Here is a 55067-nt window from a genome sequence, read left to right as displayed (position 1 = left end):
TTGGTACGACAAGGACGCCGCCGACCGCGCGTGGGACCTCACCGCGCAGTTCCTCGCACGCACCCTGCCCGCCTAGGCGATGCAGGGCACCGCGAGCTGCTGCGAGAAGAACTTCTCCAGCGGCTTGCGGTGCAGGCGGTGCTCGACGGCGATCAGCTCGTTGCGCCGGTAGTGGCTGATCTGGGTGCGCGTGACCACGAAGCCGTGGCGTTCGGTGGTGGGCATCTCGTCGTAGAGCAGCACGTGCTGGCCTTGCGGGACAACGACGTCCGCCAGGCCGTCCGGGATCTCGCTGGCGCGCATGGCGATGGTCGCGGCCAGCGAGTCGGGCCGGTTGCGCAGTTTCCGGTGCGGCCACGGCACGCCGTGGTGTTGCGCCTCCAGCATTCGGTGGAGCGCGCGGGCCGAGTGGCGGATCGCTTTGATCGAGTCACCGGTCACGACGTGCGCGTGCGGCACGTCGAGCGTGGTGTCCCTGCGGAAACCCGCGCACACGATCACCTTGTCGTACCGGAGCTCGCCGGTGCCGTCGATCGTCGCGACGAACTCGTTGCCCTCCTTGACGATCCGCTGCACGGTCCGCCCGACCGTGTGCGTGACCCGCGCCGTCGCCGCGATGTTGTCCGCCGTCTCGAACGCGCTGTGCCCGCGCCCGATGATCAGCACCCGCTTGCCCGCGTACTCGGTCGGATCGGTGCTGGCGCTGGCGTACGTCTCGGCGTGCTCGATCCCCGGAATGCTGGGAACGTGGGCTTTCTTGCCGGTTGCGATGATCACGTGCCGCGCCTGGTGCTGGGCCAGGTCGGTCACGGGCGCGTTGTAGCGGATGTTCAACGGCTGCGCGAAGTCCTCCAGATAGCGCACCAGGTCGTCCGCGTTGGGAAAGGACCTCTTGCTGTAGCGGGAAAACGGCGCCCCCTCGAACAACGAGTTGTCGTCCGTGGAGAGCACCCGATGCCGCGGAAAGGTCCGGAAGAAGCTCGCCGGCTCCGGCCCCGCCTCGACGATCAGGTAGTCGCGACCCGCCTGATGCAGGAAGCGCCCCATCTGCAGGCCCGCCGGACCCGCACCGATCACCAGGTACTCCACCATCACGCACCTCCCGGCGTCCTCTACGCCAAACAAGGCGCAAAGGTTCAGACGGGCGGTTACCGTCCATCATCGTGGAGTCCGGCCTGCTTTGGTCAATCAAAAGGCACATCAGTCTCGTTGTGCTGATCGGCGTAACCGTTTTCGCCCTCGCAGCCGTGCTTTTGTGGGCCGCACTGGGCTTTCCGGCTGCGCCGACCGCGAGGCTCGACATCATCAAGGTCGCGCTGACCGTGGTCGCGGGCGTCGGCGGTGTGGTCGCCCTGGTCGTCGCATATCGAAAACAACGCATCAGCGAGTCGGCCGAAACCCGTGAGCGGATCAAGCTGCTCAACGAACGCTTCGGCGCCGCCTGCAACCAGATCGGCAACGAAACCCCGACCGTCCGCCTGGCCGGCGTCTACGCCCTCGCCTCACTCGCGGACGAATGGCCGGAACAACGCCAGGTCTGCATCGACGTCCTCTGCTCGTACCTGCGCATCGCGTACGAGCCCGCGCTGGACTCGGAGTGGTACCACGACGCCGAGACCGAGGTGCGCCTCGCGATCACCAACGTGATCGCCCGCCACCTCCGCGACGGTGCCCCGGTCAGCTGGCAGGGCCACGACTTCGACCTGGTGCGCGCGGTGCTGAGGTCCGCCGACTTCGCGGGCATCCGCATGTCGTCCGGCACGTTCTTCCTCAGTCTGGCGCGCTTTCCTGGCGGCTGGATCTCGTTCGACGGCATGGTGGTCTGCGGCGGCGAGGTGTGGTTCGGCGGCGCGACCTTCGAAGGCGCGCGCGTGACCTTCGACAACGCCGAGTTCGCCGGCGGTCGCGTGCGGTTCGAGGGCGCGGAGTTCAACGGCGGCGAGGTGTCGTTCCGCGGGGCCCGGTTCACCGGCGGCGAGGTCGACCTGTCGGAGGCGCAGATCAGCGTGATGCCGGTGTTCGACGAGGGCGAGAAGCCGGGGCTGAAGCTGCCGTCCACATGATGGACGCCGGAACACGAACCTGTCCCACCGTGTTGGATACGGTCGTGACGACTGCCAAGCGCCGTGCCCGCGTCCGCGCCCCTGAGCTGCAAGGTCGCGGCTGGCTCAACACCGGCGGCGAACAGGTCAGCCTGAAGGACCTGCGCGGCAAGATCGTGCTGCTCGACTTCTGGACGTTCTGCTGCATCAACTGCCTGCACGTCCTCGACGAGCTGCGCCCCCTCGAGAAGGAGTACGAGGACGTCCTCGTCACGATCGGCGTGCACTCGCCGAAGTTCGTGCACGAGGCCGACGCCGAGGCGCTCAAGGCGGCCGTCGAGCGCTACGAGGTGCACCACCCGGTCCTCGACGACCCCGAGCTCACCACCTGGCAGAACTACGCCGTGAAGGCTTGGCCGACGCTGACCCTGGTCGACCCCGAGGGCTACGTCGTGCACGTCGCCGCTGGTGAGGGCCACGTCGAGGCGCTGCGGACCATCATCGGCGAACTGATCGCGGAGCACGACGCGAAGGGCACGCTGCACCGCGGCTCCGGCCCGTACGTCGCGCCCGAGCCCACGAACACCACGCTGCGCTTCCCGGCCAAGGCGATCGTCACGCCGAACGACACGATCCTGGTCAGCGACTCCGCCCACCACAGCATCGTGGAGCTCGAAGCGGACGGCGAGACCGTCATCCGCCGCATCGGCACCGGCGAGCGCGGCAGGGAGGACGGCCTCGCGCCCACCTTCTCCGAGCCGGCGGGCCTCGCCCTCGTGCCCAACACCCACGGCTACGACGTCGTCGTCGCGGACACCGTCAACCACCTGCTTCGCGGCCTCGACCTGGAGACCGGCGAGGTCACGACCCTCGCGGGCACCGGTGAGCAGTGGCGCGACGGCGAGACCGACGGGCCGGCCGACAAGATCGACCTCACCAGCCCGTGGGACGTCGCCTGGTGGAACGGCGGCGTGGCCATCGCCATGGCCGGCAACCACACGCTGGGCTTCTTCGACCCCGCGACGAACACGGTCAGCAGGCTGGCGGGCACCACCGTCGAGGGCATCAACGACGGGCCAAAGGAGGAGGCCTTCTTCGCGCAGACCTCCGGGCTCGCCGCGGACGGCGACCGGCTGTGGATGGTCGACTCCGAGACCAGCGCGCTGCGGTACCTCGAGAACGGCGAGGTCCACACCGTCATCGGCAAGGGCCTGTTCGCGTTCGGACACAAGGACGGCGACGCGGACGAGGCGCTCCTGCAGCACCCGCTCGGTGTGACCGTCCTGAATGACCACTCGCTGGCCATTTCGGACACCTACAACAACGCGATCAGGCGGTTCGACCCCGAGACGAACACGTTGACCACCATCGCGACGGACATCGCCGAACCGTCCGACGCTCTCATCGTCCAGAAGGAACTGGTCGTCGTGGCCAGCGCGGCGCACCGGCTCGAACGGTTCTCCGCGGCCGCCACGAAGATCGACGGCGAGGAGCACGCGGTCAAGCGGCCGTCCACCGACATCGCGCCCGGTGCGCTGGAGCTCGCGGTCGTCTTCACGCCGCCCACTGGGACCAAACTGGACGAAAGGTACGGACCGTCCACTCGGTTGGAGATCACCAGCTCGCCGCCCGAGCTGATCCTCGAGGGCGCGGGGGTCGGCACCGAACTGGTACGGGCGTTGCGGATCAACGATCAGGTCACGAACGGCGTTTTGCACGTCGTAGCGCAGGCCGCCAGTTGCAGTGACGATCCTTCCGACGAACACCCGGTCTGTCGCCTGACCAGGCAGGACTGGGGGGTGCCAGTTCGAGTTGTTGCCGATGCACCTACCCGGCTGCCGCTGCTGATGGGCGGCATGGACGAGGCCGGTCCGGCAGGCACGTAGACTCTGCTGGTGCCTGATGTCAAGCTCGAGATCCAGATGCTGTACGACCGCGTCATGGTGCGCATCTCGCCGGAGGATGGCGAGCGGCGATCCAGTGGTGGCATCGTGATCCCCGCTACGGCCCAGATGGCGAAGCGGTTGGCGTGGGGTGATGTGTTCGGGGTCGGTACCAGCGTGCGACACGTGAAGGTGGGCGACCGGGTTCTGTTCAACCCGGAAGATCAGCTTGAGGTCGAGGTGCAGGGCGCCACGTATCTCGTGATGAGGGAACGCGACCTGCACGCTGTGGCCAGCGAGCTCACCGAGCACGGTACTGGTCTGTACCTATGAGCCGCCGGTTCGTGATCTGCGCCTGATAGCTACACACATATGCCGCCTCGCGAGAGACAGGGCAACGGGGAGAGCTGTGCCGTACGACGCTGACAAGACGAGAGCGATGCCGCCGGTCTACCCCGGAGGCACCGCCTCCGAGCAGACGGCGAAGATCGGCCCGGTCACCACCGGCGCGGCCACCGACGCGTGGCCCTCGGAGGAACCGGACATCGAGGCGACCGTCACCGCGGCCGTGCCGGGTGTCGGTTTCCCGGCCGGCGAGGACGCGACCGAGTACATGGCGCCGGTGGCCCCGCCACTGCCGCAGCCGGAGGACTCGGGCGTCTACGGGCCGGTGATGATCGAGCCCGGTGAGGACGAGGAACAGCCGAAGAACGGCCGGAAGAAGGCCCTGATCGTGGCCGCGGCCGTGGTCGGCGCGTTCGGCCTGCTCTACGGCCTCGACATCCTCGTGTCCAGCGGCAACGTGCCCCGCGGCGTGACCGTGGCGGGCGTGGACGTCGGTGGCATGAGCCACGACGAGGCCGAGAAGAAGCTGCGCGACGAGATCGGCCCGCGGCTGAGCAAGCCGGTCGCGCTCAAGGCCGGCGACGTCAACGCCGAGCTCGACCCCAAGGCAGCGGGTCTGGAGCTCGACTGGGACGGCACGATCGACCGCGCGGGCAGCCAGCCGCTCAGTCCGGTCACGCGCGTCACGTCGTTCTTCACCAGCCGTGAGGTCGGCGTCGCGACGAAGGCCGACAACGCGAAGGTCTCCGGCGCGCTCGAGGAGATGCGTCCGAAGCTCGACCACGAGCCGATCGAGGGCAGCATCAAGTTCGAGAACGCCGCCGCTGTCGCCATCGACCCGCACGACGGCCAGAAGCTCAAGACGGAGGACGCCTCCCGCGTCGTCGTCGCGAACTGGGCCTCCGGCAACCCGGTCGAGGTCCCGATGGACTTCACCCCGGTGAAGACGACCAAGGAGGGCGTCGAGAAGGCGCTCAACGAGGTCGTCAAGACCGCGGTGTCCGGCCCGGTCGTCATCAAGGGCGAGGGCAAGGACGCGACGCTCACGCCGGAGCAGATCTTCGCCACGCTGGCCTTCGCGCCCGGCGAGGGCGGCGCGCTGGCCGTCACGCCGAACAAGGACAAGCTCGCCGAGGTCACCGCCCCGCAGCTCAAGGACACGGTCAAGCAGGGCAAGGACGCCGAGATCGTCTTCGAGGGCGGCAGGCCGACCGTCAAGCCGTCGGTGGACGGCCTCGACCTCGACTGGGACAAGAACCTCCAGCCCTACTTCGACACGCTGAAGAAGACCGACGCGCGCGAGGTCAAGTTCGAGTACAAGCACACGCCCGCGAAGGTCACCACCGAGCAGGCGAACAAGATGGGCATCAAGGAGGTCATCGGCGAGTTCCAGACCGGTGGCTTCGCCGCCGCCTCGGGTGTCAACATCCGGGTCGTGGCCGAGAAGGTCAACGGCGCGATCGTGAAGCCCAAGGAGACGTTCAGCCTCAACAAGTACACCGGCCCCCGCGGCACCGCGCAGGGCTACGTCGAGGCGGGCATCATCGAGAACGGCATCCCCGGCAAGGCGGTCGGTGGCGGCATCTCGCAGTTCGCGACCACGCTCTACAACGCCGGCTACTACGCGGGCATGAAGGACGCGGGCCACAAGGAGCACAGCTACTGGATCACGCGGTACCCGAAGGGCCGCGAGGCCACCGTGTTCATGGACGGCGCGGGCAACAGCCTGATCGACATCGCGTTCACGAACCCGGACGACACGGGCGTCGCCATCCAGACGATCTGGACCGGCTCGACGATCACGATCAGGCTCTGGGGCACCAAGAACTACGACGTCACCGGCTCCACCAGCGGCGAGTTCAACCCCACCCAGCCGCAGGAGAAGAAGATCAGCAAGGAGGGGTGCTCGCCGAGCAACGGCGCCCCGGGCTTCTCGGTGACGGACACCCGCACGATCACGGACCGCCGCACCGGCCAGTCCCGCAGCGAGTCCCGCACGGTTCGCTACGACCCGCAGTTCAAGATCATCTGTGAGCCACCGCCCGGCGGCTGACACAAACGCTGGTTCACAGTGGCCACGCGCGGGTATTCACCCGTTCGTGGCCACTGTTGCGAATGAGGCGCGAAGACATCCCGTCGTCCAGACGTTGGGGCGGGTGGGGATGGTGTTGTACGGGGTCGTGCACGTCCTGGTGGCGTGGCTCGCGATCCAGGTCGCGTTCGGCGACTCCGAACAGGCCGACTCCAAAGGCGCGTTGAGCGACATCGCCCAGGCCGGTGCGTGGGTGCTGTGGACGCTCGGCATCGGGCTCGTGTTCTTCGCGCTGTGGCAGCTTCTGCTCGCCTGTGTGGGCTACACCTACGTGGCGAAGAAACGAAAGCGGATCTCCAAGCGCGTCGGTTCCGCGGCCCGTGCGATCACCGCGCTCGGTATCGCGTTCGGCGCCTTCAAGTACGCGACGAGCGGCAGCGCGGGCGATCAAACCCAGCAGCAGCAAGAACTCACCGCGCAGGTGCTGTCGTGGCCCGGTGGTCAGTTCATCGTCGGCGCCATCGCGATCGGCGTGATCATCACCGCCGGTGTGATCGTCTACAAAGGAATCAAGAAGTCCTTCGAGAAGGATCTCGACATGGGCCGCGCGCCGTCGTGGATCGAGCCCGTCGGACGGATCGGCTGGATCGGCAAGGGTGTCGCGTACGGCGTGATCGGTGTCCTGATCGGACTGGCAGCCGTCAACGCGGATCCGGAGCAGTCCGGCGGCTTGGACAAGGCGCTGAAGACGTTGGCGGCGCAGCCTTACGGCATGTTCCTGCTGAGCGCGGTGGCGATCGGCATCGCCGCGTTCGGTGTCTACTGCTTCATCGCGGCGCGAGCGCTCAAAGGCTGAAAACTCACTGACCGCAGCCGTCCCCGTGTTCCGCATTTCAGCTGCGGAAACACGGGGACGAACTGCATGATTCGCGCATGCAGCGCACATGGGCTCTTCTGGCCGTGACAGCGGCCTTGCTGTCCGCATCGGTGTCCACAACTCCGGCCCTCGCCGCCGCGCCGAAGCCGCACGGTGTCCGGTCCGCCGGAGTGCAGCCCGCCAAGTCCGGCGGCGACATCGGTGCCAGATCCGCGAGCAGCGGCGCCAGATCCGGCGACTTCACCGGTGACGGGCTGCCGGACATCCTCGCCAGGCAGGCGGACAACGGCGTGCTCAAGGTCTACCCGCACGGCAACAGCTTCGACGGCGGCCTCGGCACCTTCCAGCCCGCGGTGACCATCAACCACGGCTGGAGCGGCTTCCGCTGGATCGGTGCCGGCCGGATCACCGACGACGCGCTGGCCGACGTGGTGAGCATCGACGTCGGGGGCACGATGCGGGTCTACCCGCACTCGGGGACTTTCGACGGCCTGAACACCCTCGGCCCGTCGTACGTCCTCAGCTACGGCTGGAACATCAACGATCTGGTGTTCCTCCACGACTTCAACGGCGACGGCCGCGACGACATCATCGCCCGTCGTGCGGGTACCGAGATGGCGTACATCTACCGCCACCTGGGCAACTTCGGCGAGGTTGCGCGGTACAGCGAACCGCAGCCGCTGGTGTACGGCGTCAGGTACGCCGTGGATCTGAACATGGCTGACGTCACCTTCGACGGCTACCCCGACCTGCTGTACCTGGACCCCGCCGACACCCTGCGCGTGTTCTCGTTCCCGCAGGAGGCCAACTACACCCTCGGCTACGGGTTCACCACGTTGAACTTCGTCGGTGTGAACTCGTACAGCGGCGACGCGTGGCCGGACCTGATCGGCAGGAGGCACAACGGCGAGTTGGTGGGCTACCGGCACTCGCAGACGTGGAACCCCGCCGACCCGCTCGCGACGTTCCAGGCGCCGACCCTGATGGGCTACGGCTGGAACACCAACAACGTCATCAGCTGACCGCACAGGGGGAAGAAAGACATGCGAAGAAGAACCTGGATCGCCGCCGCGATCGTCGCCCTGTCCATCACGAGCGTCACCGTGCCGGCAACCGCTCAGCCCGGCACCTCGCCGCGTCCGTCGGGTGACGTGACCGGCGACGGCAGGTCCGACATCACCGCGCGCACCTCCGACGGACGGCTGGTGGTCTACCCGCAGATCGACGGCGGCAACTTCGGTGCGCCGGTGACGATCGGCTACGGCTGGCGCGACGTGAACTACCACTGGATCTCCACGGCGCGGGCCGACGGTTCGGGCTCGAGCGACGTCGTGGCCGCCGACCTCGACGGCAACCTCTGGCTCTACCCGAACGCCGGTTTCAACGGCATCTCGACGCTGCGCCAGCGCGAGCTCGCCGGTAAGAACTTCTGGGACTGGGCCGACGGCTTTGGCAAGGCCGTGATCCGCACGGTCCGCGGCGACGGCATCGACGACATCGAGAGGATCTACGCCAGCGACAACGAGACCTCGCTCTACCTCTTCCAGAACAAGCTCGTCCCCGGCGACGGCCACTTCGAGCAGCAGCTCGGTGTCGACCGGGAGAGCAAAGGCCGGGTCGTCTGGACGCAGTACTCGGAGGTGCCCGGTTCGGTGACGAGGGGCCAGTACCGCGACCGGATCGTCGAGTACGCGAACGGCAGGCTCGCGGTGCAGAAGCTGGAGTTCGAGGGCAACACCGGTCGCTACCGGGAGATCACGCTCGGCTGGGGCTGGGACACGCTGGACTCGTTGATGCTCAAGGAGATCAGCGGCGACGGCATCCCGGACCTCTTGGGCCGCAGGAAGAGCGACGGCTTCTTGGTCGCGTACGTGCACAGCGGCCAGTTCGACGAGAGCAACGCCTACAACACCTACCTGCCCCCACGAGCGCTCAGCTACGGCTGGTACACCGTCGACCAGATCTCCTGACAGGACCGTGAAAAACGGGTCCGCGCACCTCGGGCAGGAGGTGCGCGGACCCGTCGTCGTCACGGCGCTTAGAAGACGTTCTCGTCGATGTCCATCAGCGCGTTGTCGGTCGTCTCGGCGATCTTGCGACGGGCCGTGAGCTCCGGCAGCACGTTCTTCGCGAAGAACGACGCCACGGCGATCTTGCCCTCGTAGAACGCCTTGTCCTTGGCCGAAGGAGTGCCGCCGAGCTTCTCCAGCGCGACCTCGGCCTGGCGCAGCAGCAGCCAGCCGACGAGCACGTCACCCGCGGTCATCAGCAGGCGGACCGAGTTCTGGCCGACCTTGTAGAGGTTGCGGACGTCTTCCTGCGACGAAGTCAGGAAGCCGACCAGCGAGCCGAGCATGCCCTGCAGGTCCTCGAGACCCTGCTTGAGCAGCGCGCGCTCCTCCTTCAGACGACCGTTGCCGCCCTCGTTGTCGAGGAAGGACTGGATCTCGCCGTTGATGAACGCGAGCGCCTGACCCTTGTCGCGGATGATCTTCCGGAAGAAGAAGTCCAGCGACTGGATGGCCGTGGTGCCCTCGTACAGCGAGTCGATCTTCGAGTCCCGGATGTACTGCTCGATCGGGTACTCCTGCAGGAAGCCGGAGCCGCCCAGCGTCTGCAGCGACTGCGCCAGTTGCTCGTACGCGCGCTCCGAGCCGACGCCCTTGACGATCGGCAGCAGCAGGTCGTTGACCTTGGCCGCGAGCTCCGCGTCCTCGCCGCCGAGCATCACCTTGTCCTGGAACGTCGCGGTGTACAGGTACACCGCGCGCAGGCCCTCGGCGTACGCCTTCTGCAGCATCAGGCTGCGGCGCACGTCCGGGTGGTTGGTGATGGTGACGCGCGGGGCGGTCTTGTCCGTCATGCGCGTCAGGTCGGCGCTCTGCACGCGCTCCTTGGCGTAGGACAGCGCGTTGAGGTAGCCGGTCGACAGCGTCGCGATGGCCTTGGTGCCGACCATCATGCGGGCGTACTCGATGACGTCGAACATCTGCGCGATGCCGTCGTGCACCTCGCCGAGCAGCCAGCCCTGGGCGGGGACGCCGTGCTGGCCGAACGTCAGCTCGCACGTGGTGGACGCCTTGATGCCCATCTTGTGCTCGACGTTGGTCACGAAGGCGCCGTTGCGCTCGCCCAGGTCACCGGACTCCGGGTCGAAGTGGAACTTCGGCACGAGGAACAGCGACAGGCCCTTGGTGCCGGCCTTGGCCTCGATGCCTTCGCCCTCGGGCCGCGCCAGCACCATGTGCATGATGTTCTCGGTGAGGTCCTGGTCGCCGGACGTGATGAAGCGCTTCACGCCCTCGATGTGCCAGGAGCCGTCGGCCTGCTTGATCGCCTTGGTGCGACCGGCGCCGACGTCGGAACCGGCGTCCGGCTCGGTCAGCACCATCGTGGCGCCCCAGCCGCGGTCGATCATGAGCTGGGCCCAGTGCTTGTCGCGCTCGGTGCCGTTGTTGTAGACGACCGTCGCGAAGCTCGGGCCGGCCAGGTACATGTAGATCGGCGGGTTGGCGCCGAGGATCATCTCGGACGCGGCCCAGGCGACCGACGGCGGCGTGCCGAAGCCGCCCAGCGCCTCAGGCAGGAACATGCGGTACCACTCGCCGTCCCAGATCGCCTGGTACGACTTCTTCAGCGACTCCGGCAGGGTCGCCGAGAACGTGGCCGGGTCGTACTTCGGCGGGTTGCGGTCGGCATCGGCGAACGAGTCCGCGAGCGGACCCTCCGCGAGCGTCTTCATTTCGGCCAGAACGCCGCGCGCGGTGTCCTCGTCGGACTGCTCGAACGGCCCCTTGCCGAGGTGGTCCTGCACGTTGAAGACCTCGAACAGGTTGAATTCGAGATCCCGGACGTTGCTCTTGTAGTGGCCCATCTCGTCAGCTCACTCCTCAGGGTCGCGGCGGGGTCGCCTACTGACCGGTAACAACAGAGTATTACCCGACAGTAACCCCGGCAAGGGTGACCACCCGGTGGTGGCGAATCAGACAGTCGCGCAACCACCCTGAATCGGGCATGAGAGCCGGTCAGACGCGTATCGGGCGCTCGGGAACCATGTCGAGAAGCCCTGCGTTCGTGCGCTCCTGAGCGTCGATCGCGCGCGGCAACATGACCGATTCGTAGGCTCGCACCCCGTCTCGGACACCGTGCTCGGCGATCGCGACGGCCAGTTCGGCGGCGTCCTCCATGGCGAGGTTCGCCCCGACGCCCAGTGGCGGCATCAGGTGGGCGGCGTCACCGAGCAGCGTCACGCCGGGCGTGTGCTCCCACGTGTGGGGCACCGGCAGCGCGTACAGCGGGCGATGGATGAGCTCGCCGGTGAGGAACGCCTGGAGCGAGGGGTGCCAGCCCGCGTAGACGTCGAGCAGCTCAGCGTTGGAGGGCTTCCAATCCTCACGCGCGCGCAGGCACGCGTACGCGCGGATGTGATTGCCGCTGTTGCGCTGCGCCCACAGCATCAGCCCCTCGTGGTCCACGACCATCGTGCCCTGGCCGGTGAGGTCGAGCAGGAGTGAGTCGTTGTCGTGCCGGGTCTCGACGAACAACACGCCGGTGTACCGCGGCTGGGCAGGTGACACGGCCCGGCGGACCCGTGACCAGGCCCCGTCCGCGCCGATGACCAGGTCGAACGTGCCGGTCGAGCCGTCGAGGAAGGTGACCTCGCCCGGCGTCGCGGAGCTGATGCCGAGGCCCCAGGCGACGGTTCCGGGTGCCAGCGAGTCGAGCAGGAGCTTGCGGAGCTGGCCGCGGTCGATCTCCGGCCGGAAGTCGCCCTCCGCGGGCTGGTGCTCGATCAACTCGGCCGTGGCGTGGTCGACCTTGCGCTGCTCCTGGCCTTCGAAGCGGGCGAGCGCGCGCCATTGGTCGAACAGTCCGGCGGCGCGCACGGCCTGCTGGCCGCTGTCGGCGTGCAGGTCGATCGTGCCGCCCTGCTGGCGTGCCTCCGGCGAGCTCTCCCGCTCGAAGACGGTGACGTTCTCGAAGCCGTGCAGCTGGAGAACGCGGGCACAGGTGAGGCCGCCGATGCCGGCCCCGGCGATGGCGATGCGTGGTGTGGTCATGGCTCCATGAAAGCGTATCGACTGCAAAAGTGCAATCACTACACTTTTGAACCTGCTCAACCCATGGGGTATGATGGGGCGGTGACCGAGCTCGGCCGCCGCGAGCGGAAGAAGCTGCAGACCCGTCGGTCGATCTCCGACGCGGCGACGCGGTTGTTCCTGGAACGCGGCTTCGACGACGTGGGCGTGAAGGAGATCGCCGACACCGCGGACGTGTCGGTGACGACGTTGTTCAAGCACTTCCCGAGCAAGGAGGCGCTGCTCTTCGACGAGGACGAGGAGCAGGAGTCGGCGCTGGTCGCGGTCGTGCGGAACCGGGAGGGCCGGTCGATCCCGATGGCGTTGCGCGATCATTTCGTGCGGGCGGCGCGGGGGCACGCCGATCATCCGCAGTTCGAGATCTTCCAGCGGCTGGTGCTGGAGACGCCCGCGTTGCGCGAGTTCGGGCATCGGATGTGGACGCGTCATCAGGACGCGCTGGCGCGGGCCATCGCGGAGGAGATCGGTGCGCCCGCGGACGACGTCAGGTGTGCCGCGCTGGCCAGGTTCGCGCTGGACGCCCGGGACGTGATCTTCGGCCGCGCCGATCGGGAACGGGCGGCTGACGAGGTGTTCGGGTTACTCGAGCACGGCTGGGCGGCCGATCAGCAGTCCTGACCGGTACGCGAGCGACACGGCGTGCGTCCGGTCGCGCGCGCTCAGCTTGCGCAGGATGCCCTTCACGTGGGTCCGCACGGTCTCCACGGACACGATGAGCTCGTCCGCCACCTGCTGGTTCTCCAGGCCGTCCGCGATGAGCGTGAGCACCTCGTACTCGCGCCGGGTGAGCGTCGGCCGTTCCTTCGTCGGCCGCAGATCGGGATGCACGTAGCCGCGTGACCGGCAGGTTTCGGCGATGACCCGCACGATCTGCTCGGGCTGGGCACTTCGCGGCACGACGCCGCGCACGCCTGCCTCCAGCACGCTCGTCACGTAGTTCGCGTGCGAGTGGGCGTCGCGAACCAGTCCGATGATCAGCAAAGTCGGGTCGCGCTCGACCAGCAGCCGGGCCAGGTGGCCGACCGGGTCCAGCACCGAGTCGATGAGCAGCACGTCGGGGCGCAGTCGTTCGTGCAGGCGAACGGCCGCGTGCAGATCGCCGGTGGAACCGAGCCAGCGCAGCCCGGGGGTCCGCCTGATCAGGGCGGACAGGCCTTCGCGGTACAGCGGCACGGGGTCGATCAGCGCGACACCGGGAGCAGGCCGGCCTGGCGGGAGCATCGGCACCTCCGTTCGTGCTTCCGCAAGAGAGACGTCGTTCCCTCGGACGTGTGACGCGGAATAGTCGGTTCATGTGTATGAACAAGGGTCACGAATGTGATTCAAGACCGCCGAAGGTCTTCCGTCCCGGGGCAACAGTCTCGTAAGACCTACGTCACATATCCCGTGCGGATGTGCCAGGTTCCCGCCGCCATGAGGCCTGGTGCTCTCGCGGGCACACGTGTGTGCACGCAAGGAGGTCACATGGGCACCCTCGATTGGGTCGTAGTCGTCGGCTATTTCTTCGTGATGGTCGCGATCGGACTCTGGTCGCGCGGGCGGGTCCAGAACATCGCCGACTTCTTCACCGCCGGCGGCAAGATGCCGTGGTGGTTGTCCGGCATCTCGCACCACATGTCGGGCTACAGCGCGGTCATGTTCGTCGCGTTCGCCTCCGAGGCGTACCGGCTCGGGCTCACGGTCTACGTGTGGTGGTCGCTGACGATCGGCATCGGCGTCGGCATCGGCGCGTTCCTGTTCGCGCCGCGGTGGAACCGGTTGCGCGCCAAGCACGAGGTCAAGTCGCCGCTCGAGTACCTGGCCAAGCGGTACAACCTGCCCACCCAGCAGGTCATGGCCTACGCGGGTGCCTTGCTCAAGGTCGTGGACATCGCCGCCAAGTGGGCGGCCGTGTCGATCCTGCTCCGCGGCTTCGCGGGCGTCCCGATCACCTGGGGCATCATCCTGATCGGCCTGGTCACGATGGTCTACTCCGTGCTCGGCGGCCTGTGGGCCGACGCGCTCACCGACTTCGGCCAGTTCGTCATCCAGGCGGCCGCGGGCTTCGCGATGTTCTTCGCCGTCGCCGGCCGCCTCGGCTGGGACTTCCCCGCGACTATCTGGGACAAGCTCCCGGAGAGCCACAGCGACCCGCTGGCCGGCCCGTACACGTCGACGTTCCTCATGGCGCTCTTCCTGATCAAGACGCTGGAGTACAACGGCGGCATGTGGAACCTGGCGCAGCGCTACATGGCCGCGCCGTCCGGCTTCGCGGCCAAGCGGTCGGCGTTGCTCTCGTCCGCGCTGTGGCTCGTGTGGCCGCTCGTGCTGTTCTTCCCGATGTGGGCGGCCCCGCTGATCGTGCCGGGCCTCGAGGGAGCACAGGCGGAGAGCGCGTACATCGAGATGGGCAAGCAGATGCTGCCCGCGGGCATGATCGGCCTGGTCCTGGCGGGCTTCTTCTCGCACACCATGGCCATGGTGTCGTCGGACGCGAACGTCATCGCCGCCGTGATCAACCGCGACATGCTGCCCCACATCTGGAAGAAGGTGAAGACGTTCTCCGCGGACAACCAGCTGCTGCTGGCCCGCGTCACGACGTTCACCTTCATCGGTGTCAGCATGATCATCGCTATCGCCTCGGGAGGCCAGGGCTTCGTGCTCAAGGTGGTGGTCGACCTCGTCGCCGCCACGATGGGCCCGATCGCGATCCCGCTGATGCTCGGCCTGCTGCCGTGGTTCCGCAAGGTCGGTTCGACGGCGGCCATCGCCTCAGTGGTCGGCGGCCTGGGCATGTGGGCGTTCCTGTACATCGAGCAGATGAACAAGGCCGCCTGGGTCACCAAGGGCGTGCTCGTGTCGTGGCCGCTGCTGCTGTCGCTGGTGCTCTACCTGGCGATCGGCTTCCTGAAGAAGGAACCGTCCACCGAGCGCGACATCCTGCTCGACTCGCTCAACTCCGATGAGTTGGAACCGGAGAAGGTGAAGGCGTAACCCGTTCGTTCTTCATGATCCTCGCGGCGGCGCACCCGAACAGGGTCGCCGCCGCGAGCCACACGTAAGGCATCGGCGTGCCGGTGTAGTTGCTCACGCTGAGCGCGAGAACGGTCGTCGCGCCCACCACGAGCCCGGTCGTGTGCGTCACCGGGAACGAACTCTTCAGCACCGTGACCACGGCGATGGGCACGAGCAGGAACCCGTAGGCCAGGATGCGGGTCATGAGGTTGGCGTGGTCGGCCACCTCGTACTTGAGCGCGGGTAGGGCGAGCAGAGTGAGGACCGCGCCGATCCCGAGCCCGATCGCGAGGCTCTTCACGCTTTGTCCTTGCCAGGCACGCGTCATGCGTTACAGGACGTATATGTCACCCGTTGGTTCCCGTGGCGTGCGTCATCGTCACGAGACTCGCGGGCCCCGCGCATGCACAGTGGATTGCATGGGTAAGTGGTGTCCTGCAGACGACGCGGAACTGGCCACGGGATGGCGGCTCTGGCTGGAGCTGAGCGACCGCGTGTGGCCGGACCCGTCGTGGGACGGCACCCCGGCCGACGCCATCCGTCAGGTGCGCGCCCTGCTGGCGGTGTGCGAGTCGATCCGGTCGGACTACCTCGCGGAGTCCTTGAGGCCGTCCGTGGCTTTGCTGCAGCTGCTGCAGTCGATGTCGTTCGTCGCCTCGTTCGCGGTCGACCTGTGGCACGACGACACACACCCGTTGGACGTCGAGCGCGCTGAGTTGCTGCACGGCGACCTCGCGTCGTTCGCCGAGCACGTGGCCGGTGTGCGCGCTGCGCTGGCTCGCGGTGGCGGCTGGGCAGAGTTGGACCGCCGGCCATGGGGCCTACCGGTCGACTAGACGCCGCAACTGCCCGATCTCGGCCACGTTCTTCATCAGTTCGGCGTTCACCCAGGCCACGGTGTGCGCCACCGTCATGGACCCGTCGGGCCACGGAAAGGTGGTCTTCGCGTCGAGGTCAGCGGTTTCGAGCGTGCCGAGCCACTCGTCGCGCAAGCCGCGCAGCCAGCCGATCGCGTGGTCCGGGCCCGGCCAGGCGACCTCACGCGGCTGGTTCGCCGTCACGTGGTCGATCGCACCCGCCCACCACCAGCCGATGTGCCACGTCAGCCACGCCATCGTCGCCACCCCGACGGGTTCCTGCTCGGGGGTCGGCCAGTCCCGCTCCCAGTTCGTGGCGTTGGGACGCATGGTGAAGACGTGTGGGCTCCGGGGTTCCCAGAGGAGGTCCGCCGGGTCGAGCAGGTCCAAGTGGTACTCGAACAGCGACCAGGTCATCTTGAACTGCCAGCGCAGCAGGTCGCGTCGGGAGTCAGCCACGCTCGCGAACCTATCGGCCGAGCGCCCCACGATGCGAGCGCCCCGGAAAACACCGAAACCGGAGTGGTCTGCGCATTCCGCAGGCACACTCCGGCTCCGGTTTCGAGCGGGTGACGGGAATCGAACCCGCCTCTACAGCTTGGGAAGCTGTCGTTCTACCAATGAACTACACCCGCAGGAGCAAGCTCGCCGCCGATCATACACAGAGCGCAAGCGTGACGTGCCACCGTCCCGGCTGGCCAACCGAGGCAACTCGGTTAGCCTGTCGGGGTGCTGCTGAGTGACCAGGATCTGCGCAAAGAGGTCGAGTCCGGCCGTCTCCTTCTCGACCCCTTCGACGTCGAGATGGTTCAGCCGTCGAGCATCGACGTCCGGCTGGACCGCTTCTTCCGGGTCTTCAACAACACCAAGTACACCCACATCGACCCGGCGATCCAGCAGGACGACCTCACGAGCCTGGTCGAGACGCCGGAGGGTGAGCCGTTCGTGCTGCACCCCGGCGAGTTCGTGCTCGGGTCGACCTACGAGCTGGTCACGCTGCCGGACGATCTGGCCGGGCGGCTCGAAGGCAAGTCCAGCCTCGGTCGGCTGGGGCTGCTCACGCACTCCACGGCCGGGTTCATCGACCCCGGCTTCTCCGGCCACATCACGCTGGAGTTGTCGAACGTCGCGAACCTGCCGATCACGTTGCACGCCGGCATGAAGATCGGGCAGCTCTGCCTGTTCAAGCTGTCGAGCCCGGCGGAGCACCCGTACGGCTCGAAGCAGGCCGGCAGCCGGTACCAGGGGCAGCGCGGGCCCACGCCGAGCCGGGCCTACCTCAACTTCCACCGCACCGACACGCGGCGCTAGAAGCCGTACCGCTCCAGCACTCGGCGGCGCAGGTCCGGGTCCGAGCGCGGGACGGGTTCCAGGAAGATCTCGTCCAGGTCCGGGAACGACGCACGCAGTTCGGTGGAGATGCGCACGCAGGCGTTCTCCAGTTCGAACGCCGTGAGGTCGTCGTCGAAGTCGAGTCGCGCGCACAGCAGCACGCGGTCGGTGCCGATCAGCATCGTCAGCACGTCCACCACGGCGTCGACCTCGGGCACCTCGGACAGTTGGTGCCAGATCGACTTCACCATCACCGGGTCTGCCTGCCGGCCGATCAGCAGGCCCTTGTTGGTGCGGGCCAGCACGTACGCCACCAGGGCCAGCAGCACGCCGATCGCGAGCGAGGCCAGGCCGTCCCACAGCGACGAGCCGGTGAGCTGGTGCAGGCCGAGGCCCGCGAACGCGAGTACGAGGCCGATCAGGGCGGCGGAGTCCTCCAGGAACACCGTCTTCACGGTCGGGTCGTCGGACATCCGCAGGAAGTCCCAGAACCCGTGGCCGTGCGCGGCTGATTCGGAGCGGACCTGCCGGAACGCCTGCGTCCACGACACGGACTCCATGGCGAAGGCCAGGCCCAGCACGATGTAGCCGACCAGGGGCCGGGTTTGTTCCTCCGCCTCGCCGAACACCGTGCGGAAGCCCTCGTAGAACGCGAACATCGCGCCTGAGGCGAAGATCGAGACGGCCGCGAGCAACGACCAGAAGTAGCGCTCCTTGCCGTAGCCGAACGGGTGGCGGCGGTCGGCGGGGCGGTCGGAACGGCGCAGGGCCGTCAGCAGGAGCGCTTCGGTGAACGTGTCAGCGACCGAGTGCGCGGCTTCGGAGAGGATCGCGGCCGAACCGGTCAGCACACCCGCGATGGCCTTCATGACCGCGATCGCCAGATTCACCAGCAGGGCCAGGACAACGGTGAGAGTGCTTTCACCCGAGGCCTGCGGCTTCTCGCTCATGGCGATCAGCCTAGGCCTGGGTCAGGTGTGGGGCGCGACAGCGCGTGGTTAGGCCATTCGAGTGACATTCGAATCCCAGGGCAACATCTGGGGGGACTGCGGTGTCTTAAGGCTGGGATCTGCTCCGGGGGGACGCTGATCACCAGGGGGTAAGACGGAACGGCCCGCGTCCGGGAGAGACGCGGGCCGTTCTGCATGTCGGGGGCGACCTACCAGCGCAACTACCATCGTGGGATGGGCAAGCGTGGTGCGGACGACACCGATGCCGAGGTCGAGTCGTGGAGGGCCATGGTTCCGGCGATCGATCCGGTGGTCGAAGGCGTGGTCGACCGGGTGCACCAGATCAGCAAGTACCTCGACTTCCTCGCCACGGAGATCGCCGCGCCACACGGGCTCAACCGCGCCGACTACGAGATCCTCGCCCGGCTCTTCTGGATCGGGCCGCCGCACCGGCTCACGCCCAAGCAGCTCGCGAACGGCACGCTGAGCCCGGCGACCACGATCACGAGCCGCCTCGACCGGCTGGAGAAGGCGGGGCTCGTGCTGCGCGAGCTCGACCCGAGCGACCGCCGGTCGTTGCCCGCCACGCTGACCGACGCCGGGCGCGAGATCTTCCTGCGGATCGTCGCCGGCCAGGCCGAACGGGAGCGCGACCTCTTCACCGCGCTGCCGGGCGCTGACCTGGAGAACCTGCGCGACCTGCTGCGCCAGGTGATGGAAGTGCTGAGCGGCGAACTGGGGCCCGCGCACCGCCGTACGAGGCTCGCGCTCGACGGCAAGGAGTAATTGCTACGAACTCGTACTATCCGATATCGTGCTAACTGGCGCGAGAGGGAGGGGTACGGCATGGGCGGCTATCCACTGTCCGAGTGACTGGAATCACGCAACGCTGAGCCCCCAGTGTTCCGATGTCCTAAGTGGATGAATCGAACGCTGGGGGATCAGTGAGGAAGTTCTTCGCCGTCGCGATGACGGCTGCTCTCGTGCTGCACGTCGCGGCCACGTCCGCCGCGGCGCAGGACGAGACGATCACCGTCGAAGGTCTGGTCTACCTGGACCGCAACGCCAACCGCACGTTCGACGCGGGCGACAGCGTCCGTGCGAACAGCACTGGTGTGCGCGTCATCAACCAGGACACCAATGAGACCGTCGGTGACTTCGGCACCGGCGCGGACGGACGCTACCGGGCCGTGCTGCCCAAGGGGCCGAAGTACTCGGTGACCAACTGGGAACACGAGTACAGCACCAACCGGGTCAGCTACGACAGCGTGACCGAGAGCAAAGCGGACGCCGACTTCAACCTCCTGGGCTACGTCCTCACCGGCTCCACCTTCGTCGACGCCAACGGTGACGGCGTGAAGCAGGCCGACGAGAAGACCCACCAGGGCAAGATCAAGGTCACCGGTAAGGCCGCCGGCGGGCGCGCGGTCGAGCTCGAAACCCAGTCCGGTCCGGACGGTTCGTACTCGATCGACCTGCCGAACGGCGAGTTCACCGTGACCGCACCGGATCTCACCGCGAGCGGCCTCGCGCTGGCCGAGCAGAAGAACGCCGACGACATCGACTGGCTCACCGGGTCGCGCAAGCTCCAGCAGATGCTCGACGACCGCACGCTCCGCGTCGACCTGCGCTACTTCGAGCCCAAGGCGGACATCGCCGTCGCGGCCGCGGTCGTGCCGGCCAAGGACTCCTACGTCCTCGGCGAGCAGATCGACGTCAAGGTGACGCTGACGAACAAGGGCGACGTGCCGGTCGTGCCGTCCGTGGTCATGGCCGAGTTCCTGGCGAAGCTGGTATCCCACAGCGACAACATCAAGCTTCTCAACGGCAGGGACGACGAGTTCGAGACCGTCAACAAGATCCTTCCCGGGCAGCAGGTCGAGGTCACGCTGAAGGTCGAACTGAACGACGTCACGTTCATCCAGGTGTGGCCGATCGCGCGCTTCAACTTCGGCACGTTCCCGGACGTCGACCACAAGAACAACATCGTGCGCCTGCCGATCAAGGTCGTCGAGAAGAGCACCGCCGAACCGAGCGCGCCGTCCTCGACCTCGCCGACCGCCGTACCGACCACCACGACGACTCCGGCCGTGGCCAAGGCGGGCAACAACTCCGGCCTCGCCTCGACCGGCGCCTCGCCGCTGGGCTTCCTGGGCCTCGGCGCACTGCTGCTCGCGGCCGGCGCCGCGGCGTTCCTCGTCGCCCGCCGTCGCCGCTCCTGACACACCAATGTCCTTGGGGGACAAAGTGAAGAAGCTCTTCGCCGTCGTACTGACGGCCGGACTAGCCCTGCCGACCGTGGCCACGACCGCCGCGGCGCAGGACGAGACGATCACCATCGAGGGTCTGGTCTACCTCGACCGCAACGCCAACCGGAAGCCCGACGCCGGCGAGAGCCCCAGGGTCGGGACGCGCATCTGGGCGATGAACCTCGACACCCGCAAGATCAAGTGGGAGTCCACCACCGGAGCGGACGGCCGGTACAAGGCGGTGCTGCCCAAGGGGCCGAAGTACTCGGTGGGCCTCGACTTCGGCGACTACACGGCCAACCGCTCGGAGTGGGTCCTCTCGGAGAGCCACGCGAACGCCGACTTCGCGTTCGCCGGCTACTTCGTCGAGGGCTTCACCTTCGTCGACACCAACGGTGACGGTGAGAAGCAGGAGGACGAGAAGACCCACGAGGGCAAGGTCAAGGTCACGGGCAGGTCGAACTCCGGCACCGAGGTGAACGTCGAGACCCGGTCCGGCGTCGACGGTGCGTACCGCCTCGACCTGCCGCTGGGCGAGTACCAGGTCGTCGCACCCGACCTCACCGCGAACCAGCTCGCGCTGGCCGCGCCGAAGTCCGATCGCGACATCGACTGGGTGACCGGCACGCGCAAGTTCCCCACCGGCAACGACGGCGCCCGCAACTACCGTGTCGACCTGCGCTACCTCGAGGCCAAGGCCGACATCGGCCTCGCCTCCGCGATCACGCCGGTCAAGGACGTCTACACCGTCGGCGACCAGATCGACGTCAAGTTCACGCTCTCCAACAAGGGCAACGTGCCGGTCGCCCCGGACCTCGTCCTGGGATCGTTCTACGCGAAGCTCGTCTCGCACAGCGACAACGTGAAGCTGCAGCCGGGCAGCGACGACGACTTCACCGTCGTCAACAAGATCCTTCCGGGTCAGCAGATCGAGGTCGCTCTCAAGGTCGAGCTGAACGACGTCAAGTACAACGAGGTGCACGCGCTGGTGCGCTTCAACTACGGGCGCCTGCCGGACGTCGACCACAAGAACAACGTGGTCAGCACGAAGATCAAGGTCGTCGAGAAGAGCACCGCCGAGCCGAGCGCGCCGTCCTCGACCTCGGCGACCGCCGTACCGACCACCACGACGACTCCGGCCGTGGCCAAGGCGGGCAACAACTCCGATCTCGCCTCGACCGGTGCGTCGCCGCTGGGCTTCCTCGGGCTGGGCGCGCTGCTGCTCGCGGCCGGTACGGGTGCGTTCTTCGTGGCGCGCCGCCGACGCTCCTGACCACATAGGACCGCTCACGGTTAGTCTGCGGCATGGGCATCTTGGTGCATGTGCTGCTGACTGCCGTGGCGGTCTGGGTGTCGACCGCCCTCCCCGGCATCGACCTGGGCGAGGGCACCACCGGTTCGAGAATCCTCACGCTGATCGGCGTCGCGGTGATCTTCGGCCTGGTGAACGCGGTCGTGAAGCCGCTCGTGAAGTTCTTCGGCTGCCTGTTCTACCTGGTCACGCTCGGCCTGATCGGGCTCGTGGTGAACGCGCTGCTGTTCATGTTCACCGGGTGGATCGCCGAACAGCTCGACCTGCCGTTCCGCGTGGACGGCTTCTGGCCCGCGTTCTGGGGCGCGATCATCGTCGCTCTGACCAGCTGGGTGCTGAACGTGATCTACGACAAGATCACCGACAACGACTGACCCCACCGACGAAGAAGGCCCTCGGTCCACACGGGACCGAGGGCCTTTCTCCTGCGACGACTAGGCGTTCGCGTCCTCGGTGGCCGGCTGGCCCCGCTTCACGGACTCCAGCAGCATCTGCGCGACGTCCACGACCTCGACGTGCGCACCGGCCAGCCCGTCGGACTGGCGCGCGGTCACGCCGTCGGTGAGCATCACGCGGCAGAACGGGCAGCCCGTCGCGATCTTCGACGGCGCGGTGGACAGCGCCTCGTCCACGCGGTCGACGTTGATGCGCTTGCCGATCCGCTCCTCCATCCACATGCGGGCGCCACCGGCACCACAGCACATGGAGCGTTCCTCGTGCCGCGGCATCTCGCGCAGCTTCGCGCCGGACGCCCCGATGAGCTCACGCGGTGCTTCGTAGACCTTGTTGTGACGGCCCAGGTAGCACGGGTCGTGGTAGGTGACGTCCTCGGTGACCGGCGCGACCGGCACCAGACGGCGTTCGCGCACCAGCTTGTTCAGCAGCTGCGTGTGGTGCACGACCTCGTACGTGCCGCCGACCTGCGGGTACTCGTTCGCCAGCGTGTTGAAGCAGTGCGCGCAGGTCACGACGATCTTGCGCTGACCGGTGGGCCGGTCCTCGAACACCGAGTTCAGCACTTCCACGTTCTGCTGCGCGAGCATCTGGAAGAGGAACTCGTTGCCGGCGCGGCGGGCCGGGTCACCGGTGCAGGTCTCCTCCGGGCCGAGCACCGTGTACTTGACCCCGGCGGTGTGCAGCAGCTCGGCGACGGCGCGGGTGGTCTTCTTGGCGCGGTCCTCGAACGCGCCGGCGCAGCCGACCCAGAACAGGTACTCGGCGTCGCCCAGCTCGCCGTCGAACACCGGCACCTCGAACTCGAGGCCGTCGGTCCACGCCAGGCGGTCCTTGGAGTTCTGGCCCCACGGGTTGCCCTTGTTCTCCAGGTTCTTGAACATCCCGCCGAGCTCGGTCGGGAAGTTCGACTCGATCAGCACCTGGTAGCGGCGCATGTCGACGATGTGGTCGACGTGCTCGATGTCCACCGGGCACTGCTCGACGCACGCGCCGCAGGTCGTGCAGGACCACAGCACCTCGGGGTCGATGACGCCCAGCTCGTCCGGGCCGCCGACCAGCGGGCGCTCGGACTCCGCCATCGCCAGCACGTCGATGGACTCGAGGCGCTTCTTGTAGTCCTCGTACTTGTCCTCGGTCAGGCCGACCTCGTCACCGGCCATGTCGCGCGAGCCGCCGGCCAGCAGGTACGGCGCCTTGGCGTACATGTGGTCGCGCAGCTGCGTGATGACCAGCTTGGGGGACAACGGCTTGCCGGTGTTCCAGGCGGGGCACTGCGACTGGCAGCGGCCGCACTCGGTGCAGGTGGAGAAGTCGAGAACGCCCTTCCAGGTGAAGTCCTCGACCTTGCCGACGCCGAACACGTCCTTGTCCGGGTCGGCCTCCTCCAGGTCCAGGACCTTGCCGCCGGACATCATCGGCTTCAGGGCGCCGAGAGCGACGCCGCCGTCGTCCTCGCGCTTGAAGTAGATGTTGAAGAACGCCGAGAACCGGTGCCAGGCGACGCCCATCGTCAGGTTCCGGCCGACCACGATCAGCCAGATCATGCCGCTCAGCAGCTTCACCAACGCCATCACCGACACCCAGATGGGCGCGGACGGCAGCAGGTGTGCGAGCGGCTGCGTCACGAACGACGTCCACAGCGGCGCGGCCTCGAGGCCGCTCGACTGCTTGAACGCCTTGACCATCAGGATGCCGACACCCTCGATGATCACGACCGCTTCGACGAAGTAGGCGGACTTGAAGTCGGAACCCTGGAACCGGGAGATCCGGTCGGCGCGGCGCGGGTGGTTGCGCTGGCGGATGATCGCGAGCACCACACCACCGACGACCGTGCCGAGCCCCAGCAGCTCGACCAGCAGCAGCCAGACCGACCACGTGCCGATGATCGGCCAGTGGAAGTGCGGGTCGAACACCTCGCCGTACGCCTCGAACAGCACCGCGGAGCCGATGAGGAAGCCCCACATCACCATCCAGTGCCACGGGGCGACCGAACGGAACTTCGCCATTCTGGTGTGCGCGACGAACTCGACGATCAACGTCTTCAGACGCGGCATGAACGGCCCGAAACGGGTCCCGTCCGGCTGACCGAGCCTGATGATCTTGATCTGCTTCAGCACGGCGGCGACGAACACGCCCCAGGCGACGACGCTCACCGCCACGGCGACGAGTCCGAGAACCAGCTGGAGGGTCATGGCGGGAGTCTAGGACACGTTACTGGCGAGTAACCACTTGGACGTGGCCGGTGTCTCCTCGCGTACCGGTCAAGTATCCAGAACTTGATCAAAAACTTATGGAACAATCGTTCAGATAGTTGTCCTGAGCAGCCGGAGGTCGCCGTGTTGTACCTGTATCTCGCCGCGGCGATCGCGGGTGAAATCGCCGCCACCGTCTCGTTGAAGCTGTCCGACGGCTTCAGCAGACTGTGGCCCTCGGTCGTGGTCGTCGTCGGTTACGCCATCGCCTTCACGGCGCTCTCGCGCGCGTTGAAGTTGGGTATGCCCGTAGGCGTCGCGTACGCCGTGTGGTCAGCTATCGGCGTGGCAGCCGTTGCGATCATCGGCTGGAAGTTCCTCGGCGAGACCCTCAACCCCACGATGGTCATCGGGCTGGCGTTGATCATCGGAGGTGTGGTGACGCTCGAACTCGGGAGGGCGCACTGACCGCAGTCGAAGACAGTCCGAAGATCGACGGCCGCCGGGCGCGCGGCGAGAAGAAGCGCCAGGCCATCGTCGAGGCCACCCTGCGCGTGATCGAACGCGACGGCCTCGCCGGCGTGACGCACCGCAGCGTGGCCCGTGAAGCAGGCGTGCCGACGACGGCGCCGACCTACTACTTCGCGACGCTCGACGACCTGTTGATCGCCACGCTGACGTGGTCGGCCGAGGCGCTGTGCGACGACATGCTCAAGATCGTCGCGAGCGGTGGCACCGCCCGTGAGATCGCCACGATCCTGGCCAAGGCCGTGAACGAGAACCGCGGCCGCACGCTCGCCGAGTACGAGCTGTACCTGCTGGCCGGCCGGCGCCCCGAGTTGAGGGCGGCCGCGCGCCGGTGGCTCGACCTGGCCATCGAGGCGGTCCGGCCGGCGGATCCGGTGGCGTTCCGGGCGCTCCTCGCGGCCGTCGACGGCCTGCTGATCCAGGGCCTGATAGCCGATGTCGCGCCGAACGAGGACGAGCTGGAGCCAATCGTGTCCTTCTTGATCTGCGGCCGCGACGATTTCACCGCCGCGACGAGGGAACAATGGAAGTCATGAAGTTCGCGCGAGAGGTGTCCGGCATCAGCCACGGGGTGAGCCTCGGGCTGTTGGCCGCGCTCTACGTGCGCGACGCCTTGGCCTTGTCGGTCGACGTCGAGCCGCACGTGCCGGGCCTGGATCCGCCGCTGCCGGTGCAGGTGCCCGCGGGCGTCGACCGCGCCGCCGTGACCGCCGAGTGGCCGGGCTGGTGGGCCGACGCGCTGGACGCGTGCACGCGGGGAGCCGAGCCGTCCACGCCGGAGGACGCCGAGGCGTTGCTGACCCGGCCGGCCAGCCGGGCCGCGGTGATCGCGCTGAAGGCCGGCATCGAGCAGCTGCACCGCGTGCAGAGCCCCGCGGCGTTGCCGATCGGCGACGTGCTGCGCGGCATCGAGTCGCGGATCGGCCGATGGGCGCAGAGCGTGGAGCTGCACATCGTCGAGGTGCCGGTCGACGGCCTGCTGTGGGAACGCATCGCGCCGGCCCACGTCCTCGCGTCGTCGCAGTTCCTGAACGACCCGGCGCGCACCGCGCCAGCCCTCCGCGCAGTGCTCGAAGACCTCGTCTGAACTAGGTAGGGAGAACCCCACCCTGCCTTCGGGGGCTGACTGCCGTGTAGCTGAGTGCCGCCACCTCTACTTTTGTGCTCATGATGAGGACGGCGCTGGTGGCGTTGGTAGTGGGGGCGGTGCTCACAGTGCTGTCGTCCTGTGGCATTCGCATCATGAAGTACGAGTTCGAGGACGACCACGTCGTCCCGGAGAAGTTCACCTCGGTGCGTGCGCTCACCGGCTCCGGCGACGTGTCGATCAGGTACCAGCAGGGCCTGACCGAGACGAGGATCCACCGCAAGGTCGAGCACGGCAGGGACAACAAGCCGACCGGCGTCTCGCATCGCGTCGAGGGCACCACCCTGGTGCTGGACACCTGCGGGAACGACTGCGAGATCAACTACCAGATCGTGGTGCCGAACGCCGACATCGCGGTGGTCGGCGAGGTCGGGTCGGGCGACGTGAACTTCGACGGGGTGGCGTCCGTCGACTTCCTGACCGGGTCCGGCCGGGTCAACGTCCGCGACATCTCGGGGGACGTCAAGGTGAAGACCGGTTCAGGTGACTTCACGGCGACCAGGGTCGGCGGCACCGTGACGGGGGACCTCGGCTCCGGCCGCATCGAGCTGGACGCGATCAAGGGCAAGACGCTGGCCCACACCAGCTCCGGGGACATCGAGGGCACCGCGCTGGAGAACCAGGTGGTCGCCGACACCGGCTCGGGCCGGATCGACCTCAGGCTCAGCGCGGCCAAGTCGGTGCAGGTCGACACCGGGTCCGGCGACATCACCCTGCGGTTGCCGGGGGGTCCGTACAAGGTCAGCGGGACGTCGGACAACGAGAATCGCACGATCAACGTGCCAACCGATCCGAACGCGTCGCTCGAACTCAAGCTCACCAGCGGCTCGGGAGAGGTCAGGGTCGTCGGGGTCTGAGTTCGACGAGGGCGACTGTGTCGAGGGCCACTCCACAAGGGGTGGCCTTCGGCGCGTTCTGAGGGAACAACCAGATCTTCCCGGCCGTTGGGTCAGTCAGAAAGCTTGAGTCGGGTAGGCTCAAGGTTGGGTGAGATGGCAAACTTGAGCCAGCACCACTCAACAAGTACTAGCGGAAGGAACTCCAATGGCGCGTGCAGTCGGCATCGACTTGGGGACGACCAACTCCGTCGTCGCCGTTCTCGAGGGCGGTGAGCCGACGGTCATCGCCAACTCGGAGGGCTCGAGGACGACCCCGTCCATCGTCGCGTTCGCCAAGAACGGCGAGGTGCTCGTGGGTCAGCCCGCGAAGAACCAGGCCGTCACCAACGTCGACCGCACCATCCGCTCGGTCAAGCGCCACATCGGCACCACGTGGAAGACCGACGAGATCGACGGCAAGCAGTACACCTCGCAGGAGATCAGCGCGCGCGTGCTGATGAAGCTCAAGCGCGACGCCGAGGCGTACCTGGGTGAGGAGATCACCGACGCCGTCATCACCGTCCCGGCCTACTTCGAGGACGCGCAGCGCCAGGCCACCAAGGAGGCCGGCCAGATCGCGGGCCTCAACGTGCTCCGCATCGTCAACGAGCCGACGTCGGCCGCGCTGGCCTACGGCCTCGACAAGGGCGAGAAGGAGCAGACCATCCTGGTCTTCGACCTCGGTGGCGGCACGTTCGACGTCTCGCTGCTCGAGCTCGGCGACGGCGTGGTCGAGGTCCGGGCGACCTCCGGTGACAACCACCTCGGTGGCGACGACTGGGACCAGCGCATCGTCGACTGGCTGGTCGACCGCTTCAAGCAGGCCAACGGCATCGACCTGACCAAGGACAAGATGGCCCTGCAGCGGATCCGCGAGGCCGCCGAGAAGGCCAAGATCGAGCTGTCGAGCTCCAGCAACGCCTCGATCAACCTGCCGTACATCACGGTGGACGCCGACAAGAACCCGCTGTTCCTCGACGAGACGCTGTCGCGCGCCGAGTTCCAGCGGATCACGAACGACCTGCTCGAGCGCACCCGCGCGCCGTTCAACAACGTGATCAAGGACGCCAACATCTCCGTCGGCGACATCGACCACGTCGTGCTCGTCGGTGGCTCGACCCGCATGCCCGCCGTCGCGGAGCTCGTCAAGGAGCTGACCGGCGGCCGCGAGCCCAACAAGGGCGTGAACCCGGACGAGGTCGTCGCCGTCGGCGCCGCCCTGCAGGCCGGTGTCCTCAAGGGTGAGGTCAAGGACGTCCTGCTGCTCGACGTCACCCCGCTGTCCCTCGGCATCGAGACCAAGGGCGGCATCATGACCAAGCTGATCGAGCGCAACACCACGATCCCGACCAAGCGCTCCGAGACCTTCACGACGGCCGACGACAACCAGCCGTCCGTGCAGATCCAGGTCTTCCAGGGCGAGCGCGAGATCGCGGCGCACAACAAGAAGCTCGGCATGTTCGAGCTGACCGGTCTGCCGCCCGCCCCGCGTGGCGTGCCGCAGATCGAGGTCACCTTCGACATCGACGCGAACGGCATCGTCCACGTGTCGGCGAAGGACCTCGGCACCGGCAAGGAGCAGTCGATGACGATCACCGGTGGCTCCGCGCTGCCGAAGGACGACATCGACCGCATGGTCAAGGACGCCGAGGCCCACGCGGAGGAGGACAAGCGCCGCCGCGAGGAGGCCGAGGTCCGCAACCAGGCGGAGACTCTCGTCTACCAGACCGAGAAGGTCGTCAAGGAGAACGACGAGAAGCTCCCGGCCGAGATCAAGGACAAGGTCAACGCCGCGATCGCCGAGGCGAACGAGGCGCTCAAGGGCACCGACATCAACGCCATCAAGACGGCGGTCGAGAAGCTCGCGACGGAGTCCCAGGCGATCGGCCAGGCCATCTACGCCAACGCTCCGGGTGCCGCGGGCGCCGAGGCTCCTGGTGCTGACGCTCCGGGTGCCGCGGGCGCCGGTGCCAACGCCGCCGAGGACGACATCGTGGACGCCGAGATCGTGGATGAGGAAAAGAAGAAGTGACCGAGCCGAGGCACGCCGCCCCTGACGAGGAGCAGCCTCAGGTCGTCGTGAACGACCGGCGCCGGATCGACCCCGAGACGGGAGAGGTCCGGCCGCCGGCCCACGCGACCGACGAGGAAGGCGCTGCTCCGGTTTCCGAGCCCCTGGTCGCTGAGGTCGTGGACGAGGTGGCCGCCGAGCTGAAGACCCAGCTCGACGAGCGCACCGCGGACCTCCAGCGGCTCACCGCCGAGTACGCGAACTACCGCAAGCGGGTGGAACGCGACCGGGAAGCGGTGATCAACAACGCGAAGGCGTCCGTGGCCGGCGAGCTGCTCTCAGTGCTGGACGACGTCGAACGGGCCGCCGCGCACGGCGACCTGACCGGTGCGTTCAAGGCCGTGGCGGACAAGCTCGTGTCCACGTTGGCCAAGACCGGCCTGGAGCCGTTCGCGCACGAGGGCGAGGCGTTCGACCCGTCGGTGCACGAGGCCGTGCAGCACAGCACGTCCCCGGACGTCGAAGGACCGACCGTCACCGCCGTGCTGCGCCGCGGCTACCGGTTCGGTGAGAAGCTCGTCCGGCCCGCGCTCGTCGCGGTGACCGACCACGAGCCCGCGCCGGCGCCGGCGCCGCAGGCCGAAGAGAACTGACGAAAGACGAAAGGAGGAGACGTCCGGTGAGTGCTAGGGACTGGATCGAAAAGGACTTCTACCGCGAACTGGGTGTCTCCTCCGACGCGTCGGCGGACGAGATCAAGAAGTCGTACCGCAAGCTCGCCCGCGAGCTGCACCCCGACGCGAACCCCGGTGACGCCAAGGCCGAGGCCCGCTTCAAGGCGGTGTCCGAGGCCTACGGCGTGCTGTCGGACCCGGCCAAGCGCAAGCAGTACGACGAGGCCCGCCGCCTGTTCGCGGGCGGCGGTGGCTTCCCCGGCGGGTTCGGCGGTGGCGCCGGCGGCTTCGACGTCAACGACCTGTTCGGCCGTGCCGCCCAGGGCACCGGTGGTGGCGGGCTGGGCGACCTGCTCGGCGGCCTGTTCAACCGGCGCGGCGGATCGGCCGGCTCGGCCACGCGGCCGCGTCGTGGTGAGGACGTCGAGACCGACGTCCGCATCGACTTCACCGAGGCGGTCAAGGGAGCGACGGTGCCGCTGCGCCTGTCGTCCCCCGCCGCCTGCACGACGTGCGGCGGCTCGGGCGCCAAGCCGGGCACCACGCCGCACGTCTGCGCGACCTGTTCGGGTTCCGGCCTGGTCACGCGGTCGCAGGGCGCGTTCGCGTTCAGCGAGCCGTGCCGCGACTGCCGTGGCACCGGCCGGATCATCGACGACCCGTGCCCCGAGTGCGGTGGCGACGGCGTCAGCACCCGCACCCGCACGCTGACCGTGCGGATCCCATCGGGTGTCGCCGATGGCCAGCGGATTCGCCTTGCGGGACAAGGCGAACCAGGCCGCAACGGCGGCCCGTCCGGCGACCTGTTCGTACGTGTGCACGTCAACCCGCACAGCGTGTTCGGCCGCCAGGGCAACGACCTGACGCTCACCGCGCCGATGACGTTCACCGAACTGGCCCTCGGCACGACGTTGACCGTGCCGACGCTGGACGGCAAGGTGACCTTGAAGGTGCCCGCAGGCACCGCCTCCGGGCGGGTGCTGCGGGCCAGGGGCAAGGGGATCACGAAGCGCGACGGCACTTCCGGAGATCTCCTGATCACCCTGGAGGTCACGGTGCCGAACAACATGTCGTCCGAGGCCCGCAAGGCCCTTGAGGCGTACGCGGACGTGACCAAGGGCGACGACCCGCGCGGCGATCTGAACGCACTCCTTGAAGGGCGGTGAGTTCGGTGGGTTTTCCCTTCCCTCCCGGGACTGATGAGGACACACCGTTCTTCGTGATCTCGGTGGCGGCCCAGCTGTCCGGGCTGCACGCCCAGACACTGCGGTCCTACGACCGGATGGGCCTGGTCTCCCCGGGCCGCACCTCCGGCGGCGGGCGCCGGTACTCGATGCGCGACATCGTGCTGCTGCGCGAGGTCCAGCGCCTCTCCCAGGAGGAGGGCGTGAACCTCGCCGGGATCAAGCGGATCATCGAGCTGGAGAACCAGGTCGACGCCCTGCGGATGCGCGTCGCCGAGCTGCAGCAGGAACTCGCTCAGGCGTTGGCGGCGGCCGACTCCACGGCTGCCGCGGTGCACGCCTCCTACCGGCGGGACCTGGTCCCGATCCGGCAGGAGACCGCGCTCGTGGTGTGGAAGCCCAAGCCGCGCAAGTGAACTACCCGAAGTAGAACCCGGCCTCCAGATCCGCGAGCAGGCCGGGTTCCTGCGGTTCCCAGCACAGCAACGCCTTCGTGCGCGCACCGGAGGTAGGTGCGTCACGCGCGACCATGTTCGCGAGCGGACCGAAGTGCTCCGCCGGGACGCTCTCGACCGGCACGTTCAGCTGCCGCCCGATGGCCTCCGCGATCTCCCGCAACGTCACGGCTTCCTCGGCGACCGCGTGCAGCACCGAGCCCGCGGGAGCCTTCTCCGCCGCCAGCCGGTACAGCCGCGCCGCGTCCAGGGTGTGCGTGGCGGACCAGCGATTCGTGCCGTCACCCGGATAGCCGGAAACTCCGGTGGTGCGGGCGGTTCTGACCAGCAGTGGGATGAAGCCGGCCGTGTCCAGTTCACTGTGGACGGTCGGCGGCAGCACCACGACCGCGCCGCGCACGTCCGGCGCGTCGATGATCAGGTTTCGGGCGGTGCCGCGGCTGTGGTCGTCGGGCACCCGCTCCTCCTCGGTGGCGGTGCGGCCCAGACCGGAGTACGACAGCGTGCCGCCGGTGCCGATCAGCGCCTTGCCGGTGCCGGACAGCTCGTCGAGGAACGCGCGGACCACCGCGAGATCGGCGTCGGACGCGCCCTGGTAGTTCCCGGAGAACATCTCCTCGTGCTTGAACGCCAGGTGGATCACGGCGTCCGCCTCGGCCGCGCCCTTGCGCAACCCGTCCAGGTCGTCGAGATCGCCGAGCCGGACGGTGGCGCCGAGGTCGTCGAGCTTCGCGGCTGAGGCGTCCGAGCGGGCCAGGCCGACGACCTGGTGGCCAGCCCGCAGCAGTTCCGGGACCAGGGCCGAACCGACGTGGCCGCTGGCACCCGTGACGAAGACCTTCATGTCACTCCTCAAGTGATGGGACTTGGTCTCATCAACCGTAGCAGAGTGATGAGACCAAGTCCCATCACTTATGATGTGAGGCATGGGTCGATGGGAGCCGGACGCGCGGGATCGGTTGGTGCGCGCCGCACTCGACCTGTTCGACGAGCAGGGCTACGAGAACACGGCGGTAGCGCAGATCGCCGAGCGCGCGGGCCTCACGAAGAGCACGTACTTCCGGCACTTCCGCGACAAGCGCGAGGTGTTGTTCAGCGGTCAGGACGAGCTGGTCGAGCTGATCGTCGAAGGGATCGCCGGAACGCCCGAGTCCGCGGGAGCGCTGGCCGCGGTCGAGGGGGCGCTCGTGGCGATCGCTGTCACGTTCACCGAGGGGCGCCGGGCGAACGGGCCGCGGCGGCTCGCGGTGATCGCCGCCAACGACGAGCTGCGCGAACGCGACGCGATGAAGATGGCCGGGTTCTCCAGCGTGATGCAGGAGGCGCTGCGGCGACGCGGGGTGCCGGAGCTCGACGCGGCCGTCGCCGCCGAACTGGGTGTGCTGGCGCTGCGGGTCGCCTACGACCGGTGGCTGGAGGCCGGCGGGGACTTCGCGGAAGTCGCCCGCCGGGCACTCGAAGAGGTTCGGGTCGCGGCTGCCGGGCTAGAGGGTGCTGAGTAGTTCCTCTACCTCGGCGGCGATGCGGTCCAGCGCCTGGTCGTTGTCGTGGGCGGTGATCGCCCGGTCGATCCAGTCCGCGATCAACGGCATCTGCTCCGGCTTGAGGCCGCGCGTGGTGACGCCCGGCGTGCCCAGCCGGATGCCGGACGGGTCGAACGGCTTGCGGGTGTCGTAGGGCACGGCGTTGTAGTTCAGCTCGATGCCCGCGCGGTCCAGCGCGCGTGCCGCCGGCTTGCCGCCGATCTGCTTCGACGTCAGGTCGACCAGGATCAGGTGGTTGTCGGTGCCGCCGGACACCAGGTCGAAGCCGCGGTCCAGCAACGCGTCCGCCAGCGCCTTGGCGTTCGCGACGATCGTGTGCGCGTACTCGCGGAACTCCGGCTGCGAGGCTTCCTTGAGCGCCACGGCGATCGCGGCGGTCGTGTGGTCGTGCGGGCCGCCCTGCAGACCGGGGAACACGGCGCGGTCGATCGCCTTCGCGTGCTCGGCGTCGCACAGGATCATCGCGCCGCGCGGGCCGCGCAGCGTCTTGTGCGTGGTCGTGGTGACCACCGAGGCGTGTCCGACCGGTGACGGGTGTGCACCGCCCGCGACCAGGCCGGCGATGTGCGCGATGTCGGCGACCAGGACCGCGTCGATCTCCCTGGCGATCTCCGCGAAGGCCGGGAAGTCGATCGTGCGCGGGATCGCCGTGCCGCCGCAGAAGATCACCTTCGGGCGTTCGGCCAAGGCGATTTCCCGGACCTCGTCCATGTCGACGACGCCGGTGTCCTTGCGGACGTCGTACTGCACCGCGTGGAACCACTTGCCGGTGGCGGAGACGTTCCAGCCGTGGGTGAGGTGGCCGCCCATCGGCAGCGACATGCCCATCACGGTGTCACCGGGCTGCAGGAACGCCAGGTAGACGGCGAGGTTCGCGGGTGCGCCGGACAGCGGCTGGACGTTCGCGTGGTCCACGCCGAACAGCGCTTTCGCCCGGTCGATGGCGAGCTGCTCGACCTGGTCGATGATCTGCTGGCCCTCGTAGTACCGCTTGCCGGGGTAGCCCTCGGAGTACTTGTTCGTCAGCACCGAGCCCGTCGCTTCGAGCACGGCGGCGGACACGTCGTTCTCGGACGCGATCATGCGCAGCTTGCTGGCCTGACGACGTTGCTCGGCCTGGATCAGGGTGGCGATCTCGGGATCGACTTCGTGCAGCACGGCATCACTCCGTGCCGGGCACCCAGGCGTTCGGTGCGCTCGGCCGTCGCTTCCCGGTGGTCACTTCCACCCTCGGCACGCCAGTCGCTTTCGACGTGCCGAGTTTAGTCCAGCGTGAACGGGTCGTACTTGATCCGGTCCAGCGGCGTTCCGGCGACCAGCATGCGGGACACCGTCGACCTGATCATGGCTGGGCTGCCGCAGACCAGGACGTCGCGCTCTTCCCACGCGCCGTAGCGGGTGACCACGTCGGCCAGGCTGCCCTGCTCGACGCCCCGGACACCGGGGTCCGACTCCAGCACCGGCACGACCGTGAGCCACGGGTTCGTGGTCGCGATGCGTTGCAGGTTGTCCAGGTCGTAAAGGTCCTCGCGGGTGCGGCCGCCGTAGAACAGGTGCACGCGCGGGTTCTCGCCGTACTGCGCCATCTCGTCGATGATCGCGTGCATCGGCGCGACGCCCGTGCCACCGGCCACCATCAGGATGTCCGACCCGGCCGTGCGGTCGACCGACAGACGGCCCATCGGCGGTCCGATGCGCCAGGTGTCACCGGCCTGCGTGTGACCGACCACCGAGCGCGACACCCAACCGCCGTCGACGGACCGGATGTGGAACTCGATGATGCCGTCTTCGCGCGGGGCGTTCGCCGGCGAGTAGTACCGCCACAAGCGCTTGCGCTGCGGCGTCTCCACGCTGACGTACTGACCGGCCTTGTAGTTGACCGGGTGGTCGGGCTGCAGCCGCACGACCGCCAGGTCCCACGAGACGCGCTGGTGCTCCAGCACCGTCGCGTGCCAGTAGGCGGGCCCGTTGTCCGCGTCGGCCGCCTCCTGCATGGCTCGCGCCATCAGGGTGTAGGCCTCGGCCCAGGCCATCTCGACCTTGGGGGTCCACGCGGCGCCGGAGAACTTCTTCACCGCGGAGAGCAGTGCGGTTCCGACGGCCTCGTAGTGGACGTTGATGACACCGAACTTCCGGTGGTCACGGCCCAGTTGACGCAGGAAGGGGATGAGGTCGTCCGGGCGGTCGACCATCTGCACCACGTGCACGAGGGCGCGCAGCAGACGGCTGCGTTGCACCTCCATGTTCGCGGGGAACATCTCGCGTGTGGCAGGCGAGAGCGAGAAGAGCATTCCGTAGAAGAACTTCGCCACTTCTTCGGAGTGCGGCTCCACCACCGCGAAGCTCTCCCGGATCATCCGCACCATCGCGGTGACACCAGGCGGGGGTTCTCGGTGGGGCGGGGTAGGGATGGGGCTCAGCACAGCGTTCGCAGTCATGGTCCGCGCGCAGTCTCCACGTTCTCATTGGCGCCAGCAAGGCGCTGTCGTCCTCGTCAAGCATCCGTCCCCCGACAGGGTGGACAGTAACCCCTGATCGGGCTGTTTGACTCCTTGATGCCACCTTTGAGCGAAGTCCGATTACTGTACGCAACTAGTTGTTACCGCAACAGTGTGAAAGTGGGGGTCCGTCTGTACCGGCTTGCCCGCTTGCGTGGGAGCGTGTGGCAGGTGTCCCTGCCTGAGTTGACTGAAACCACCTCACCTGACCGTGTGGAGCGTCCTGGCTCACGAGGTGAGCACTTCCTCCAATGTGCCTTGGAGACCTCGGATCGCGCCAGCCGCTTCTACGACGACCAGGTCCTGGACCACCTGAACCCCGCGATGGCCGAGTTCGTCGCCCGGATGGAGATGGCCTTCATCTCGACCGCTGATGCCGACGGGGAGTGCGACTCGACCCTGCGGGCCGGGCCGGCGGGGTTCATCCAGGTGATCGACTCCCGGACCGTCGCGTACCCCGAGTACCGCGGCAACGGCGTGATGGCGTCCCTGGGCAACATCATGGAGAACCCGCACGTCGGGATGCTGATGGTGGACTTCGCCGACGACCTGATCGGGCTGCACGTGAACGGCAGGGCCCGGATCGTGCCGCGCGAGGAGTTCGACACCGAGGACAAGAAGGTGGAGCGGTGGGTGGTGGTCGAGGTGCGGGAGGCCTACATCCACTGCCGCAAGCACATCCCGCGGATGATCCCGGTCGACCGGATTCGTGACTGGGGCACCGACGACGTGAAGCGCAAGGGCGGCGACTTCTTCGGCGTCAAGGCGGGCAAGACCGCCGACTGACCTGGCGGCTTCTGGTCACATGGCGGCATGCCGTGTGTCTTCTGTTCGATCATGTCCGGTGACCTGCCCGCCCAGTGGGTGGCGCAGGCGCCGGACGCCGTCGCGTTCCTGCCGCTCCCAGCCAGTGCTCTAGCGCCCGGCCACACACTGGTGGTGCCGCGTGAGCACTCGGTAGGAGTGCACGACGCGTCCCCGGCGGCCTTCACGGCGGCCGGGCTGATGATCCAGCGCGTGGCACGAGCGATGAGGACCGCGCTGGGTGCGTCTGGCGTGTGCGTGCTCAACGCGAGTGGGCCAGGCTCCGGGCAAAGCGTCGCTCATCTGCACTTTCACGTCGTGCCGCACTGGGAGGACGACGAGTACTTCGCGTGGCCGGAGCCGTCGGGAAGGCAGCTCGACGGCGATCTGGCCCAGGCGTTGAGTGACGCACTAGACCCCTAAACAAGTTGCCCTAGCTAACTATCTCCAGATAAAGTTGTATGACATCAACTAATTACTGGAGGTGGCCGTCCTGAATCGGCCCAACTCGCATCGGGAGATCCTCGAAGCGCTGTCCGGCATCTGGGTGGCGCTGCTCGTCGCGATCCTCAGCTCCACCATCGTCTCGAACGCTCTCCCGACGATCCTGGCCGAGCTCAAGGGCACCCAGACCCAGTACACGTGGGTCATCACGTCGATGCTGCTGGCGTCCACCGCCAGCACGCCGTTGTGGGGCAAGCTCGCGGACCTCTTCGACAAGAAGATGTTGTTGCAGGTCGGCATCGTGCTGTTCGTGATCGGCTCGGTCCTGTCGGGCCTGAGCCAGAACATGGAGCAGCTCATCGCGTTCCGCGTCGTCCAGGGCCTGGGCATGGGCGGTGTGCAGGCGCTCGGCCAGGTCGTGGTCGGCGCGTTGCTGAGCCCGCGGGAACGTGGCCGCTACAGCGGTTACACCGGCATGGTGATCTCGGCGGGCACCGTCGGCGGGCCGCTGGTCGGCGGGTTTCTCGTCGACTGGCCCGGCTGGCGCTGGTGCTTCTTCGTCTGTGTGCCGCTGGCGCTGGTGGCGTTGGCCGTGCTGCACAAGACGTTGCACCTGCCGAGCACGAAGCGGCACGTGAAGATCGACTACCTGGGCGCCACGCTCATCACCGGTGGCGTGAGCCTCGTGCTGATGTGGGTGTCGTTCGCGGGCAAGGACTTCGCGTGGATCAGCAAGGAGAGCGCGCTGTTCGCGGGTGGTGCCGTCCTCGCGATCGTCACCGCCTACTTCGTCGAGCGGAGGGCTTCCTCCCCGGTCATCCCGCTGCACCTGTTCCGGAACCGCACGGTTGTACTGGCGATGCTCGGTGGTATCGCGGTGGGAACGGCGATGTTCGGCGCGTCGGTGTTCATGGGGCAGTACTTCCAGATCGCGCGCGGGTTCTCGCCCACGAAGGCAGGGCTGCTCACGGTGCCGTTGGTGCTGGGGCTGAGCATCTCCTCCACGGTCAGCGGGCAGCTCATCGCCAGGAGCGGCAAGTGGAAGAGCTACCTGGTCTGGGGAGCGTTCTCGCTGGTCATCGGACTGGCGTTGCTCGGCACGATCGACCACCGCACGAACCTCGTGCTGATGGGGGCCTACCTGGCGCTGGTCGGTGTCGGGGTGGGGCTGACCATGCAGAACCTCGTGCTCGCCGTGCAGAACGGCGTGGGCATGGCGGATCTCGGTACGGCCAGCTCGACGGCCACGTTCCTGCGGTCGTTGGGTGGGACGGCCGGCGTCTCGGTGCTCGGCGCCGTGCTGGCGGCCCATGTGAGCACGAAGACGCTCGACCGCGGCTCCCTCTCCCCAGTCGTGCGGGACTCCTACGGCGATGCGATGGGTGAGTTGTTCCTGATCGCCGCTGGTCTCGCGGTGTTCACGGTGATCGCGGTGCTGCTGATCAAGGAGCAGCCGTTGCGGGAGTCTGTGGATGTCACCCCAACGGGTTCTGGTGCACAGACGGTCGCCACTGAACTTGATTCACCTGTGGATACTGAACAGCGGATTGTGGATAACTCGGTCTCCGCTGTGGACAAGCTGTTGGTGCTTTCGAGTGACGGTGTTCAGGAGGTCGCGGCGCGTTCGGCTGCGCTGCGTTCCACGCAGAACTCGTTGCCCTCGGGGTCGCGCATCGTGACCCAGCCGGTGCCGTCGGGGCGGCGCTGATCGTCGAAGATCGTCGCGCCGATGCCCTGGAGGCGTGCCACCTCCTCGTCGCGGGTGCCGTCGGTCGGCTGCAGGTCGACGTGCAGGCGGTTCTTGATCTCTTTGCCTTCGGGGACGTTGATGAAGAGGTAGCGGACGCCGTTCGGCATCTGGATCAGGGACTCGGGGTCGCCGGGGTTGTCGTCGGGGTGCAGCGGCAGGTTGAGCACCTGGCTCCAGAACGAGGCGATCGTGTAGGAGTCGCGCGCGTCGACGGTGATGTTGTGGATGATCGAGGTCATAGGGCTGATCTTCGTCCAACTTGTGTCAGCTGACGTGCGATTTTCGGGATGACCGTCACGTTCCTGTAGTTGAGCGGAACACGCTCAACTTTTCTGACGTTGTGCGGGATGATGGTTCATGCTGAACGCTGACCACGAGGTGGAGGAATGGACGCTTTCAACCCGACGACGAAGACGCAGCAGGCGGTTTCCGCTGCGGTGCAGGCCGCAACGCTCAACGGGAACCCGGACGTGGGTTCCGCGCACCTGCTCAGCGCACTGCTGGCGCAGACGGACGGGTTGACCGCGCCGTTGCTGTCGGCGGTGGGCGCCGACCCGACGCAGGTGCGCAAGGAGCTGGAACAACTCTCCCGCTCGTTGCCCAGCGCGTCCGGTTCGACCGTGTCCGCCCCGCAACTCTCGCGCGACGCCGTGCGGGTGCTCGGCAAGGCGCAGGAGCTCGCCACCGAGATGGGTGACGAGTACGTGTCCACCGAGCACCTGCTCGTCGGACTGGCGCAGCACGGCGGCCAGGTCGCCGACCTGCTGCGGCGGCACGGTGCGACGCCGGACGCGCTGACCGAGGCCTTCACGAAGGTGCGCGGGTCGGCGCGGGTGACGTCGGCCGATCCCGAGGGCACCTACAAGGCGCTGGAGAAGTACGGCGTCGACCTGACCGAACGCGCCCGCAAGGGCGAGCTCGACCCGGTGATCGGCCGCGACGCCGAGATCCGCCGGGTCGTCCAGGTGCTGTCCCGGCGCACCAAGAACAACCCGGTGCTGATCGGCGAGCCCGGCGTCGGCAAGACGGCGATCGTCGAGGGCCTGGCGCAGCGCGTGGTGGCCGGTGACGTACCGGAGTCGTTGCGCGGCAAGCGGGTCGTGTCCCTGGACCTCGGCTCGATGGTCGCGGGCGCCAAGTACCGCGGTGAGTTCGAGGAGCGGCTCAAGGCCGTGCTGAAGGAGATCACCGACTCGGCCGGCCAGGTCATCACGTTCATCGACGAGCTGCACACGATCGTCGGTGCCGGCGCGACCGGTGAGTCGGCCATGGACGCCGGCAACATGATCAAGCCGATGCTGGCCCGCGGCGAGCTGCGGATGGTCGGCGCGACGACGCTGGACGAGTACCGCGAGCACATCGAGAAGGACGCCGCCCTGGAGCGCCGCTTCCAGCAGGTGCTGGTCGGCGAACCGTCGGTGGAGGACACCGTCGGCATCCTGCGTGGGTTGAAAGAGCGCTACGAGGTCCACCACGGTGTGCGCATCACGGACGCCGCTCTCGTCGCCGCGGCCACGTTGTCGGACCGCTACATCACCGCGCGCTTCCTGCCGGACAAGGCGATCGACCTCGTCGACGAGGCCGCGTCCCGGCTGCGCATGGAGATCGACTCGCGGCCCGTCGAGATCGACACGGTCGAACGTGCCGTGCGCCGGCTCGAGATCGAGGAAATGGCGCTGGCCAAGGAGTCCGACGCGGCTTCCCTGGAACGGCTGTCGGCGTTGCGCGCCGAGCTGGCGGAGAAGCGCGAGACGCTTTCCGCCTTGACCGCCCGGTGGCAGAACGAGAAGGGCTCCATCGACAAGGTCCGCACGCTGAAGGAGCAGCTGGAGTCGTTGCGCGGCGAGTCCGAACGCGCCGAGCGCGACGGCGACCTCGGCCGCGCCGCCGAGCTCCGGTACGGCCGGATTCCCGCGTTGGAGAAGGAACTCGAAGGCGCTGCGGAGTCCACTCAGGACGCCGCGATGCTCAAGGAGGAGGTCGGCCCTGACGACGTCGCGGACGTAGTGTCGGCGTGGACCGGCATCCCGGCCGGCCGTCTGCTCGAAGGCGAGACCGCCAAGCTGCTGCGGATGGAGGACGAACTCGCCCGCCGAGTCGTCGGCCAGGGCGAAGCCGTGCGGGTCGTGTCGGACGCCGTCAGGCGCACTCGCGCCGGTGTCGCCGACCCGGACCGCCCGACGGGCTCGTTCCTGTTCCTCGGCCCGACCGGCGTCGGCAAGACCGAGCTGGCCAAGGCGCTGGCGGCGTTCCTGTTCGACGACGAACGCGCGATGATCCGCATCGACATGAGCGAGTACTCCGAGAAGCACTCGGTGGCCCGCCTGGTCGGTGCGCCTCCCGGCTACGTCGGCTACGACCAGGGCGGCCAGCTCACCGAGTCGGTCCGCCGCCGCCCGTACTCGGTCGTGCTGCTCGACGAGGTGGAGAAGGCGCACCCGGACGTGTTCGACGTGCTGCTGCAGGTCCTCGACGACGGTCGCCTGACCGACGGCCAGGGCCGCACGGTGGACTTCCGCAACACCATCCTGGTGCTCACCTCGAACCTGGGCTCGCAGACCATCGTGAACCCGTCGCTGACCGAGCTGGAGCGCAAGGACGCCGTGCTGGCCGTGGTGCAGCGGCACTTCAAGCCGGAGTTCCTGAACCGGCTCGACGACGTCGTGGTGTTCCACGCGCTCGCCACCGAGGAACTGACGTCCATTGTGGACATCCAGATCGCTCGCCTGGCGGACCGCCTGGCCGCTCGCCGGCTGACGCTGGACGTCACCGCGTCGGCGCGCGACTGGTTGGCTCTGAACGGTTTCGACGCGATCTACGGGGCACGGCCGTTGCGCCGGCTGGTGCAGTCGGCGATCGGTGACCAGCTCGCGAAGGAGCTGCTGGCCGGTGAGGTGCGCGATGGCGACACGGTCCGCGTTGACGTGCTGGACGACAACACGGGCCTGATCGTGGGCCGCGCCGCCTAACGCTCCGAGTCCCCCACGAGGCCTGTAGGTTCAGGTCTCGTGGGGGAATTTCGCTATGTGCGGTACCAGGCGGTCGAGCCCAACACCAGCGGGAACTTCACCGGGATCTTCGGGTTGTTCAACGGTCTGGCCAGGCGCGGAGAGCTCACCGAGGAGCAGGAAGCGTTCCGGCGTGTGAACAACGCCTGGTACGACGCGGCCTACACGGATCCGTCGAAGGTCGATGTGACCGTCTACGACCGGACGATCAACCCCGGTGCCGCCGCGTGGTTCAAGGTCGCGGCGACGCATCTCCTGGACCGTGTTCCGGGCTATCTGGCGATTCTCGACGCACATGGCGTGAAGTGGCGCCGAGTGGAGTCCGATGATCCCGGCCGCATCGTTTACGAGGACGTGGACCAGGTCGTCGTCGTGCCGCGATCACCAAGCCACGGGTAGCGAGACCAGCGCACGGACGTTGGTCTCCGCCCGGTACGCCAGCTCCGACTCGTCAACGGCCAGCCGCAGTCCTGGGAACCGCTTCAAAACCGACGTCAGCGCAACCCGCAACTCCAGCTTCGCGAGCAGTTCGGCCGACGTCAGGTGGCGCGTCCAGCAGCGAGTCGACGATCGCCTGGGCGCGCGGTTCGAGGGTGGCGACCATGCGCGGGCTGAAGGCGGCGGCCACGAGTTTGCGGGTGCGGGCGTGTTTGCGGCCCTCCATCGAGGAGAGCACGAGCGGGTTCGCGCCGGACGGGACCGTGACCGGGCCACCAGGGCGGGTGGCCTCCTCCCGGCTGAAGCGCGGATCGGTCAGCACCTGTCTGCAGGCGGCGTGGGAAAGCGTCAGCCAGATGCTGGTGGGACCCATCGTCGCGGGGACGACGGGACCGCCGGACGCGAGCAGTTCCTGAGCCTCTGGTTCGTTGTCCAGCGACCGTGGCGTGGTGAACGGGAACGAGGCGGGCATGTCCTCATCCACGTCGAATCGGCACGCTCAGTTCGCGACGCGCGGAAGTGATCTTCGTTCCACGCGCCGGACCCACTAGGCTTCTCCCGTGGGCATACCGGCGTGGGTCTGGTTCACCGTCGCCGCGGTGGCGGGCGTGGCGGGGTTTGCCCTGCTCGCGACCGACCGGGCGCAACGAACCGCGCGTAATCGTGAACGGCGCCGTTGGGCTGCCCTGCGCGGCTGGCAGTTCGAGGAGACAGACCACGTGCTCCCGACACGCTGGGAGGCGGGTGCCCTCGCGTACTACGGCACCGGGCTCGCCCGGGACGTGGTCGCGGGCTCGACCTTCACCGCGGACGGCAGGCGCCAGGTCTACGTGCTCGACCACGAGACCGGCGGCAAGGTCAACTCCGTGCTGGTCGGCGTGCGCTGCCGCCGGGCGTTGTCGGTCGTGATCGAACTGTGGCTGTCGACAGTCCCGTTCCAGCGCGACAACGACAAGATGCCGATGCCGGACCTCCTCGGCCCGGTCGGCTCGCGCTACGCGTTCGTCACCGACGTCCCGGCCGCCCGCAAGATCATCACGCCGGACCTGATCGACGCCGCAGAGGAGATCGGCGGCGACGTCACGGTCGTCTGGATGGAGAACGACTGGGTGCTGGCCGCCGCGCCGCCGAACTCGTCGCCCGCGCGCCTGGAGCGGCTGCTGCGCGACGTCGGTGAGCTCGCGGACGTCATCGACCCGTTCGACCCGGACCCCTCCGAGCGCGAGGAGCCGGTGGCGGAGGACGACGAGGGCGGCGAGGTCTACCGGCCGTCGTTCGGACGCAAGCAGCCCTAGCGGCGCGACCCAGAACGTTGGCTGGGTAATTCGCGCTCAGCAGGACACCTCGCGGCGCCGCTGATCTTGTAACCGTGGGTAGCGGCGGCAATATGTACTGTCCGTCGTCCCACGCCTACCAGCGGTATTCCAGGCTGTAACCGAAGTGGTGTGACCTACGTCACACTTCACTCTGTGTAAAACATTTGCTGGTGATTCAGATACTCCGTGCGTAAGGCGTCGTGTCCCCGAACCCCCCGGAGGGAAGCACGATGTACGGAGGAAAGGTAGTTCCGCCCGCGGCTGTGGCCGGCACGGCGTCCGTTGTGACGCTGGCCAACACGGGTGCATCGGTCGGATGGTTGCTGTTCGGCGGAGTCGCTCTGGTCGTTTCGGGCCTCGCACTGCGCCTGGTCGTGCTTCGCCGCCCGGCGAAACACGACGGTTGATCATCGGCGGCCTTCGACCCCGGCGATTTTCCGACTACCGTTCGGTGGCATGCCAACCGCACTGGTGACCGGATCTACCGTCGGGATCGGGGCCGCCTTCGCCCGCAGGCTCGCGGCTGAGGGATACGACCTCGTACTGGTCGCGCGCACCGCGTCCGCACTGGAGGAGCTCGCGCAGCAGCTGCGCGATCGTCACGGCGTCCACGTCGACGTCCTGCCCGCCGACCTCAGCGATCACGGCGAGCGCGCCAAGGTCGAGGCGCGGCTGGCCGAGTCGCCGGTCGACCTGCTCGTGAACAACGCCGGTTTCGCCAACACCGGCGAGTTCTTCGCGGCGGACATCGAGAAGCTCCAGGCTCAGCTGGACGTCAACGTCGCCACGGTGTTGCGTCTGTCCAGGTCCGCGATCCCCGGCATGATCGCCCGCGGCAAGGGCGACGTGATCAACGTGTCCAGCGTGGCGAGCTTCCTGCCCGGCCGCGGCACCAGCTACAGCGCGGACAAGGCGTGGGTGACGACGTTCTCCGAGGGCATGAACCTCGCGGCCGAGGGCACCGGCGTGCGGATCATGGCGCTGTGCCCCGGTTTCGTGCGGACGGAGTTCCACAAGCGCGCGAACATCGACATGTCCAAGACCCCTGGCTGGCTCTACGTCGACGCCGACCGGCTGGTCCACGAGGCGCTGCGTGACCTGCGCCGCGGCAAGCCGTTGTCGATCCCCGGCATCCAGTACAAGGCGATCGTCACCGTTTCGCGACTGCTCCCGCGCGCCCTCGTGCGCAAGATGGCGTCGCGCTTCGCCGGCGGTCGCGGCCGCACCTGAGCGGAACCGTTCGGCCGAACGGCGCGTCGGACGCCATGTGAGTGAACAGTTCCATGTCGTGCCGAACGAGCTTCGCGGGTACAGCGAGCTGCTGGACCGCAACGCTCAGCACTTCCTGACCATCAAGGACCACGCGATCTCCAAGGGCGGTGACACCAGCGGGTTCACCGGCCTGCTGACGTTGCTGCACCCCGTCGTGACCGGTGTCGCGAACCTGTACGGGGAGACGTTGGACTTCGCGAACAAGATGATGCTCAAGGACTCCGGCGCGCTCCAGAAGACCGCAGACTCCTACGAGAAGGTCGACCTCCACGGCGTCCAGCTCATGCAGAAAGCTGGAGGTGGCCGATGACCACGGCGTACGCGGACGTCCAGGACCCCTCGGCGGCGCTCAACGCCGCCGCCGAGGACCGCCCAGGCCGGCAGACCACCAAGGAGCTCATCGAGGCCGCCGGGTGGAAGCTGCAGGGCGTCAACTGGATCTACGAGAAGGTCACCGGCGAGAACCTGATCGAGTCGCTGATCAGCCCGCTGGTCGGTGACTTCGAGAAGATCGACGCCAACGCGAACGCGTGGGACCAGGTCGCCAAGGCGCTGGACTCCGTGCGGCACAACGTCGGCGAGGGTGTCGGCCAGCTCAACCCGCACTGGAACGGTGCCGCCGCGCAGGCGTTCGAGCGCCGCATGGACACCATGTGGGTCGTCGCGATCGAGGCGGACTCCCAGGTCGCCCGGATCATCGGCAACAAGTTCCAGTCGATGGCGTCCGCGTGCCGGTCGGCCACGAAGATCGCCCTGTTCCTGCTCGACAAGCTCTGCACGATGCTGCTCGAGGCCGCCATGACCGCGGTGATCCCGGTCGTCGGCTGGGGCCGCGCGGTGTGGATGGTCTACGACGCGATCCAGATCGTCGACGCGATCCGCAAGATCATCCAGTCGATCATGACGCTGATCGAGGGCGTCAAGGGCATGGTCGACGGCATCGTGGCGATGGGCACTGCGCTGATGAAGCTCAAGGACGTCCGTGACGTCAACGACTTCCTCGACGTGGTCGACGGCGTGCAGGACGGCAAGCAGAAGTTCGACAACGGCAAGTCCGCCGCGAAGTCCGGTGCGATCGGTGTCGGCCTCGGTGCCTACAGTCTCGGCAAGGCCGGGTCCGCGGCTTCCGGGCGTTCCAGTACGGGCAGCGGTTCCGGCTCGGGTGGAGGCTCCGGTGCCCCCGCTCCCGCTCCGGCTCCCAGTGGTGGTCAGCAATGACGTTCCCGTACGACCAGGCGCGACTCCAGGCGTTGTTCGACGGTGTGGACGCCAAGATCGACGATCTCGGGAAGGTCGCGGCGGCCGCGTCGCAGGTGCAGCGCCGGTCGCGCGGGCTCTCCGAGCAGGACCTCGCCGAGATCGAACGGTTCGCGAAGTCGCCGGGCGCGCCCAAGGAACTCAAGGACCTCCAACGTCGTGTCGACGCCGGCGAGATGTCGTGGGCCGACGTCGCCGCGGGTCGTGCGTTGAACGACGAGGGTGTGCAGAAGGCGCTCGCCGTCGGTGTTCCTGATCTCCAGCGCGCTTATCGTGCGATCGAGGAGGGCCAGGACATCGACGACATCATCGCGTCGGGCAACCCGACGCCCCAGCCGCCGCGCGGGCGTCGTGATGACGACGACGAGGACGACGGCCCGAGCCACTTCCGCAAGGACGCCTGGTAACGGCGCCTGGGTAACTCAGACCGGCCAGTCCACGCCGCCACTGCTGGCGTGGCTGGTCCCGGTGCCGCGAACGACGTCGAAGGCGACCGCGCAGGCGGTCGCCAGCGAGCGCAGCGGCTCGGTCACCTGGGGGTTGATCCGCACGACGTCCCGGCGGACGCGCTTGCCGTTGCGCTTGGCGCGCCCGCCGGTCTCGATCCGCGCGATGTCACCGAAGAAGCAGAGCTGCTGACCGTTCGCGTCGTGCAGCGACTGCTTCCACGCGCCGTGCGTCCTGATCGTCCCGATCAGCTGCCCCTGTGGCGTGCTGACCTGCACGTGAGGCCGTCGGCCGAACCCCTTGCCGATGTGCATCATCGGCTGGCCGTGCGGTGTCACGACGTCGAGGTCGAACGTCGTCCAGCCGGAGAACCCGGTGTGCCGCAGCGGTCGCTGCAGGCCCGGACCGCTCCGCTCCCGGACCACCGCGATCGGCACGTCACGCTCGTCGAACACCTCCACCCGGTAGTGCGGCCGGGCCAACAGGCTCATGAAGGTCCACGGCTGTTCCACGTAGAGGGTGCTCACGGTGATGCAGGGTACGAGGCAGCGACGGCCCATGTGTGCGAAGCTGACGACCCGTGCGAACTGAAGTGGTCTTGGACTCGAACGCGAAGTCGGAACTCGCTCGTCTGGTGAGCGAATTGGCCGTCGTGCACGGCAAGGTAACCCTTTCCAGCGGCAAGGAAGCTGACTACTACGTCGACCTGCGGCGGGCGACGCTGCACCACGCGGCGGCCCCCCTGATCGGCAAGCTGCTGCGGCAGCTCACCAGCGACTGGGATTTCGTCGCTGTCGGCGGTCTCACACTCGGCGCGGATCCCGTCGCCTACGCGATGATGCACTCCGCCGCCATCGACGGTGACGTGCTCGACGCGTTCGTCGTGCGCAAGGCGAGCAAGGCGCACGGCATGCAGCGGCAGATCGAGGGCATCGATGTGCGCGGCCAGCGTGTTCTCGCTGTTGAGGACACCTCCACCACGGGCAGTTCGGTCCTCACGGCCGTTGCCGCGCTGCGCGAGCACGGTGCCGATGTCATCGGTGTCGCGTGCGTGGTCGACCGCGGAACCGGTGCCAAGGAGGCCATCGAGGCTGAAGGTCTGCAGTACCGGTACCTGCTCGACCTGAACGACCTCGGCCTCGCCTGAGGTTTTATCGAGAGCGCTTCGAGCCACCCCGTCTTAGTCTGGAAGGCGGGGTGGTGCGAATGGCCAGGTTCTTCGCCGAAGCGGTCATGGTTCTGCACTTCGCCGTGCTGGCGTTCCTGCTCGTGGGCGGGTTCGTCGCGTGGCGGTGGCGCGGGGTGATTTACGCGCATCTGGTCATCGGTGCGTGGGCGATCCTCAGTCTGTTGGTGCCGGTGACGTGCCCGCTCACCACCGCGGAGGAGTTCTTCCGCGCTCAGGCCGGAATGCCGTCGCTGGGAACGGGTTTCATCGACTACTACATCGACGGCGTCTGGTACCCGGAGAGCGCGTCGACGCTGGTGCAGCTGGTGCTGGGGTCGATCGTGATCGTCTCGTGGATCGGGTTCTACGCTGGCACACGTGCTGCTCGAAGGCTTTCACACGGTTAAGCACGCCCTGCGCTTCGGCGCGGAGGTGCGCCCGTTGCTCACCACGAACCTGGCCGACGCGGTCGCGCTCGCCGAGTCGCACGCGCCGGACCTTGTGATGGCCTTCGCGCAGGCCGACGAAGTCGACCGGGCCACGTTCGTCAGCAAGGTCGGCCGCACCCATCCGACCGGTGTGGCCGGCTTCGCGGACAGGCCGGAGCTGCCGTTCGACCGCAACGCTCCGATCGTGCTGCTCGACAACCCGCGCAATCTCGGCAACTTCGGTGCGGCCATCCGGGTGGCGGCCGGTCTGGACGCGGGTGGCGTGATCTCCACCGGTGACGTCGATCCGTGGCACCCCAACGTTCTGAGGGGTTCCGCGGGGCTGCACTTCGCGCTCCCGGTCGCGAGGGCGGAGAGCCTCGACTTCGCCGGTGAGCTCATCGCCTTCGACGCCGACGGTGACCTGCTGAAAGGCCCGATCCCGGACGACGCCGTGCTGGCGTTCGGATCGGAACGCCACGGCCTCTCGGCCGAGGTGCGGCAGAAGGCCGCCCGGATCGTCCGGCTTCCCATGCGGGACAAGGTCAGCAGTTACAACCTGACAACTTCTGTGGCGATGGGCCTCTACCACTGGGTGATTCATCGAGCTTCTTGACCGGTCAAGCACTCACCATGACCCAGTGGTGATCGCGAAACTGCTGGCGGCACGCGCGGGTGTCGCGGAGCGCGCGGTGTACTCCAGGCACCTGCGGCGGGTCTGGGGTGTGCCGGGCACGCTCCTCGGTGCGCGGGCGTGGCCCCCGCTCTTCCGGGACAAGCTGCATTCCAGTTTCAACTACTGGTGGCAGGCGCACCTGCTCGACTGCATGATCGACGGATACCTGCGCTCGCCCAACGAGCTGCGCAAGGCGGCGATCACCAAGGTCGTGCGGGGCATCCGGGTGCGCAACGTCCTCGGCTGGACCAACGACTTCTACGACGACATCGCGTGGCTCGGCCTCGCCCTGCAGCGTGCCCAGCAGGAGGTCGGCGTCGCGAAACCCAAGGCGCTCGCCGCCATCGCGGACCGGTTGCGGGACGGCTGGACCGACCACGCCGGCGGCGGCATCTGGTGGAAGCGCAAGGACGACTTCAAGAACGTGCCCGCCAACGGTCCGGCCGCGATCTTCCTGGCGCGGCAGAACGAACGCACCGATCTCGCCCGTGCTCGATCCACTGTGGACTGGATCGAGGACAACCTGATCGATGTGAGCAGCGGACTTGCGTGGGACGGTCTGCACGTCCACCCCAACGGCGAGATCCGTGAGTACGAGAAGAACATCTACACGTACTGCCAAGGAGTTCTCATCGGTGCGTGCGTCGAACTGGCCAAGCACGGACAGCCGGACAAGTGGCTGGAGAAGGCCGCACGCACGATCACCGCGGTGCACGACGACCTGGCCACCAACGGCGTGATCAAGGGGCAGGGCGGCGGCGACGGAGGCCTGTTCGCGGGCATCCTCACCCGCTACCTCGCCCAGGCCGCGCTGACGATCCCCGACCTCGACCCTGACCGGCACGAGGCCGCGGACCTGGCACGGGAACTCGTGGTCCAGTCGGCGGAAGCGGCCTGGCTCAACCGCGTGATGGCGGTGAGCGGGCCGTTGTTCGGTCCGGAGTGGACGGTCCCGGCGGACGAGCGCGAGGGGCGTGACCTGTCCGTCCAGCTCGGTGGCTGGATGTGCCTGGAGGCCGCGGCACTGCTGGAGCGGCACGGCCTCGACGTGACTACGGCTTGAGATAGCTCAACAGGGTCTTGGCGTCCTCGCGGAACTGCTCCGGCGAGTCGTCGAGCACGAACTCCAGCAGCGCGTTGCGCTCGAGGCCGTCCCGCGCCAGCTCGGTCAGCACCGGTTTCCACAGGTCGCGGCGCGCCGACAGCGGCAGCCGGTCCTGGTACCCACCGGGTCCCCACGAGAAGACGTGCGCGGTCACCGGTTCCAGCGTCCGCACCTCGTGCACGGCGGAGAACACGTCCTGGCCCCCGTGCGGCTGCCAGTACGACACCACACCGTCGACCTCGTCGAGCAGCTGGACCGTCGAGTCCAGCGTGTCCGTCAGCGTGTTCCGGTGGTACTCCAGCGCGATCTTCGTGCCCATCGCGTCGGCGTGCTCCACGGCGTGCTGCAGGGCCTCGATCACCGGTGCGCGGTCCGGACATTCGGCTGAGCCGGCAGTACCGGCCCACACCCGGACGAACGGCGCGTCCAGCTCGGCCGCGGTCTCCAGGATCGCCGCCAGGTCGGCCCGGTCGGACACACCCGCGCGGTAGTACGACCCGTACGCGGCGACCTTCAACCCGGTGTCCAGCGCCCGTCGTGCCGCCGCGAAGTCACCGGGCGGCACGTGCACGTCGCCGCCCCATTCCACGGCCTGCAGCCCGCACTCCGTCGCGAGCTCGCCGATCTCCTCGATCGACAGCTGCCGGAACGTCACCGAGACGAGGCCGGGAATCAGCATCCGCAGGACTGCCGGTGCATCAGCGAGGGCGCCAGCCGAATGGTCTCCGGCGGCCGTTGCGGGTCCGCGATCCTGGACAGCAGCAGCTTCACCGCGGTCCGGCCGATCTCCTCGACCGGCTGGGCCAGCGTGGTCAGCGGCGGTTCGATCAGCGTGGCCCACTCGACCTCGTCGTACGCGACGACGGCCAGGTCCGTGCCGAGCTTCAGGCCGCGGGCGCGCGCCTCGTGCAGCATGCCGATCGTGACGAGGTGGTCCGCCGCCACGACGGCGGTGGCCGGGTCGTCCTGGTCGAGCAGCGGCGCGAGCCAGCCGCTCTGCGACACCAGCGCCTCGTCCCACTTCAGGCCCGCGCGGCCGAGACCGAGCCGGTAGCCGAGGATGCGCTCCTCGGTCGTCGCCACGCCCGTCTTGCCGCAGACGATGCCGATCCGCCGGTGACCGAGCTCCGCGAGGTGCCTCACCAGACCCGAGGTGGCCTGGACGTTCTCCGGCCCGACCTGGTCGATGTCCTTGGCGACGGTCAGCCGGTCCACCAGCACCGTCGGGATGCCGAGCTTCTTGAGCTCCGGCAGCACGAGGCTTCCGCCGGTGCCGGCCGACGGTGTCAGCAGCAGGCCGTCCACCCGTCTGGAGCGCAGCATCCGGACCGCTGTCTGCTCGGACTCGGGGGTGTCTCTCGTGTCGATCAACACGAGCGAGTAGCCGTTGCGGGTCGCTTCGGACTCGATGGCGGCGATCAGCTCGGCGAAGTACGGGTGGGAGACCAGCGACACGGCGAGGCCCAGCGACTTCGTCCCACCCATGACCAGCGACCGCGCGATGGCGTCACCCGTGTACCCGGTCTCGTCGATCGCCTTCTGGACGCGCTCGCGCGTGTCCCCCGCGACCGGTCTCGTCTCGTTGATCACGTGTGACACCGTGGTGATGGAGACCCCCGCGAGAGCCGCGACATCCCGCATGGTGACCATGGCTCGGGACCTTACCCGTTTGGAGGAAGCCCAGATGGCAGCCGTGCTGTGTGTCGGGCTCACAACTCTCGACGTGACTCAACGGGTGGACGCCTTCCCGGATCCTGGGCAGAAGGTCCGCTCGCTCAGCTCCGAGTTGTCGCCCGGCGGTCCCGCGGCGAACGCGGCCCGTGCCGTCGCCGCGCTGGGCGGTCAGGCGGCATTGCTCACCGCGTTGGGTGCCGACGCACTGGGTGAATTCGTCCGGGCTTCCTTGGACCCGGTCCAAGTCACCGCGGTGGCGGGTACGACGCCGGTCAGCATGGTCGTCGTCAGAGATGCTGATGGGGAGCGCACGGTCGTCTCACGCAACGCGTCGGTGCCGGTCGTCGCGCCCGATCTGTCCGATCTGCTCGCCGCCGCGGACGTCGTGCTCTTGGACGGGCACCATGACGGCCTGGTGCTCCCCGTCGCCCGACAGGCGAAAGCGATGGGATTGCCTGTGGTGCTGGACGCCGGGAGCTGGAAACCTGTCCTCGATCACCTGTTGCCGCTGGTCGACGTGGCTGCCTGCGCTTCGGGGTTCGAGCGGTCCGCCGCCGAGGTGCACGCCCTCGGAGTGCCGCTGGTGATCCGCACGCAGGGTGCGGCACCGGTGACCTGGTCGCGGAACGGCTCGACCGGAGAGGTGCCCGTGCCGGCGGTGGAGGTGAAGGACACGAACGGTGCCGGGGACGTCTGGCACGGCGCGTACGTCTACGCGCTGGCGTCGGGCGCGGACCCGGTGGCGGAGGCCATCGGCTTCGCGTCGCAAGCGGCCGCTGTTCGCGTCGGCGCGGTCGGGGACTGGGTTGAGAGGCTGGCACGGTGGCAGGACAGCAGGTCAGGTTCGACGAGCTGCTAGAGCGGGCTCGGGTGCTCACCGATCAGGGCGAGCGCAAGATTCTCGGCATCGGCGGCGCACCCGGTTCGGGCAAGTCGACGCTCGCACGGCGGCTCGTCGAGGCCCTCGACGGCCAGGCGGTGCTGGTCGAGATGGACGGCTTCCACCTCGCGCAGAGTGAGCTCGAACGGTTGCGGCTGGTCGAACGCAAGGGCGCGCCGGACACGTTCGACATCCCCGGTTACGTGGACCTGCTCGGCCGGATCAAGGCGTGCGGGCCGGACATGATCTACGCGCCGCAGTTCCGCCGCGAGATCGAGGAACCGGTCGCCTGCGCGGTGCCGGTGCACCCGGACGTCCCGCTCGTCGTCACCGAGGGCAACTACCTGCTGCTCAACTACGACAAGTGGAAGCGCGTCCGGATCATCCTGGACGAGGCGTGGTTCCTGTTCATCGACGAGGACGTGCGCGTGCAGCGCCTGATCGACCGCCACCTGCGGTACGGGCGCACCTTGTCGGAGGCGGAGGAACGGGTGCTGCACGGCACGGACCACGTCAACGCGTTGATGGTGAACTCGTCGAAGGGATCAGCGGACCTGCTGATCACCGAAGTGCTTTAAGAGCACACGATGGTGAAGCAGCCGAGGGCGTCGTTGTTCGAGACGTTCTTTCCGCCGTCCGTCACGGTGCCCGCGGTCGCCCACATTCCGTATTGACCGTTGTTCTCGCTCGTGTTCTTGCGAACGGTGATGTCGAGTGGAATCGGGACGTTGATGCGCAAGCCGTCGCCGACGTTTTCGGCGAAGGTGTTGCGCTCGATCACCAACGGGCCGCTGAGCGTTTCCTTCGGGTCGACGAACAGGCCTGCGGATTTCATCTTCTCGAACCTGTTGCCGCGGATGACGCCGTTGACCGGCCGGTGGACGCCGACCCAGTTGCCGCCGCTGAACGTGTTGCGCAGCAGGTCGATCCGGCCGGTCGCGATCAGCTCGAACCCGTCGAGCACGCTGTCGCGGATGGTCAGTCGCTCGGACCCGCCGATCGAGAAGGCGGCCAGCTTGGTGTTGACGATGTCGGCCTCGACGGCGCCGACGAAGTTGATCAGGTTGGCCTGCCCTCGGTCGCCCTGGATGACGACGTGGTCCGCACCGATCTGATCAATGGTGAAACTGCTGCGCAGGAGGCGGCACTCTGCGCCGCAGAAGAGCCTCCACGCGTCGATCCTGCTGCGCAGGAACGTCACCGAGGTCGTGCCGTTCCAGAAATAGGTTCCGTTCCAGTTGCCGACGGTCGAGTCGATGAACCTGGTGTTGGTCGCGTTGTCCGCGACGATGTTGATGCCGGCCACCGTGCCGTTGCGGATCGTCGTGCCGTCGACGTCGGTCATGTTGATGGAGGGAGAACCACTCAGCGTGTGCCCGTCGAGGTTGAGCGTCACCCCGTTGGCCCCGATGATGAGTCCGGTCGTTCCCGGACATTCCAGATCGGCCGTCAACTTTACGCTTTGTCTGAGCGTGTCACCGCATTGCGGCATCGCTCCTGCGTGAGCCGGTGTTACTCCCCCGAACAGTGCAATTAAAACGGCGGATGCTCCCAGAAATCGCACGTCAGACCTCCCCGTTCTTTGTGTGAAAGAACAGGCTGGCAGAATTGATGCGATTTGTCGCTAGTTCGTGCCGACTTCGACCGTTTCGTCGATGGGCTTCTGCATCTCCTGGCGGTAGCGCCAGATGCCCCATCCGGTGCCGCCGAGGAAGAACGCGATGCTGATGACGAGTGCCGCCGTCTCCAGCCACGGCAGCTGCTGCAGGACGCCCGCGCCGTAGTAGCCGGCCAGCACCAGCGTCGGCACCCAGGCGATGGCCCCGAGCGTGGTGGCCAGCGTGAACCGGCGGAGGTCCATCCGTGCGGCACCGGCGATCATCGGCGCCAGCGTGCGGATCCACGGCAGCCAGCGGGCCAGCACGACGGCCCAGAAGCCGCGCCGGTCCAGGAAGTCGCCCGCGCGTTTCAGGTTCTGCCGGTTGAGCACCTTGCCGCCCTTGCGCGCGAGCACGCGCGTGCCGGTTCCCCTGCCGATGAAGTACCCGACCTGGTTGCCGACGACGGCCACGACCAATGCCGCGACGGACAACGCCCACGCCGACACCTCGCTGTTGTGCGTCGCCAGTACGACACCAGCGGCGAACAGCAGCGAGTCACCGGGCAGGAACAGCCCGAAGATGAATGCGCACTCGATGAAGATGAAGCTCAGCACGATGACCCACACGGCCACCGGACCCGCAGTCTCCAGCGAGGCGAAAGCATGTGCCACGGTGACCCAGCCTACGTCGTGGTGCGTCGGCGGTACGGCGACATCGGTCTAACGGGATGACGAAATCTTGATTGAGCACGCTCGGTCACGACGTGAACTCCCCACGGTTGAGATCACCTTCGAGTGAACCAGTCGAATCGGACTAGCGTGACGGGTATGGAGACCTTGCTCGCCGAACTCCGCGCCGCACTGGGTGACGCCGGTGTGCTCACCGACGCCGATGTCACCGCGAGTTATCAGCGCGACATGATGCCGCTGGCGCCGCACGGCAGCCCGCTGGCCGTGGTGTTTCCGCTGGACACCGAGCAGGTCCAGGCGGTCGTGCGGGCCTGCGCCAGGCATCAGGTCCCCATCGTCCCGCGCGGCGCGGGCAGTGGTCTCTCCGGCGCCGCGAACGCCATCGACGGCTGCGTGGTGCTGGTCACGACCAAGATGAACGCGATCGTCGAGATCGACGCCGACAACCGCCTCGCCGTGGTCGAGCCCGGCGTGATCAACCTCGACCTGCGCGGCGCCGTCGAGAAGAACGGCCTGTTCTACCCGCCGGACCCGAGCAGCTACGACTGGTGCACGATCGGCGGCAACCTCT

60 protein-coding genes, 1 tRNA gene and 1 riboswitch (2 of these 62 running past the window's edge) are annotated in these 55067 nt (G+C 67.8%); of the genes, 42 read left to right on the top strand and 19 right to left on the bottom strand.

What is annotated here, in order from left to right:
• Positions 1 to 76, top strand: partial view of a dienelactone hydrolase family protein gene (locus B0F77_RS04030; protein WP_086661387.1) — the final stretch only. Its footprint begins 593 nt before the window's first position; 76 of the gene's 669 nt are visible here — the last part of the coding sequence; its start codon lies off the left edge, out of view; the stop codon is at positions 74 to 76.
• On the opposite strand, the gene B0F77_RS04025 is transcribed toward B0F77_RS04030, so the two are convergent.
• Positions 73 to 1092: an NAD(P)-binding domain-containing protein gene (locus B0F77_RS04025; protein ID WP_086661386.1), complete on the bottom strand. Its 1020-nt coding sequence runs from the start codon at positions 1090 to 1092 to the stop codon at positions 73 to 75. The two genes, B0F77_RS04030 and B0F77_RS04025, sit on opposite strands and share 4 nt — an antisense overlap.
• Positions 1093 to 1247: 155 nt before the next feature.
• Between B0F77_RS04025 and B0F77_RS04020 the strand changes: the two genes are divergently transcribed.
• The 7 genes from B0F77_RS04020 (at position 1248) to B0F77_RS03990 (ending at position 9149) form a co-directional block, all read left to right on the top strand.
• Complete coding sequence (locus B0F77_RS04020) at positions 1248 to 2063, top strand: pentapeptide repeat-containing protein (RefSeq protein WP_143466551.1); 816 nt, start codon at positions 1248 to 1250, stop codon at positions 2061 to 2063.
• Positions 2063 to 3928, top strand: coding sequence for an NHL domain-containing thioredoxin family protein (locus B0F77_RS04015; RefSeq protein ID WP_086661461.1), 1866 nt, complete (start codon positions 2063 to 2065; stop codon positions 3926 to 3928). The genes B0F77_RS04020 and B0F77_RS04015 overlap by 1 nt, the downstream gene beginning before the upstream one ends.
• Before the next feature lie 36 nt (positions 3929 to 3964).
• The gene (locus B0F77_RS04010; RefSeq protein WP_086661460.1) at positions 3965 to 4258 is read left to right on the top strand and encodes a GroES family chaperonin; all 294 of its coding nucleotides are present in this window, start codon (positions 3965 to 3967) and stop codon (positions 4256 to 4258) included.
• 280 nt (positions 4259 to 4538) lie between these two features.
• Positions 4539 to 6323: a VanW family protein gene (locus tag B0F77_RS04005; RefSeq protein WP_425435619.1), complete on the top strand. Its 1785-nt coding sequence runs from the start codon at positions 4539 to 4541 to the stop codon at positions 6321 to 6323.
• A 109-nt stretch (positions 6324 to 6432) separates the two neighbouring features.
• On the top strand, positions 6433 to 7158 hold the full coding sequence (locus B0F77_RS04000) for a DUF1206 domain-containing protein (RefSeq protein WP_086661384.1): 726 nt from the start codon (positions 6433 to 6435) through the stop codon (positions 7156 to 7158).
• A 77-nt stretch (positions 7159 to 7235) separates the two neighbouring features.
• Positions 7236 to 8201 (top strand): FG-GAP repeat domain-containing protein, encoded by a 966-nt coding sequence (locus tag B0F77_RS03995; protein WP_086661383.1) that lies wholly within the window; start codon positions 7236 to 7238, stop codon positions 8199 to 8201.
• A 21-nt stretch (positions 8202 to 8222) separates the two neighbouring features.
• Complete coding sequence (locus B0F77_RS03990) at positions 8223 to 9149, top strand: hypothetical protein (RefSeq protein ID WP_086661382.1); 927 nt, start codon at positions 8223 to 8225, stop codon at positions 9147 to 9149.
• 68 nt (positions 9150 to 9217) lie between these two features.
• On the opposite strand, the gene B0F77_RS03985 is transcribed toward B0F77_RS03990, so the two are convergent.
• Positions 9218 to 11053 carry an acyl-CoA dehydrogenase gene (locus tag B0F77_RS03985; protein ID WP_086661381.1) on the bottom strand — a complete coding sequence of 612 codons (1836 nt, stop codon included), beginning with the start codon at positions 11051 to 11053 and terminating at the stop codon, positions 9218 to 9220.
• Between the two features lie 151 nt (positions 11054 to 11204).
• On the bottom strand, positions 11205 to 12239 hold the full coding sequence (locus B0F77_RS03980; RefSeq protein WP_086661380.1) for an FAD-dependent oxidoreductase: 1035 nt from the start codon (positions 12237 to 12239) through the stop codon (positions 11205 to 11207).
• 81 nt (positions 12240 to 12320) lie between these two features.
• Here B0F77_RS03980 and B0F77_RS03975 point away from each other — a divergent pair, with 81 nt between their 5' ends.
• Positions 12321 to 12896, top strand: coding sequence for a TetR/AcrR family transcriptional regulator (locus B0F77_RS03975; RefSeq protein WP_211293648.1), 576 nt, complete (start codon positions 12321 to 12323; stop codon positions 12894 to 12896).
• Here B0F77_RS03975 and B0F77_RS03970 read toward each other — a convergent pair.
• On the bottom strand, positions 12858 to 13499 hold the full coding sequence (locus B0F77_RS03970; protein WP_086661458.1) for a response regulator transcription factor: 642 nt from the start codon (positions 13497 to 13499) through the stop codon (positions 12858 to 12860). The genes B0F77_RS03975 and B0F77_RS03970 overlap by 39 nt on opposite strands.
• 243 nt (positions 13500 to 13742) lie before the next feature.
• On the opposite strand from B0F77_RS03970, the gene B0F77_RS03965 reads away from it, so the two are divergent.
• Positions 13743 to 15251, top strand: coding sequence for a sodium:solute symporter family protein (locus B0F77_RS03965; protein WP_086661378.1), 1509 nt, complete (start codon positions 13743 to 13745; stop codon positions 15249 to 15251).
• Here B0F77_RS03965 and B0F77_RS03960 read toward each other — a convergent pair.
• On the bottom strand, positions 15211 to 15573 hold the full coding sequence (locus B0F77_RS03960) for a hypothetical protein (protein WP_086661377.1): 363 nt from the start codon (positions 15571 to 15573) through the stop codon (positions 15211 to 15213). The genes B0F77_RS03965 and B0F77_RS03960 overlap by 41 nt on opposite strands.
• Positions 15574 to 15691: 118 nt before the next feature.
• On the opposite strand from B0F77_RS03960, the gene B0F77_RS03955 reads away from it, so the two are divergent.
• Positions 15692 to 16108, top strand: coding sequence for a hypothetical protein (locus B0F77_RS03955; protein WP_086661376.1), 417 nt, complete (start codon positions 15692 to 15694; stop codon positions 16106 to 16108).
• Here B0F77_RS03955 and B0F77_RS03950 read toward each other — a convergent pair.
• Positions 16094 to 16588, bottom strand: a complete 495-nt coding sequence (locus B0F77_RS03950) for a DinB family protein (RefSeq protein ID WP_211293647.1) — start codon at positions 16586 to 16588, stop codon at positions 16094 to 16096. The two genes, B0F77_RS03955 and B0F77_RS03950, sit on opposite strands and share 15 nt — an antisense overlap.
• 105 nt (positions 16589 to 16693) lie before the next feature.
• Positions 16694 to 16764 (bottom strand) — tRNA-Gly (locus B0F77_RS03945).
• A 94-nt stretch (positions 16765 to 16858) separates the two neighbouring features.
• Here B0F77_RS03945 and dcd point away from each other — a divergent pair.
• Entirely contained in the window at positions 16859 to 17440 is a 582-nt protein-coding gene (gene dcd, locus B0F77_RS03940) for a dCTP deaminase (protein WP_086661375.1), read from the top strand.
• Here the strand turns inward: dcd and B0F77_RS03935 are convergent.
• Positions 17437 to 18411 carry a cation diffusion facilitator family transporter gene (locus B0F77_RS03935; RefSeq protein ID WP_086661374.1) on the bottom strand — a complete coding sequence of 325 codons (975 nt, stop codon included), beginning with the start codon at positions 18409 to 18411 and terminating at the stop codon, positions 17437 to 17439. The genes dcd and B0F77_RS03935 overlap by 4 nt on opposite strands.
• 234 nt (positions 18412 to 18645) lie before the next feature.
• On the opposite strand from B0F77_RS03935, the gene B0F77_RS03930 reads away from it, so the two are divergent.
• The 4 genes from B0F77_RS03930 (at position 18646) to B0F77_RS03915 (ending at position 22346) form a co-directional block, all read left to right on the top strand.
• Positions 18646 to 19197, top strand: coding sequence for a MarR family winged helix-turn-helix transcriptional regulator (locus tag B0F77_RS03930; RefSeq protein ID WP_158102584.1), 552 nt, complete (start codon positions 18646 to 18648; stop codon positions 19195 to 19197).
• 158 nt (positions 19198 to 19355) lie between these two features.
• A complete protein-coding gene (locus B0F77_RS03925; RefSeq protein WP_086661372.1) occupies positions 19356 to 20633 on the top strand; it encodes a hypothetical protein in 1278 nt (425 codons plus the stop codon).
• A 13-nt stretch (positions 20634 to 20646) separates the two neighbouring features.
• A complete protein-coding gene (locus tag B0F77_RS03920; RefSeq protein WP_143466550.1) occupies positions 20647 to 21933 on the top strand; it encodes an LPXTG cell wall anchor domain-containing protein in 1287 nt (428 codons plus the stop codon).
• 32 nt (positions 21934 to 21965) lie between these two features.
• Positions 21966 to 22346, top strand: a complete 381-nt coding sequence (locus B0F77_RS03915; RefSeq protein WP_086661370.1) for a phage holin family protein — start codon at positions 21966 to 21968, stop codon at positions 22344 to 22346.
• Positions 22347 to 22406: 60 nt separating this feature from the next.
• Here B0F77_RS03915 and B0F77_RS03910 read toward each other — a convergent pair whose 3' ends face one another.
• Positions 22407 to 24620 carry a (Fe-S)-binding protein gene (locus B0F77_RS03910; RefSeq protein WP_086661369.1) on the bottom strand — a complete coding sequence of 738 codons (2214 nt, stop codon included), beginning with the start codon at positions 24618 to 24620 and terminating at the stop codon, positions 22407 to 22409.
• 144 nt (positions 24621 to 24764) lie between these two features.
• Between B0F77_RS03910 and B0F77_RS03905 the strand changes: the two genes are divergently transcribed.
• The 8 genes from B0F77_RS03905 (at position 24765) to B0F77_RS03870 (ending at position 31458) form a co-directional block, all read left to right on the top strand.
• Positions 24765 to 25088, top strand: a complete 324-nt coding sequence (locus tag B0F77_RS03905; protein WP_086661368.1) for a DMT family transporter — start codon at positions 24765 to 24767, stop codon at positions 25086 to 25088.
• Positions 25085 to 25684, top strand: a complete 600-nt coding sequence (locus B0F77_RS03900; protein ID WP_086661456.1) for a TetR/AcrR family transcriptional regulator — start codon at positions 25085 to 25087, stop codon at positions 25682 to 25684. Before B0F77_RS03905 ends, B0F77_RS03900 begins: the two co-directional genes overlap by 4 nt.
• Positions 25681 to 26235, top strand: a complete 555-nt coding sequence (locus B0F77_RS03895) for a hypothetical protein (RefSeq protein ID WP_086661367.1) — start codon at positions 25681 to 25683, stop codon at positions 26233 to 26235. Before B0F77_RS03900 ends, B0F77_RS03895 begins: the two co-directional genes overlap by 4 nt.
• Before the next feature lie 80 nt (positions 26236 to 26315).
• On the top strand, positions 26316 to 27152 hold the full coding sequence (locus B0F77_RS03890) for a DUF4097 family beta strand repeat-containing protein (protein ID WP_143466549.1): 837 nt from the start codon (positions 26316 to 26318) through the stop codon (positions 27150 to 27152).
• A gap of 187 nt (positions 27153 to 27339) precedes the next feature.
• Positions 27340 to 29205, top strand: coding sequence for a molecular chaperone DnaK (gene dnaK / locus B0F77_RS03885; protein ID WP_086661365.1), 1866 nt, complete (start codon positions 27340 to 27342; stop codon positions 29203 to 29205).
• On the top strand, positions 29202 to 29837 hold the full coding sequence (gene grpE, locus B0F77_RS03880) for a nucleotide exchange factor GrpE (protein WP_086661364.1): 636 nt from the start codon (positions 29202 to 29204) through the stop codon (positions 29835 to 29837). Before dnaK ends, grpE begins: the two co-directional genes overlap by 4 nt.
• Positions 29838 to 29863: 26 nt before the next feature.
• Entirely contained in the window at positions 29864 to 31024 is a 1161-nt protein-coding gene (gene dnaJ / locus B0F77_RS03875; protein ID WP_086661363.1) for a molecular chaperone DnaJ, read from the top strand.
• A 5-nt stretch (positions 31025 to 31029) separates the two neighbouring features.
• Entirely contained in the window at positions 31030 to 31458 is a 429-nt protein-coding gene (locus tag B0F77_RS03870; RefSeq protein ID WP_245847813.1) for a heat shock protein transcriptional repressor HspR, read from the top strand.
• Position 31459: 1 nt separating this feature from the next.
• On the opposite strand, the gene B0F77_RS03865 is transcribed toward B0F77_RS03870, so the two are convergent.
• On the bottom strand, positions 31460 to 32341 hold the full coding sequence (locus tag B0F77_RS03865; RefSeq protein ID WP_086661361.1) for an SDR family oxidoreductase: 882 nt from the start codon (positions 32339 to 32341) through the stop codon (positions 31460 to 31462).
• A gap of 82 nt (positions 32342 to 32423) precedes the next feature.
• Between B0F77_RS03865 and B0F77_RS03860 the strand changes: the two genes are divergently transcribed.
• On the top strand, positions 32424 to 32999 hold the full coding sequence (locus B0F77_RS03860; protein WP_086661360.1) for a TetR/AcrR family transcriptional regulator: 576 nt from the start codon (positions 32424 to 32426) through the stop codon (positions 32997 to 32999).
• Here B0F77_RS03860 and B0F77_RS03855 read toward each other — a convergent pair.
• Entirely contained in the window at positions 32982 to 34199 is a 1218-nt protein-coding gene (locus B0F77_RS03855; RefSeq protein WP_086661359.1) for a serine hydroxymethyltransferase, read from the bottom strand. The two genes, B0F77_RS03860 and B0F77_RS03855, sit on opposite strands and share 18 nt — an antisense overlap.
• A 13-nt stretch (positions 34200 to 34212) precedes the next feature.
• A riboswitch (ZMP/ZTP riboswitch) is annotated at positions 34213 to 34297 on the bottom strand.
• Between the two features lie 6 nt (positions 34298 to 34303).
• Positions 34304 to 35407 carry an FAD-binding oxidoreductase gene (locus tag B0F77_RS03850; protein ID WP_086661358.1) on the bottom strand — a complete coding sequence of 368 codons (1104 nt, stop codon included), beginning with the start codon at positions 35405 to 35407 and terminating at the stop codon, positions 34304 to 34306.
• Positions 35408 to 35797: 390 nt separating this feature from the next.
• On the opposite strand from B0F77_RS03850, the gene B0F77_RS03845 reads away from it, so the two are divergent.
• The 3 genes from B0F77_RS03845 (at position 35798) to B0F77_RS03835 (ending at position 38495) form a co-directional block, all read left to right on the top strand.
• Positions 35798 to 36325 (top strand): pyridoxamine 5'-phosphate oxidase family protein, encoded by a 528-nt coding sequence (locus tag B0F77_RS03845; protein ID WP_245847812.1) that lies wholly within the window; start codon positions 35798 to 35800, stop codon positions 36323 to 36325.
• Positions 36326 to 36352: 27 nt separating this feature from the next.
• Complete coding sequence (locus B0F77_RS03840) at positions 36353 to 36766, top strand: HIT family protein (RefSeq protein WP_086661356.1); 414 nt, start codon at positions 36353 to 36355, stop codon at positions 36764 to 36766.
• Between the two features lie 61 nt (positions 36767 to 36827).
• On the top strand, positions 36828 to 38495 hold the full coding sequence (locus B0F77_RS03835) for an MDR family MFS transporter (RefSeq protein WP_245847811.1): 1668 nt from the start codon (positions 36828 to 36830) through the stop codon (positions 38493 to 38495).
• On the opposite strand, the gene B0F77_RS03830 is transcribed toward B0F77_RS03835, so the two are convergent.
• Entirely contained in the window at positions 38393 to 38776 is a 384-nt protein-coding gene (locus B0F77_RS03830; protein ID WP_086661354.1) for a VOC family protein, read from the bottom strand. The genes B0F77_RS03835 and B0F77_RS03830 overlap by 103 nt on opposite strands.
• A 147-nt stretch (positions 38777 to 38923) precedes the next feature.
• Here B0F77_RS03830 and clpB point away from each other — a divergent pair, with 147 nt between their 5' ends.
• The gene (gene clpB / locus B0F77_RS03825; protein WP_086661353.1) at positions 38924 to 41506 is read left to right on the top strand and encodes an ATP-dependent chaperone ClpB; all 2583 of its coding nucleotides are present in this window, start codon (positions 38924 to 38926) and stop codon (positions 41504 to 41506) included.
• 39 nt (positions 41507 to 41545) lie between these two features.
• Entirely contained in the window at positions 41546 to 41944 is a 399-nt protein-coding gene (locus B0F77_RS03820) for a hypothetical protein (protein WP_086661352.1), read from the top strand.
• 52 nt (positions 41945 to 41996) lie between these two features.
• Here the strand turns inward: B0F77_RS03820 and B0F77_RS03815 are convergent, their stop codons facing one another.
• Complete coding sequence (locus B0F77_RS03815) at positions 41997 to 42455, bottom strand: cytochrome P450 family protein (protein ID WP_086661351.1); 459 nt, start codon at positions 42453 to 42455, stop codon at positions 41997 to 41999.
• Positions 42456 to 42543: 88 nt separating this feature from the next.
• Here B0F77_RS03815 and B0F77_RS03810 point away from each other — a divergent pair, with 88 nt between their 5' ends.
• The 5 genes from B0F77_RS03810 (at position 42544) to B0F77_RS03790 (ending at position 46235) form a co-directional block, all read left to right on the top strand.
• Positions 42544 to 43278, top strand: coding sequence for a type III secretion system chaperone family protein (locus B0F77_RS03810; protein ID WP_086661350.1), 735 nt, complete (start codon positions 42544 to 42546; stop codon positions 43276 to 43278).
• A gap of 477 nt (positions 43279 to 43755) precedes the next feature.
• Positions 43756 to 44529 (top strand): SDR family NAD(P)-dependent oxidoreductase, encoded by a 774-nt coding sequence (locus tag B0F77_RS03805; protein WP_086661349.1) that lies wholly within the window; start codon positions 43756 to 43758, stop codon positions 44527 to 44529.
• A gap of 37 nt (positions 44530 to 44566) precedes the next feature.
• On the top strand, positions 44567 to 44881 hold the full coding sequence (locus B0F77_RS03800; RefSeq protein WP_086661348.1) for a hypothetical protein: 315 nt from the start codon (positions 44567 to 44569) through the stop codon (positions 44879 to 44881).
• Positions 44878 to 45789, top strand: coding sequence for a WXG100 family type VII secretion target (locus B0F77_RS03795; protein WP_086661347.1), 912 nt, complete (start codon positions 44878 to 44880; stop codon positions 45787 to 45789). Before B0F77_RS03800 ends, B0F77_RS03795 begins: the two co-directional genes overlap by 4 nt.
• On the top strand, positions 45786 to 46235 hold the full coding sequence (locus B0F77_RS03790) for a hypothetical protein (protein WP_086661346.1): 450 nt from the start codon (positions 45786 to 45788) through the stop codon (positions 46233 to 46235). The genes B0F77_RS03795 and B0F77_RS03790 overlap by 4 nt, the downstream gene beginning before the upstream one ends.
• A gap of 15 nt (positions 46236 to 46250) precedes the next feature.
• On the opposite strand, the gene B0F77_RS03785 is transcribed toward B0F77_RS03790, so the two are convergent.
• The gene (locus B0F77_RS03785) at positions 46251 to 46802 is read right to left on the bottom strand and encodes an LURP-one-related/scramblase family protein (RefSeq protein WP_086661345.1); all 552 of its coding nucleotides are present in this window, start codon (positions 46800 to 46802) and stop codon (positions 46251 to 46253) included.
• A 71-nt stretch (positions 46803 to 46873) separates the two neighbouring features.
• Between B0F77_RS03785 and pyrE the strand changes: the two genes are divergently transcribed.
• Genes pyrE through B0F77_RS03765 form a run of 4 tightly spaced genes read left to right on the top strand, consistent with a single transcriptional unit; the run spans position 46874 to position 49610 of the window.
• A complete protein-coding gene (pyrE, locus tag B0F77_RS03780; protein WP_211293653.1) occupies positions 46874 to 47422 on the top strand; it encodes an orotate phosphoribosyltransferase in 549 nt (182 codons plus the stop codon).
• 59 nt (positions 47423 to 47481) lie between these two features.
• On the top strand, positions 47482 to 47850 hold the full coding sequence (locus B0F77_RS03775; RefSeq protein WP_086661343.1) for a DUF2784 domain-containing protein: 369 nt from the start codon (positions 47482 to 47484) through the stop codon (positions 47848 to 47850).
• On the top strand, positions 47822 to 48487 hold the full coding sequence (locus B0F77_RS03770) for a TrmH family RNA methyltransferase (protein ID WP_245847810.1): 666 nt from the start codon (positions 47822 to 47824) through the stop codon (positions 48485 to 48487). The genes B0F77_RS03775 and B0F77_RS03770 overlap by 29 nt, the downstream gene beginning before the upstream one ends.
• A gap of 25 nt (positions 48488 to 48512) precedes the next feature.
• Complete coding sequence (locus B0F77_RS03765; protein WP_086661341.1) at positions 48513 to 49610, top strand: glycoside hydrolase family 76 protein; 1098 nt, start codon at positions 48513 to 48515, stop codon at positions 49608 to 49610.
• Here B0F77_RS03765 and B0F77_RS03760 read toward each other — a convergent pair.
• Entirely contained in the window at positions 49600 to 50331 is a 732-nt protein-coding gene (locus B0F77_RS03760) for a sugar phosphate isomerase/epimerase family protein (RefSeq protein WP_086661340.1), read from the bottom strand. The two genes, B0F77_RS03765 and B0F77_RS03760, sit on opposite strands and share 11 nt — an antisense overlap.
• Positions 50325 to 51302, bottom strand: coding sequence for a LacI family DNA-binding transcriptional regulator (locus tag B0F77_RS03755; RefSeq protein WP_086661339.1), 978 nt, complete (start codon positions 51300 to 51302; stop codon positions 50325 to 50327). Before B0F77_RS03755 ends, B0F77_RS03760 begins: the two co-directional genes overlap by 7 nt.
• A gap of 34 nt (positions 51303 to 51336) precedes the next feature.
• Between B0F77_RS03755 and B0F77_RS03750 the strand changes: the two genes are divergently transcribed.
• Both B0F77_RS03750 and B0F77_RS03745 read left to right on the top strand, forming a co-directional pair.
• Positions 51337 to 52185 carry a PfkB family carbohydrate kinase gene (locus tag B0F77_RS03750; RefSeq protein ID WP_086661338.1) on the top strand — a complete coding sequence of 283 codons (849 nt, stop codon included), beginning with the start codon at positions 51337 to 51339 and terminating at the stop codon, positions 52183 to 52185.
• Positions 52149 to 52784 (top strand): nucleoside/nucleotide kinase family protein, encoded by a 636-nt coding sequence (locus tag B0F77_RS03745; protein ID WP_086661337.1) that lies wholly within the window; start codon positions 52149 to 52151, stop codon positions 52782 to 52784. Before B0F77_RS03750 ends, B0F77_RS03745 begins: the two co-directional genes overlap by 37 nt.
• On the opposite strand, the gene B0F77_RS03740 is transcribed toward B0F77_RS03745, so the two are convergent.
• Together B0F77_RS03740 and B0F77_RS03735 are read right to left on the bottom strand one after the other, a co-directional pair.
• The gene (locus tag B0F77_RS03740) at positions 52781 to 53770 is read right to left on the bottom strand and encodes a right-handed parallel beta-helix repeat-containing protein (RefSeq protein ID WP_143466547.1); all 990 of its coding nucleotides are present in this window, start codon (positions 53768 to 53770) and stop codon (positions 52781 to 52783) included. The genes B0F77_RS03745 and B0F77_RS03740 overlap by 4 nt on opposite strands.
• Before the next feature lie 60 nt (positions 53771 to 53830).
• Complete coding sequence (locus B0F77_RS03735) at positions 53831 to 54478, bottom strand: DedA family protein (protein ID WP_086661335.1); 648 nt, start codon at positions 54476 to 54478, stop codon at positions 53831 to 53833.
• A gap of 156 nt (positions 54479 to 54634) precedes the next feature.
• Between B0F77_RS03735 and B0F77_RS03730 the strand changes: the two genes are divergently transcribed.
• Positions 54635 to 55067, top strand: the 5' end (the start) of a protein-coding gene (locus tag B0F77_RS03730; protein ID WP_086661334.1) for an FAD-binding oxidoreductase. The gene runs 944 nt beyond the window's last position; 433 of the gene's 1377 nt are visible here — the first part of the coding sequence; it begins with the start codon at positions 54635 to 54637; its stop codon lies beyond the right edge, outside the window.

The sequence above is a fragment of the Lentzea kentuckyensis genome (assembly GCF_002150765.1).
Lineage (GTDB): Bacteria > Actinomycetota > Actinomycetes > Mycobacteriales > Pseudonocardiaceae > Lentzea > Lentzea kentuckyensis.
The sequence above is the reverse complement of the archived record's forward strand: the minus strand, read 5'-3'. Positions and strand labels throughout refer to the sequence as shown.

What these genes read in the sequence shown, in the direction of transcription:
- B0F77_RS04025 (WP_086661386.1), bottom strand. Translation starts at nt 1,092, where the DNA reads ATGGTGGAGTACCTGGTGATCGGTGCGGGTCCGGCGGGCCTGCAGATG.
- B0F77_RS04015 (WP_086661461.1), top strand. Translation starts at nt 2,063, where the DNA reads ATGGACGCCGGAACACGAACCTGTCCCACCGTGTTGGATACGGTCGTG.
- B0F77_RS04010 (WP_086661460.1), top strand. Translation starts at nt 3,965, where the DNA reads ATGCTGTACGACCGCGTCATGGTGCGCATCTCGCCGGAGGATGGCGAG.
- B0F77_RS04005 (WP_425435619.1), top strand. Translation starts at nt 4,539, where the DNA reads ATGGCGCCGGTGGCCCCGCCACTGCCGCAGCCGGAGGACTCGGGCGTC.
- B0F77_RS04000 (WP_086661384.1), top strand. Translation starts at nt 6,433, where the DNA reads ATGGTGTTGTACGGGGTCGTGCACGTCCTGGTGGCGTGGCTCGCGATC.
- B0F77_RS03995 (WP_086661383.1), top strand. Translation starts at nt 7,236, where the DNA reads ATGCAGCGCACATGGGCTCTTCTGGCCGTGACAGCGGCCTTGCTGTCC.
- B0F77_RS03990 (WP_086661382.1), top strand. Translation starts at nt 8,223, where the DNA reads ATGCGAAGAAGAACCTGGATCGCCGCCGCGATCGTCGCCCTGTCCATC.
- B0F77_RS03985 (WP_086661381.1), bottom strand. Translation starts at nt 11,053, where the DNA reads ATGGGCCACTACAAGAGCAACGTCCGGGATCTCGAATTCAACCTGTTC.
- B0F77_RS03980 (WP_086661380.1), bottom strand. Translation starts at nt 12,239, where the DNA reads ATGACCACACCACGCATCGCCATCGCCGGGGCCGGCATCGGCGGCCTC.
- B0F77_RS03970 (WP_086661458.1), bottom strand. Translation starts at nt 13,499, where the DNA reads ATGCTCCCGCCAGGCCGGCCTGCTCCCGGTGTCGCGCTGATCGACCCC.
- B0F77_RS03965 (WP_086661378.1), top strand. Translation starts at nt 13,743, where the DNA reads ATGGGCACCCTCGATTGGGTCGTAGTCGTCGGCTATTTCTTCGTGATG.
- B0F77_RS03955 (WP_086661376.1), top strand. Translation starts at nt 15,692, where the DNA reads ATGGGTAAGTGGTGTCCTGCAGACGACGCGGAACTGGCCACGGGATGG.
- B0F77_RS03935 (WP_086661374.1), bottom strand. Translation starts at nt 18,411, where the DNA reads ATGAGCGAGAAGCCGCAGGCCTCGGGTGAAAGCACTCTCACCGTTGTC.
- B0F77_RS03930 (WP_158102584.1), top strand. Translation starts at nt 18,646, where the DNA reads ATGGGCAAGCGTGGTGCGGACGACACCGATGCCGAGGTCGAGTCGTGG.
- B0F77_RS03915 (WP_086661370.1), top strand. Translation starts at nt 21,966, where the DNA reads ATGGGCATCTTGGTGCATGTGCTGCTGACTGCCGTGGCGGTCTGGGTG.
- B0F77_RS03910 (WP_086661369.1), bottom strand. Translation starts at nt 24,620, where the DNA reads ATGACCCTCCAGCTGGTTCTCGGACTCGTCGCCGTGGCGGTGAGCGTC.
- B0F77_RS03895 (WP_086661367.1), top strand. Translation starts at nt 25,681, where the DNA reads ATGAAGTTCGCGCGAGAGGTGTCCGGCATCAGCCACGGGGTGAGCCTC.
- B0F77_RS03890 (WP_143466549.1), top strand. Translation starts at nt 26,316, where the DNA reads ATGATGAGGACGGCGCTGGTGGCGTTGGTAGTGGGGGCGGTGCTCACA.
- dnaK (WP_086661365.1), top strand. Translation starts at nt 27,340, where the DNA reads ATGGCGCGTGCAGTCGGCATCGACTTGGGGACGACCAACTCCGTCGTC.
- B0F77_RS03865 (WP_086661361.1), bottom strand. Translation starts at nt 32,341, where the DNA reads ATGAAGGTCTTCGTCACGGGTGCCAGCGGCCACGTCGGTTCGGCCCTG.
- B0F77_RS03860 (WP_086661360.1), top strand. Translation starts at nt 32,424, where the DNA reads ATGGGTCGATGGGAGCCGGACGCGCGGGATCGGTTGGTGCGCGCCGCA.
- B0F77_RS03850 (WP_086661358.1), bottom strand. Translation starts at nt 35,407, where the DNA reads ATGGTGCGGATGATCCGGGAGAGCTTCGCGGTGGTGGAGCCGCACTCC.
- B0F77_RS03840 (WP_086661356.1), top strand. Translation starts at nt 36,353, where the DNA reads ATGCCGTGTGTCTTCTGTTCGATCATGTCCGGTGACCTGCCCGCCCAG.
- B0F77_RS03830 (WP_086661354.1), bottom strand. Translation starts at nt 38,776, where the DNA reads ATGACCTCGATCATCCACAACATCACCGTCGACGCGCGCGACTCCTAC.
- clpB (WP_086661353.1), top strand. Translation starts at nt 38,924, where the DNA reads ATGGACGCTTTCAACCCGACGACGAAGACGCAGCAGGCGGTTTCCGCT.
- B0F77_RS03815 (WP_086661351.1), bottom strand. Translation starts at nt 42,455, where the DNA reads ATGCCCGCCTCGTTCCCGTTCACCACGCCACGGTCGCTGGACAACGAA.
- B0F77_RS03805 (WP_086661349.1), top strand. Translation starts at nt 43,756, where the DNA reads ATGCCAACCGCACTGGTGACCGGATCTACCGTCGGGATCGGGGCCGCC.
- B0F77_RS03795 (WP_086661347.1), top strand. Translation starts at nt 44,878, where the DNA reads ATGACCACGGCGTACGCGGACGTCCAGGACCCCTCGGCGGCGCTCAAC.
- B0F77_RS03790 (WP_086661346.1), top strand. Translation starts at nt 45,786, where the DNA reads ATGACGTTCCCGTACGACCAGGCGCGACTCCAGGCGTTGTTCGACGGT.
- B0F77_RS03775 (WP_086661343.1), top strand. Translation starts at nt 47,482, where the DNA reads ATGGCCAGGTTCTTCGCCGAAGCGGTCATGGTTCTGCACTTCGCCGTG.
- B0F77_RS03760 (WP_086661340.1), bottom strand. Translation starts at nt 50,331, where the DNA reads ATGCTGATTCCCGGCCTCGTCTCGGTGACGTTCCGGCAGCTGTCGATC.
- B0F77_RS03755 (WP_086661339.1), bottom strand. Translation starts at nt 51,302, where the DNA reads ATGGTCACCATGCGGGATGTCGCGGCTCTCGCGGGGGTCTCCATCACC.
- B0F77_RS03750 (WP_086661338.1), top strand. Translation starts at nt 51,337, where the DNA reads ATGGCAGCCGTGCTGTGTGTCGGGCTCACAACTCTCGACGTGACTCAA.